The sequence below is a fragment of the Bosea sp. (in: a-proteobacteria) genome, from assembly GCA_023910605.1.
GTDB lineage: Bacteria > Pseudomonadota > Alphaproteobacteria > Rhizobiales > Beijerinckiaceae > Allobosea.
This window is the reverse complement of sequence record JAAVVV010000001.1, coordinates 3,611,624-3,666,429: the sequence shown is the minus strand read 5'-3', so window position 1 is coordinate 3,666,429 and position 54,806 is coordinate 3,611,624. Positions and strand designations below refer to the sequence as shown.

At 66.7% G+C, this 54,806-nt stretch carries 59 protein-coding genes and 1 pseudogene (2 of these 60 running past the window's edge); 32 read left to right on the top strand and 28 right to left on the bottom strand.

Going from position 1 to position 54,806, the window contains the following annotated elements; all coding sequences use genetic code 11:
* From HEQ16_17705 to HEQ16_17665, 9 genes are all read right to left on the bottom strand, one after another.
* Positions 1-350, bottom strand: the 5' portion of a protein-coding gene (locus tag HEQ16_17705) for a SoxY-related AACIE arm protein (protein MCO4055845.1). It extends 103 nt beyond the left edge of the window; 350 of the gene's 453 nt are visible here — the first part of the coding sequence; it begins with the start codon at positions 348-350; the stop codon falls past the left edge of the window.
* Between the two features lie 2 nt (positions 351-352).
* Positions 353-772 (bottom strand): sulfur oxidation c-type cytochrome SoxX, encoded by a 420-nt coding sequence (gene soxX, locus HEQ16_17700; GenBank protein ID MCO4055844.1) that lies wholly within the window; start codon positions 770-772, stop codon positions 353-355.
* Between the two features lie 4 nt (positions 773-776).
* Entirely contained in the window at positions 777-2,039 is a 1,263-nt protein-coding gene (locus HEQ16_17695; GenBank protein ID MCO4055843.1) for an FAD-dependent oxidoreductase, read from the bottom strand.
* Entirely contained in the window at positions 2,039-2,296 is a 258-nt protein-coding gene (locus HEQ16_17690; protein MCO4055842.1) for a cytochrome C, read from the bottom strand. The genes HEQ16_17695 and HEQ16_17690 overlap by 1 nt, the downstream gene beginning before the upstream one ends.
* Before the next feature lie 35 nt (positions 2,297-2,331).
* Positions 2,332-4,524 carry a xanthine dehydrogenase family protein molybdopterin-binding subunit gene (locus HEQ16_17685; GenBank protein MCO4055841.1) on the bottom strand — a complete coding sequence of 731 codons (2,193 nt, stop codon included), beginning with the start codon at positions 4,522-4,524 and terminating at the stop codon, positions 2,332-2,334.
* A gap of 5 nt (positions 4,525-4,529) precedes the next feature.
* On the bottom strand, positions 4,530-5,030 hold the full coding sequence (locus HEQ16_17680; protein ID MCO4055840.1) for a (2Fe-2S)-binding protein: 501 nt from the start codon (positions 5,028-5,030) through the stop codon (positions 4,530-4,532).
* Positions 5,031-5,161: 131 nt separating this feature from the next.
* Positions 5,162-5,791: an urease accessory protein UreG gene (ureG, locus tag HEQ16_17675; protein MCO4055839.1), complete on the bottom strand. Its 630-nt coding sequence runs from the start codon at positions 5,789-5,791 to the stop codon at positions 5,162-5,164.
* Positions 5,788-6,492, bottom strand: a complete 705-nt coding sequence (locus HEQ16_17670) for an urease accessory protein UreF (GenBank protein ID MCO4055838.1) — start codon at positions 6,490-6,492, stop codon at positions 5,788-5,790. Before HEQ16_17670 ends, ureG begins: the two co-directional genes overlap by 4 nt.
* A gap of 18 nt (positions 6,493-6,510) precedes the next feature.
* Positions 6,511-7,368, bottom strand: a complete 858-nt coding sequence (locus HEQ16_17665) for an urease accessory protein UreE (GenBank protein MCO4055837.1) — start codon at positions 7,366-7,368, stop codon at positions 6,511-6,513.
* A 250-nt stretch (positions 7,369-7,618) separates the two neighbouring features.
* Here HEQ16_17665 and ispG point away from each other — a divergent pair, with 250 nt between their 5' ends.
* The 3 genes from ispG (at position 7,619) to HEQ16_17650 (ending at position 11,580) form a co-directional block, all read left to right on the top strand.
* Positions 7,619-8,923 carry a flavodoxin-dependent (E)-4-hydroxy-3-methylbut-2-enyl-diphosphate synthase gene (gene ispG, locus HEQ16_17660; GenBank protein ID MCO4055836.1) on the top strand — a complete coding sequence of 435 codons (1,305 nt, stop codon included), beginning with the start codon at positions 7,619-7,621 and terminating at the stop codon, positions 8,921-8,923.
* A 99-nt stretch (positions 8,924-9,022) separates the two neighbouring features.
* Positions 9,023-11,059 carry a potassium transporter Kup gene (locus HEQ16_17655; GenBank protein MCO4055835.1) on the top strand — a complete coding sequence of 679 codons (2,037 nt, stop codon included), beginning with the start codon at positions 9,023-9,025 and terminating at the stop codon, positions 11,057-11,059.
* A gap of 104 nt (positions 11,060-11,163) precedes the next feature.
* A complete protein-coding gene (locus HEQ16_17650) occupies positions 11,164-11,580 on the top strand; it encodes a helix-turn-helix transcriptional regulator (GenBank protein MCO4055834.1) in 417 nt (138 codons plus the stop codon).
* 54 nt (positions 11,581-11,634) lie between these two features.
* Here HEQ16_17650 and HEQ16_17645 read toward each other — a convergent pair whose 3' ends face one another.
* Positions 11,635-12,360 (bottom strand): beta-ketoacyl-ACP reductase, encoded by a 726-nt coding sequence (locus HEQ16_17645; GenBank protein ID MCO4055833.1) that lies wholly within the window; start codon positions 12,358-12,360, stop codon positions 11,635-11,637.
* 108 nt (positions 12,361-12,468) lie between these two features.
* A complete protein-coding gene (locus HEQ16_17640; GenBank protein MCO4055832.1) occupies positions 12,469-13,647 on the bottom strand; it encodes an acetyl-CoA C-acetyltransferase in 1,179 nt (392 codons plus the stop codon).
* A 267-nt stretch (positions 13,648-13,914) separates the two neighbouring features.
* On the opposite strand from HEQ16_17640, the gene phaR reads away from it, so the two are divergent.
* Complete coding sequence (gene phaR, locus HEQ16_17635) at positions 13,915-14,523, top strand: polyhydroxyalkanoate synthesis repressor PhaR (GenBank protein ID MCO4055831.1); 609 nt, start codon at positions 13,915-13,917, stop codon at positions 14,521-14,523.
* Between the two features lie 9 nt (positions 14,524-14,532).
* Here the strand turns inward: phaR and HEQ16_17630 are convergent, their stop codons facing one another.
* Positions 14,533-16,209 carry a bifunctional diguanylate cyclase/phosphodiesterase gene (locus HEQ16_17630; GenBank protein ID MCO4055830.1) on the bottom strand — a complete coding sequence of 559 codons (1,677 nt, stop codon included), beginning with the start codon at positions 16,207-16,209 and terminating at the stop codon, positions 14,533-14,535.
* A 168-nt stretch (positions 16,210-16,377) separates the two neighbouring features.
* Here HEQ16_17630 and HEQ16_17625 point away from each other — a divergent pair, with 168 nt between their 5' ends.
* Complete coding sequence (locus HEQ16_17625) at positions 16,378-16,677, top strand: hypothetical protein (protein MCO4055829.1); 300 nt, start codon at positions 16,378-16,380, stop codon at positions 16,675-16,677.
* Between the two features lie 148 nt (positions 16,678-16,825).
* Here the strand turns inward: HEQ16_17625 and HEQ16_17620 are convergent, their stop codons facing one another.
* Positions 16,826-17,005, bottom strand: a complete 180-nt coding sequence (locus tag HEQ16_17620; protein ID MCO4055828.1) for a 50S ribosomal protein L32 — start codon at positions 17,003-17,005, stop codon at positions 16,826-16,828.
* Between the two features lie 144 nt (positions 17,006-17,149).
* Positions 17,150-17,941: a monofunctional biosynthetic peptidoglycan transglycosylase gene (gene mtgA / locus HEQ16_17615; GenBank protein MCO4055827.1), complete on the bottom strand. Its 792-nt coding sequence runs from the start codon at positions 17,939-17,941 to the stop codon at positions 17,150-17,152.
* Positions 17,942-18,040: 99 nt separating this feature from the next.
* Between mtgA and HEQ16_17610 the strand changes: the two genes are divergently transcribed.
* The gene (locus tag HEQ16_17610; GenBank protein MCO4055826.1) at positions 18,041-18,991 is read left to right on the top strand and encodes a polyprenyl synthetase family protein; all 951 of its coding nucleotides are present in this window, start codon (positions 18,041-18,043) and stop codon (positions 18,989-18,991) included.
* A gap of 5 nt (positions 18,992-18,996) precedes the next feature.
* Here the strand turns inward: HEQ16_17610 and HEQ16_17605 are convergent, their stop codons facing one another.
* The 12 genes and pseudogenes from HEQ16_17605 to HEQ16_17550 form a co-directional block, all read right to left on the bottom strand.
* On the bottom strand, positions 18,997-19,665 hold the full coding sequence (locus HEQ16_17605; GenBank protein MCO4055825.1) for a methyltransferase: 669 nt from the start codon (positions 19,663-19,665) through the stop codon (positions 18,997-18,999).
* Positions 19,662-20,798, bottom strand: a complete 1,137-nt coding sequence (locus HEQ16_17600; protein ID MCO4055824.1) for a glycosyltransferase family 4 protein — start codon at positions 20,796-20,798, stop codon at positions 19,662-19,664. Before HEQ16_17600 ends, HEQ16_17605 begins: the two co-directional genes overlap by 4 nt.
* A 599-nt stretch (positions 20,799-21,397) precedes the next feature.
* The gene (locus tag HEQ16_17595) at positions 21,398-22,453 is read right to left on the bottom strand and encodes an AI-2E family transporter (protein ID MCO4055823.1); all 1,056 of its coding nucleotides are present in this window, start codon (positions 22,451-22,453) and stop codon (positions 21,398-21,400) included.
* A gap of 4 nt (positions 22,454-22,457) precedes the next feature.
* Positions 22,458-22,733 (bottom strand): annotated as a pseudogene (locus tag HEQ16_17590) (amino acid permease).
* 22 nt (positions 22,734-22,755) lie between these two features.
* Positions 22,756-24,009 carry an alpha/beta hydrolase gene (locus HEQ16_17585; protein MCO4055822.1) on the bottom strand — a complete coding sequence of 418 codons (1,254 nt, stop codon included), beginning with the start codon at positions 24,007-24,009 and terminating at the stop codon, positions 22,756-22,758.
* 16 nt (positions 24,010-24,025) lie between these two features.
* Complete coding sequence (locus HEQ16_17580; protein MCO4055821.1) at positions 24,026-25,873, bottom strand: alpha/beta fold hydrolase; 1,848 nt, start codon at positions 25,871-25,873, stop codon at positions 24,026-24,028.
* Positions 25,874-25,915: 42 nt separating this feature from the next.
* Positions 25,916-27,208 carry an MgtC/SapB family protein gene (locus HEQ16_17575; GenBank protein ID MCO4055820.1) on the bottom strand — a complete coding sequence of 431 codons (1,293 nt, stop codon included), beginning with the start codon at positions 27,206-27,208 and terminating at the stop codon, positions 25,916-25,918.
* Positions 27,195-27,626, bottom strand: coding sequence for a hypothetical protein (locus tag HEQ16_17570; GenBank protein MCO4055819.1), 432 nt, complete (start codon positions 27,624-27,626; stop codon positions 27,195-27,197). The genes HEQ16_17575 and HEQ16_17570 overlap by 14 nt, the downstream gene beginning before the upstream one ends.
* A gap of 16 nt (positions 27,627-27,642) precedes the next feature.
* Positions 27,643-28,050, bottom strand: coding sequence for a host attachment protein (locus HEQ16_17565; protein ID MCO4055818.1), 408 nt, complete (start codon positions 28,048-28,050; stop codon positions 27,643-27,645).
* 88 nt (positions 28,051-28,138) lie between these two features.
* Entirely contained in the window at positions 28,139-28,351 is a 213-nt protein-coding gene (locus HEQ16_17560) for a hypothetical protein (protein MCO4055817.1), read from the bottom strand.
* Between the two features lie 52 nt (positions 28,352-28,403).
* Positions 28,404-29,270: a universal stress protein gene (locus HEQ16_17555; GenBank protein MCO4055816.1), complete on the bottom strand. Its 867-nt coding sequence runs from the start codon at positions 29,268-29,270 to the stop codon at positions 28,404-28,406.
* Positions 29,271-29,290: 20 nt separating this feature from the next.
* Entirely contained in the window at positions 29,291-29,677 is a 387-nt protein-coding gene (locus HEQ16_17550) for a hypothetical protein (GenBank protein MCO4055815.1), read from the bottom strand.
* A 146-nt stretch (positions 29,678-29,823) separates the two neighbouring features.
* Between HEQ16_17550 and HEQ16_17545 the strand changes: the two genes are divergently transcribed.
* Positions 29,824-30,216 (top strand): cytochrome c, encoded by a 393-nt coding sequence (locus tag HEQ16_17545; GenBank protein ID MCO4055814.1) that lies wholly within the window; start codon positions 29,824-29,826, stop codon positions 30,214-30,216.
* A 20-nt stretch (positions 30,217-30,236) separates the two neighbouring features.
* Positions 30,237-31,199, top strand: coding sequence for a metallophosphoesterase (locus HEQ16_17540; protein MCO4055813.1), 963 nt, complete (start codon positions 30,237-30,239; stop codon positions 31,197-31,199).
* Between the two features lie 4 nt (positions 31,200-31,203).
* Here HEQ16_17540 and HEQ16_17535 read toward each other — a convergent pair whose 3' ends face one another.
* The gene (locus tag HEQ16_17535; GenBank protein MCO4055812.1) at positions 31,204-31,692 is read right to left on the bottom strand and encodes a CDP-archaeol synthase; all 489 of its coding nucleotides are present in this window, start codon (positions 31,690-31,692) and stop codon (positions 31,204-31,206) included.
* Between the two features lie 3 nt (positions 31,693-31,695).
* Complete coding sequence (locus tag HEQ16_17530) at positions 31,696-32,190, bottom strand: DUF992 domain-containing protein (GenBank protein ID MCO4055811.1); 495 nt, start codon at positions 32,188-32,190, stop codon at positions 31,696-31,698.
* A 209-nt stretch (positions 32,191-32,399) separates the two neighbouring features.
* Between HEQ16_17530 and HEQ16_17525 the strand changes: the two genes are divergently transcribed.
* The 24 genes from HEQ16_17525 to HEQ16_17410 all read left to right on the top strand — a co-directional run.
* Positions 32,400-32,879 (top strand): Hsp20/alpha crystallin family protein, encoded by a 480-nt coding sequence (locus HEQ16_17525; protein MCO4055810.1) that lies wholly within the window; start codon positions 32,400-32,402, stop codon positions 32,877-32,879.
* A 62-nt stretch (positions 32,880-32,941) separates the two neighbouring features.
* Entirely contained in the window at positions 32,942-33,592 is a 651-nt protein-coding gene (locus tag HEQ16_17520) for a BON domain-containing protein (protein ID MCO4055809.1), read from the top strand.
* 238 nt (positions 33,593-33,830) lie between these two features.
* Complete coding sequence (locus HEQ16_17515) at positions 33,831-35,534, top strand: class I SAM-dependent DNA methyltransferase (protein ID MCO4055808.1); 1,704 nt, start codon at positions 33,831-33,833, stop codon at positions 35,532-35,534.
* Between the two features lie 12 nt (positions 35,535-35,546).
* Positions 35,547-36,371 (top strand): IS5 family transposase, encoded by an 825-nt coding sequence (locus HEQ16_17510; protein MCO4055807.1) that lies wholly within the window; start codon positions 35,547-35,549, stop codon positions 36,369-36,371.
* A 50-nt stretch (positions 36,372-36,421) separates the two neighbouring features.
* Complete coding sequence (locus HEQ16_17505) at positions 36,422-37,588, top strand: class I SAM-dependent DNA methyltransferase (protein ID MCO4055806.1); 1,167 nt, start codon at positions 36,422-36,424, stop codon at positions 37,586-37,588.
* A 593-nt stretch (positions 37,589-38,181) separates the two neighbouring features.
* The gene (gene rplU, locus HEQ16_17500; protein MCO4055805.1) at positions 38,182-38,844 is read left to right on the top strand and encodes a 50S ribosomal protein L21; all 663 of its coding nucleotides are present in this window, start codon (positions 38,182-38,184) and stop codon (positions 38,842-38,844) included.
* 52 nt (positions 38,845-38,896) lie between these two features.
* A complete protein-coding gene (gene rpmA, locus HEQ16_17495; protein MCO4055804.1) occupies positions 38,897-39,163 on the top strand; it encodes a 50S ribosomal protein L27 in 267 nt (88 codons plus the stop codon).
* Between the two features lie 160 nt (positions 39,164-39,323).
* Positions 39,324-40,112, top strand: a complete 789-nt coding sequence (locus HEQ16_17490; GenBank protein MCO4055803.1) for a GNAT family N-acetyltransferase — start codon at positions 39,324-39,326, stop codon at positions 40,110-40,112.
* Between the two features lie 194 nt (positions 40,113-40,306).
* Positions 40,307-40,834 (top strand): DUF3833 domain-containing protein, encoded by a 528-nt coding sequence (locus HEQ16_17485; GenBank protein ID MCO4055802.1) that lies wholly within the window; start codon positions 40,307-40,309, stop codon positions 40,832-40,834.
* 51 nt (positions 40,835-40,885) lie between these two features.
* A complete protein-coding gene (locus HEQ16_17480; GenBank protein MCO4055801.1) occupies positions 40,886-41,917 on the top strand; it encodes a DUF1624 domain-containing protein in 1,032 nt (343 codons plus the stop codon).
* Between the two features lie 88 nt (positions 41,918-42,005).
* Positions 42,006-43,049, top strand: a complete 1,044-nt coding sequence (gene obgE / locus HEQ16_17475; protein MCO4055800.1) for a GTPase ObgE — start codon at positions 42,006-42,008, stop codon at positions 43,047-43,049.
* Positions 43,050-43,133: 84 nt separating this feature from the next.
* Positions 43,134-44,273, top strand: a complete 1,140-nt coding sequence (locus HEQ16_17470; protein ID MCO4055799.1) for a glutamate 5-kinase — start codon at positions 43,134-43,136, stop codon at positions 44,271-44,273.
* An 87-nt stretch (positions 44,274-44,360) separates the two neighbouring features.
* A complete protein-coding gene (locus HEQ16_17465; GenBank protein MCO4055798.1) occupies positions 44,361-45,602 on the top strand; it encodes a glutamate-5-semialdehyde dehydrogenase in 1,242 nt (413 codons plus the stop codon).
* A gap of 8 nt (positions 45,603-45,610) precedes the next feature.
* Entirely contained in the window at positions 45,611-46,267 is a 657-nt protein-coding gene (locus HEQ16_17460) for a nicotinate-nucleotide adenylyltransferase (protein MCO4055797.1), read from the top strand.
* A gap of 72 nt (positions 46,268-46,339) precedes the next feature.
* Entirely contained in the window at positions 46,340-46,861 is a 522-nt protein-coding gene (gene rsfS, locus HEQ16_17455) for a ribosome silencing factor (protein MCO4055796.1), read from the top strand.
* 15 nt (positions 46,862-46,876) lie between these two features.
* A complete protein-coding gene (gene rlmH, locus HEQ16_17450) occupies positions 46,877-47,356 on the top strand; it encodes a 23S rRNA (pseudouridine(1915)-N(3))-methyltransferase RlmH (GenBank protein ID MCO4055795.1) in 480 nt (159 codons plus the stop codon).
* Complete coding sequence (locus HEQ16_17445; protein MCO4055794.1) at positions 47,356-48,753, top strand: peptidoglycan DD-metalloendopeptidase family protein; 1,398 nt, start codon at positions 47,356-47,358, stop codon at positions 48,751-48,753. Before rlmH ends, HEQ16_17445 begins: the two co-directional genes overlap by 1 nt.
* A gap of 2 nt (positions 48,754-48,755) precedes the next feature.
* A complete protein-coding gene (locus tag HEQ16_17440; GenBank protein MCO4055793.1) occupies positions 48,756-50,102 on the top strand; it encodes a S41 family peptidase in 1,347 nt (448 codons plus the stop codon).
* 176 nt (positions 50,103-50,278) lie between these two features.
* Positions 50,279-51,511 (top strand): divergent polysaccharide deacetylase family protein, encoded by a 1,233-nt coding sequence (locus HEQ16_17435; GenBank protein ID MCO4055792.1) that lies wholly within the window; start codon positions 50,279-50,281, stop codon positions 51,509-51,511.
* Complete coding sequence (locus HEQ16_17430) at positions 51,508-52,023, top strand: RNA pyrophosphohydrolase (protein ID MCO4055791.1); 516 nt, start codon at positions 51,508-51,510, stop codon at positions 52,021-52,023. Before HEQ16_17435 ends, HEQ16_17430 begins: the two co-directional genes overlap by 4 nt.
* A 24-nt stretch (positions 52,024-52,047) precedes the next feature.
* On the top strand, positions 52,048-52,419 hold the full coding sequence (gene hisE / locus HEQ16_17425) for a phosphoribosyl-ATP diphosphatase (protein MCO4055790.1): 372 nt from the start codon (positions 52,048-52,050) through the stop codon (positions 52,417-52,419).
* A 204-nt stretch (positions 52,420-52,623) separates the two neighbouring features.
* Positions 52,624-53,283 (top strand): TetR/AcrR family transcriptional regulator, encoded by a 660-nt coding sequence (locus HEQ16_17420; GenBank protein ID MCO4055789.1) that lies wholly within the window; start codon positions 52,624-52,626, stop codon positions 53,281-53,283.
* Positions 53,284-53,296: 13 nt separating this feature from the next.
* Positions 53,297-54,544 carry an efflux RND transporter periplasmic adaptor subunit gene (locus tag HEQ16_17415; GenBank protein ID MCO4055788.1) on the top strand — a complete coding sequence of 416 codons (1,248 nt, stop codon included), beginning with the start codon at positions 53,297-53,299 and terminating at the stop codon, positions 54,542-54,544.
* A gap of 10 nt (positions 54,545-54,554) precedes the next feature.
* On the top strand, positions 54,555-54,806 hold the start of the coding sequence (locus HEQ16_17410) for an efflux RND transporter permease subunit (protein ID MCO4055787.1). Its footprint extends 2,928 nt past the window's final position; 252 of the gene's 3,180 nt are visible here — the first part of the coding sequence; it begins with the start codon at positions 54,555-54,557; the stop codon falls past the right edge of the window.

The following is a 54,806-nucleotide window of genomic DNA, read 5'->3' as shown; positions in this document are numbered from 1 at the left end:
CCGAGCCGGATGCGGGTCGATATCCTGGCCCGACCGGCACGAGGGCCGAGCTCGAACGTCGCGACATTGGGCTGCGGGTTGCGCTCGTTGAAGACAGCGATCCGCTTCACGTGATCACCCTCGGTCATGGGGCTGTCGATCTCGATCGTCAGCGGCACGGCGTTGCCATTTTCGACCAGGGCCGGGACGGTGAGCGCGACGCGGCCAGGCCGCACCGGCGCGCCTCTCGCAAATGCCTCCATCGCGCTCGCCATCGAGGCGGGCGTCGCCGCCGCCGGCCCGACGGCGACCGCCGCCAGGGCGCAGAGCAGGATATCACGGCGGCTCGCCAGGATACTGGTTTCAGCCATGGTCAAGGCTCCCGCAAAGTCGACAGGAAGGCAACAATGTCTTCGATGTCCTGCGCATGAAGCAACGGAACGTCCGGTCCCGCAGCGCGGACAAGACCTTCGGCGCTGAAATAGGGCGGCATGATGGTGTCGGGGTTGACGACGCGGCTGTCGATCATGCGTTGCCGGAGTTCATCCGGACGCAGTCTGGAGCCGACGCCGGCCAGGCTCGGCGCGATGGTGCCTTGAAAGAGCATCTCGGGGAAGTCGCCCGAATGACACAGCAGGCACATGCCCCTTTGCCGATTGACGACGATGGCGCGGCCACGGGCCGGATCCGCTGCCGAGGCCGTCAAGGGCTGATCCGGCGCGATGGCGGACGCCACCGCGGCAGGCGCGGTCAACAGACCGGCAAGCGCCAGCGCGCCGCATGCCGCGGCCATCAGGCTAACCGAAAACATCGGCGGTGATCCTGCGGAACCAACCCTCGGCATAGGCGGCTTCCGCCCGCCTCGCATTCCGCCCGGCGTCGGCTGCGCTGGCGCCGCCCGCGCCGGCGATGTCTGCGAAGAGTCCGTTGGCTGCTGGCCGGTAGACCCCGGCGACCGATATGCCGTAATCGGGCGCGACGAGGCTGTAACAAGTGTTGATGAGGCGCGGCTCGGGCGGCGCAACGCCGGCTGCCAGCGCCGCAATCGCCTCCGCAGCTGCCAGCGCCTCGCCATGGGCGGCGAAGGCGGATTTCGGGATCGCGCCCATGATCGCGGCGTCGCCGACGACATGGATTCCCGGACGCAGGCGTGACTCGAACGTCATGGGATCGATGGGGCACCAGCCCGAGCGATCCGCCACGCCTGCCGCAACGGCGATGGGGGCCGCTCGCTGGGGCGGGATCACGTTGACGACGTCGCCTCGGTGGCGACCGAACTCGGTCACCAGACTCATGGCGCCAACATCGACCTCGGTCACCTTGCCGCCTCCCGATAGCGGCACCCATTCGATCAGGCCCGGGTAGAGTTCGGCCCAGGCTGCCTGGAACAGCGATCTCTTGGAGAATGCGTCCTTGGCGTCGAGCAGGATGAGCTTGGCGCGCGGATTATGGCGCTCCAGGAAATGCGCGATCAGGCTTGCCCGCTCGTAGGGCCCCGGGGGGCAGCGATAGGGATTGGCGGGGATCGCCATCAGCACCGTGCCGCCCTCCTTCATCGCCGCGAGCTGGCGCGCGAGAAGCGCCGTCTGGGGGCCGGCCTTCCAGGCATGCGGCATCGTTTCCTCGGCGCCGGCAGCATAACCCGGCAGGGCGCCATCGACCCTCGCCTCGATGCCCGGCGCCAGAACCAAACGGTCATAGGAGAGCGCATCGCCCGTCTCGAGCCGAATCTGGCGCTCCTCGGCGTCGATAGCGGAAGCCGCGGCCGTCACGAGGCGGATGCCAGCCTTCCTCAACCCCTCATAGCCGAAGGTCTGCGCGCTCATGCTCCGCAAGCCGCCGATCACCGCATTGGACAAGGGACATGCGACGTAGGCGGCGGAAGGCTCGACCAGGGTTACATCGAAACCCCTGGCGGCGAGCGCGCGCGCCGCCGCGCCGCCGGCGAAGCCGCCGCCGACCACGGCTATCGCTGGCCGACGAGCCTGACTAATGGCCGGCGATGCCATCGCCGCGGCGAGCGCACCGCTGACCGCGGCGCGTCTGGTCATGCCTTGCATCATCGGTTCGCCAGCCAGCGCGCGATGGCGTCGAGTTCGTCGTCGCTGAAGCCGCGGGCGATGCGGCCCATCAACGTGGCGGGCCGGTCGCCTGTCTTGAAGCCGCGCATCGCGGATGCGATCTGCTCGGCGCTCTGTCCGGCAAGCGAAGGCATCGCGCTGTCGCCGCCAACTCCGTGGCACCCTGAACAAGCGATGGCGCCCGCCGGCGGCGCAGCGGGCGCGGCCCACGCCGGCTGAAGGAACGCCGCCGCCATGAGGGCAGCGCAGAAAACACCCTGCGCCGACCTGATCATGCCCGCCTGAGATCCGTCTTGACGAGCGGGAACTCGCGGACGCGCTTGCCGGTCGCAGCGAAGATGGCGTTCATCACCGCGGGCGCGGCGACGAAGATCGTCGGCTCGCCGACGCCACCCCAGAAATCGCCCGAAGGCATCAGGATGCTCTCGACCTTCGGCATGTCGGCCATCCGCAGGATCGGATAGGTGTCGAAGTTGAGTTGCTCGACACGGCCGTCCTTGACCGTGATTTCGCTGAACAGGATCGCCGAAAGCCCATACGCGAACGAGCCTTCGATCTGCGCCTCCACCTGCTGCGGGTTGACCACATGGCCGGAATTCGTGGCGGCCACAATCCGGAGGATCTTCAATTCCCCGGACGGCGAGACGGAAACCTCGGCGCAGGCCGCGACATAGGACCCGTAGCCCATGTGCTGGCAGATGCCACGGAACACTCCCGGCGCCGTCGGCGTCCCCCAGCCCGCCTTCTCGGCGACTGCGTTCAGCACGGCGAGATGCTTGGGATGGTTCGCCATCAGCCTGCGGCGGAAGGCAAGGGGGTCCTGGCCCGCAGCATGGGCGAGTTCGTCGATGAAGCACTCGGTGTAGATGGCGTTCTGGTTGTTGTTGACGCCGCGCCAGAAGCCCGCAGGCACGCCGGGATTGCGCATGGCGTGGTCGATCAGGAGGTTCGGCACCGTATAGCCGAACTGACCCTCCGCGCCGGCAGGATTGAGCCCCTGGAACACGATCGGATCGCGCCCATTCTGGAGAGCGTTGGGATTGACGGTGGCCAGGATGGACTGGCCGGAGATGCGCATGCGCAGGGCCACAAGATTGCCGTCAGCGTCCAGTCCGCCCGTCAGCCTGGCCATTGTCACAGGATGATACCAGCCATGGGCCATGTCCTCCTCGCGCGACCAGATCAGCTTGACCGGGATTCCGGGCAACTGCTTTGCAATCTGCACGGCCTGGCGGACGAAGTCGTGGCTGGTCGCACGTCGGCCGAAGCCGCCGCCGAGATGCTGGCGGTAGACCTCGCATTGTCCAATCGGCAGGCCGGATGCCGAGACAGCCGTGGCCAACGCGGATTCACCGTTCTGCGTCGATGTCCAGACCTCGCAGCGCGAGGGCGTCCAGAGTGCCGTCGCATTCATCGGCTCCATCGTCGCATGGTGCTGATGCGGCACCTGATACGTGGCCTCGATGACGCGGGCGGCGCCGGCAAGGCCGGCCTTCACGTCGCCGCGCTCGTTGCCGACAAAGGCCTCGCTGGCCTCGAGCCCCTCGCGAAGGGTCGCAAGGACGGCGGGCGTGTTCATCCCGGCGTTGGCCCCTTCGTTCCAGGCGACGGGAAGAGCTTCCAGCGCCTTCCTGGCGCGCCACCACGTATCCGCCACGACGGCGACCGCGTCGTCCCCGACCTGGAGAACGGCCTTGACGCCGGCCATCCCCTTCACCTTGTCGGCATCGAAGCTCGCGACCTTGCCGCCGAAAACGGGGCAGGCCTTGATGGCTGCGTTCAGCATGCCGGGCTGCCTGAGGTCGATCGAGTAGAGCTGTTTGCCGTTGATCTTGTCAGGCGTGTCGAGGCGCTTCAGCGACTTGCCGGCGATGGTCCAGTCCTTCGGATCGCGGAGCGCGATTTCGGTTGGCGCCTGCAGCTTCGAAGCCGCATCCGCCACCTTGCCATAGGTCGTCGATCGGCCCGATGCGGCATGCGTGACGACGCCCTTCTCGGCCCGGCAATCCGCAGCGGGAACGCCCCATTGATCAGCCGCAGCCTGCACCAGCATCATCCGCGCGGCTGCGCCGCCCTTGCGGACGTAATCCTGGGATTGGCGGATGCCCTGGCTGCCGGCGGTCTGGAAGTTGCCCCAGACGCGGTTGCGCGCGACGTTCTGGCCAGGTGTCGGATATTCCCACGTGACCTTGGACCAGTCCGCGTTGAGTTCTTCGGCGACGAGTTGGCAAAGGCCGGTGAGCGTTCCCTGTCCCATCTCGACGCGGGCGATGCGTACGACGATTGTGTCGTCGGGGCGGATCAGCACCCATGCGTTGATCTCCGGGGTCGCAGCCTGCGCGGCCGCTTCGCCGAGTGGCAAGGCCATGCCTATGGACAATCCGCCAGCGGCGGCGGCGACGAGGAAGCCCCGACGGGACAGCTGGAAATCGGTGATCGAAGAAGATGGGTGCGGCTGCGTCATGACGATCACCCTGCGCTCAATTCGGAGGCGCGCTTCACCGCAGCGCGGATGCGGTTATAGGTGCCGCAACGGCAGATGTTGGTCATCGCTTCGTCGATCTGCGCGTCGGTCGGCCTGGGGAATTCCTTCAGCAGGGCGACGGCCGCCAGGATCTGTCCGCTCTGGCAATAGCCGCATTGCGGCACATCGAGTTCTGCCCAGGCGCGTTGCACTGCGTGCGACGAATCCGCCGAGAGACCCTCGATGGTGACGATCTTCTGTTCGGGTTTGAAATCCGACACGGGGAAGGCGCAAGATCTGGTGGGCACGCCGTCGACATGGACCGTGCAGGCCCCGCAAGCGGCCACGCCGCAGCCATATTTGGTGCCCGTGAGGCCGATCTGCTCGCGGATGGCCCAGAGAAGGGGAGTATCCGGTTCCGCATCTATCTCCCGGATCGCGCCATTGACGTTAAGACGAACCATGAATTCCTCCGCGTATGCCGCCGCTTTCGGCTTGCGACGCATGATAGAGCTTTGTCGGGCGCTGACAATCATCGACCTCGGAGGGCCATCTACGATGCCGAACCGAAGCTTCGGGTTTTCAGCCGGCGCGCTCACCAGGGCAGGATTGCTGAGCGCAGAACGATGATCGACCGTCAGCACCCCTTGCGCCTGAGCCCGCCGGCCTCTTCGATGAAGGCGCGGATCTCGGCGAGGCCCTGGCCGGTCTTCATGTTGGTGAAGACGTAAGGGCGCTTGCCGCGCATCAGTCCGGCGTCGCGGTCCATCACCGAGAGATCGGCGCCGACATGGGGCGCCAGATCGATCTTGTTGATCGCGAGCAGGTCGGAGCGTGTGATGCCGGGGCCGCCCTTGCGTGGAATCTTTTCGCCAGCCGCGACATCGATCACGTAGATGCACAGATCGGCCAGCTCCGGCGAGAAGGTGGCGGCGAGGTTGTCACCGCCCGATTCGATCAGGATGAGGTCGAGCGCGGGAAAGCGCCGCCGCATCTCGGCCACGGCCGCAAGGTTGATGGAGCAATCCTCGCGGATGGCTGTGTGCGGGCAGCCGCCGGTTTCGACGCCCATGATGCGCTCCACGGGCAGGGCTCCGGCCACGGCGAGAAGCCGGGCGTCCTCCTTGGTGTAGATGTCATTGGTGATGGCGCACAACTCGTACGCGTCGCGCATCGCCTTGCACAGCATCTCCATGAGGGCCGTCTTGCCGGAGCCGACCGGGCCGCCGATGCCGACCCGAAGCGGGCCGTTAGGGGAAGCATTCATGAACGGAACAGCCTCGAATACTGGGTTTCGTGCCGCAATGAGGCGACATCCGAGCGGAACGCGCAAGCGCCGAGATCATCCAGCCCCGAATGCCGCGCTGCCCTGGCCAGGGCCGCCACGGCCGGCATGAGCGCGGCCAGCACCTTCTGGCCATCAGTCTGCCCCAGGATGCCGAGGCGCACCGCCGCCGAAACCAGATTGGCCACAAATCCGAGCCCGAAGGCCGGAAGCAGTTCCTCGAGCGGCACGCGATGGCCCGCGCCGGCGACCGCCACCGCCACGGGATAGGGCACGTCCTCGTCCCATGAGGCGGCAAAGGCGTCGAAGGCGGCGCAGTCATGGGCCGCGCGGCTGGCGAGGATGAAGGCGTTGCCTTGCGTGACAGTCTCCATGCGCCGCTCGGACGAACTCGCCATGGCGAGGGCAAGCTCGGCGACCGAGGCAAGCGCCGCCCAGTCATCCTCCATGCCAGCCCGCCAGGAGGCGGCCAGCAGGATGGAATCCTGACGACCGGCGCCATGCTCGACCAGATCGGTCAGCCAGGCGCGAAGGCCGTCGGCATCGACGATCTGCCCGGCTTCCTGAGCCCATTCGAGGCCATGCGAATAGGCGAAGGCGCCGACCGGATAGGAGGGTGAAAACCAGGCCAGCAGGCGCAGTTGATGCTCGCTCACGCCGCTGGCCGCGATGCCGGCCTCCATGGGACGGTCTGGCGGGCCTCAGTGGTCATGCCTGGCCCGTGCCGCATGCCCGTGAGCATGGTCGTGATGGTGGGCGTGATCGTCGCCGTGAGCGGCACGGTGATGGTCATGGTCATGATCGTGGCCATGGGCGTGAGCATGATCGTGGCTGCCGGCGCCACGGGGCGTGGCGACATCGAGCACGTCGTGGGAATGCTCGTGATGATGGTGGTCATGACCACAGCCGCAATCGGGGCCGTGCGCATGCGCCGCATGTTCATGGGCCTCGTGTTCATGGGCCGCGTGTTGATGGGCCGCGTGTTCATGCGCCTCGTGTTCATGCGCCGCGTGTTCATGGGCCGCGTGTTGATGGGCCGCATGCTGATGGGCCGCATGGTCATGGCCATGATGGTCATGGCCATGTGCGTGTTCCGCGTGATCGTGCCCCGCGTGGTCGTGCCCGGCATGGTCATAGGCGCCGCGCTCGGGCTTGAAGGGACGCATCACCTTTGCGATCGAGCAGCCCTGGCCGCGGATCATCTCGGCCAGAACGTGGTCATGTTCGATGTAGAGCGCGTCAGCGGTGATCTCGGCCGGCGTATGTCGGTTGCCGATATGCCAGGCCAACCTCATCAGCCGCAGAGGGTTCTCGGCGCGCACCTCAAGCAGTTCCTGCTCCGCTGCGCTGACCGCGATCAACCGGCCATCCTCGAGCTTCAGGCCATCGCCCTCGCCGAGAACGCCGGCCTTGTCGAGATCGAGCAGCACGTCGAGGCCGCCGACGGTGCGCAGCATTGCGCGGCGGCGCTGGCGGCCCTCATGGTCAAGGACCACGGTGTCGGCAATCTTGTCGGCCCTGACGGCCGGCTTGCGGATGACGGAAGTGGCGCGGAGCATGGCGTGGTCCTTTGTTCCTGTTGCGTGAACATGTAACAAGTCGCGGGCCGAGTGCAACGGCGCGCGCCCTGGCGTGTTGGTGACGCTCAGCTGCCGGCGCAGGGGGAGATGGCGGCATCCGGCCCTCTCCCGGCTTGACGCCAGCAGCGGTCTGGGCAAGTTCTCTATGGGCAAGGTCTTTCTGGGCGAGGCCTTTGCCGTGTCAGGGACACGGGCGCGTGCTTCCCAAGCTCGAAGAGTGAACCATCCGATGAACGACCTTTCCGGCGAACTGGCCCTGGCTGCAGCCGTGGCTGCAGCGGGTCCCCGTGCGCGCCACAGGAGCGTGCCGGTCGACATAGGCGGTGTGACGGTGGGCGGCGGCGCGCCGATCGTCGTGCAGTCCATGACCAACACCGACACGGCCGACATATCCGCCACGGTCGCGCAGGTGGCGGCGCTGGCGCGGGCCGGCTCGGAACTGGTGCGGATCACCGTTGATCGCGAGGAGGCGGCTGCGGCCGTGCCCCATGTGCGCGACCGGCTGGCGCGCATGGGCGTCAATGTGCCGCTGGTCGGCGACTTCCATTACATCGGGCACAAGCTGCTCGCCGACCATCCGGCCTGCGCCGAGGCGCTCGCCAAGTATCGCATCAACCCGGGCAATGTCGGTTTCAAGGACAAGAAGGACCGTCAGTTCTCGCAGATCGTCGAAATGGCGATCCGCCACGGCAAGGCTGTCCGCATCGGCGCGAACTGGGGTTCGCTCGACCAGGAGCTGCTGACGCATCTGATGGACATCAACGCGGGTTCCGAGCGCCCGCTCGAGGCGCGGGCCGTCACGCGCGAGGCCATGGTGCAGTCGGCGCTGCTGTCTGCGGCGCGGGCCGAGGAGATCGGCCTGCCGCGCAACCGCATCGTGCTCTCGGCCAAGGTGTCGGGCGTGCAGGACCTGATCTCGGTCTATCGCGAGTTGGCCCGCCGCTCGGATTACGCCATCCACCTTGGCCTCACCGAGGCAGGCATGGGCTCCAAGGGCATCGTCGCCTCCTCTGCCGCGCTCGGCGTGCTGCTGCAGGACGGCATCGGCGACACAATCCGCTTTTCGCTCACGCCGGAGCCGGGCGGCGACCGCTCACTTGAGGTCAAGGCAGCGCAGGAGCTGCTCCAGACCATGGGCTTCCGCGCTTTCGTGCCGCTGGTGGCGGCCTGCCCCGGCTGCGGGCGCACCACATCCACCGTCTTCCAGGAGCTGGCGCGCGACATCCAGAACTGGATCCATGCGTCCATGCCGGAGTGGAAGTCGCGCTATCCAGGCGTGGAGTCGCTCAATGTCGCGGTGATGGGCTGCATCGTCAACGGCCCGGGCGAGTCCAAGCATGCGGACATCGGCATCTCGCTCCCCGGTACGGGAGAGGCGCCGACAGCGCCCGTGTTCGTCGACGGACGGAAGACGACGACCTTGCGCGGCCCCACCATCGCCGCCGAGTTCAAGACGATGGTGGAAGCCTATATCGAGACCCGCTATGGGATCGGGGCTGCGGGCCGCGCCGCGGATCGCTTCGAGATGAGCTGATGGGCGCATGTCCCCCGCTTCGGCCGCATTTGAATGGTTGGCGGGATGTGCTAGAGCCGGCATCCTTTTGTTGCAGTGCCGCATGCGCGGAGATGTCTGATGGCTTCCGACAAGACGTCCCCCTCCAAGGACGAAAAGCGCTTCGGACTTGGCGATCCCCCGCCTGACGATCCCCCGCCTGGCCAGGCGGCGGGAGCATCGGCGGGAGCATCGGCTGGTCATGCAGGTGGGCATCACACAGCCGGTTATGGCGCGCTGGTCGTCGGAGCGCTGGGGGTCGTCTATGGCGACATCGGCACCAGCCCGCTCTACGCTCTGCGCGAGACGATCAATGCGGCGATGACGGGAGCGATCGGCAGCCATGGCGGGCACGGCACTGCTGTCGTGCAGCAGGTTCCGCGCGACATCGTCATCGGCGTGCTATCGCTCATCCTGTGGTCGCTCGTCCTTGTCGTCTCGATCAAGTACGTTCTCATCCTGCTGCGCGCCAACAACAACGGCGAAGGCGGCACGCTGACGCTGGTCGCGCTGGCGCAGCGGGCGGTCGGCAAGGCAAAGGGCACAGGCTGGGTCCTTGGCCTTGGAATGCTCGGCGCCGCGCTGTTCTATGGCGACGCGGTGATCACGCCGGCGATCTCGGTGCTGTCCGCGGTCGAGGGACTCAAGCTCGTCACCCCGGCTTTCGAGCCCTATGTCGTGTATATCGCCTCGGCCATCCTGATCGGGCTCTTTGCCATGCAGAGCGGAGGCACCGAGCGGGTCGCGAAATGGTTCGGCCCGATCATGGGGATCTGGTTCCTCACGCTCGCGGGCCTTGGAATCTATCATATCCAGGATGATTTCGGCGTCTTCGCCTCGATCAACCCGCTTTATGGCGTGATGTTCTTCGTCAACCATCCCGGCGTGTCGCTCGTGGTGCTGGGGACAGTTTGCCTCGCGGTGACCGGAGCCGAGGCGCTTTATGCCGACATGGGCCATTTCGGGCGTGGCCCTATCCAGAGCGCCTGGTTCTTCATGGTGTTTCCGGCGTTGTGGCTCAATTACCTGGGGCAGGGCGCGCTGATCCTGCATGATCCGTCCACGATCGATAACCCGTTCTACAAGCTGGCGCCTGATTTCCTCATCCTGCCGCTGGTGATCCTCGCCACCATCGCCACCATCGTCGCCAGTCAGGCGGTCATCACCGGCGCGTTCTCGCTGACGCGGCAGGCGATCCAGCTCGGCATCCTGCCGCGCATGGAGGTTCGTCACACGTCCGAGCATACTCACGGGCAAATCTACATGCCGCGCGTCAACTGGATCCTGCTCGTGGTCGTGCTGGCTTTGGTCTGGTCATTCCGATCCTCATCAGGGCTTGCCAACGCCTATGGCATCTCGGTGTTCGGCGCGATGATGGTCGACGCCCTCCTCGCCTTCATCGTGATCTGGAAGGGCTGGCGCTGGAGCCTCGCCACCACATGCGTCGTGATCCTGCCTTTCCTTGCCATAGACGTCGCCTTCTTCACCGCCAACATGCTCAAGCTTTTCCATGGCGGTTTCGTGCCGGTGATGCTGGCTGCGGGGCTGGTCATGCTGATGGCGACCTGGGTTCGGGGCTCCGGCATCCTGTTCGAGAAGACGCGCAAGGCCGACGTGCCGCTGGCCGAACTGCTCAACATGCTGTTGAAAAGCCCGCCGCACAAGGTCAAGGGCACCGCGCTTTTCCTCACGGGCGATCCGGTGGTGGCGCCGGCGGCGCTGCTGCACAACCTCAAGCACAACAAGGTGCTGCACGAGAAGAACGCCATCGTCACGGTGCGCTCGCTCGACGTGCCGCGCATCGACGAGGAGGAACGCGTCAGGATCGAGCCGATCTCCGACGGGTTCTGGCGCATGGAGATGCGTTACGGCTACATGGAGAGCCCCAACATTCCCAAGGGCCTCGCCATCCTCCGCAAGCAGGGCTTCAAGTTCGACATCATGTCGACCTCGTTCTTCCTGTCGCGCCGCTCGCTGCGGGCCTCGGCCAGTTCAGGCATGCCGATGTGGCAGGACCGGCTGTTCATCTCCATGGCGCGCAGCGCCACCGATGCGACCAGCTATTTCCAGATCCCGACGGGGCGCGTGGTCGAGGTCGGCACGCAGGTCACGGTGTGATCCGGTCCCGCGTGCAAACGGACTTCAGCCCGAGCGCCAACCTGCCGGTCAGGCCTCGTTAACCATGACTGCCTAGGCTCCTTCCGATTCGCGGGAGCCTGGTCATGAGGACGAAACAGCCGGTTGACGTGTTTGTCGGCTCGCGCATGCGCATGCGACGCCTGCTCAACGGGCTGACGCAGAAGGAGCTGGCCGAGAAGATCGGCACCTCCTTCCAGCAGTTGCAGAAATACGAGAAGGGCATGAGCCGCATCGGGCCGGCCCGCCTGCAGCTCGTGGCGCAGGCGCTGGAGGTGCCGATCTCCTTCTTCTTCGAAGGTTCGGATGACGCGACCCAGGCCGATGCCGAAGGCGAGGCGCCGGCTGCCGCCTTCGTGCACAGGATGGTGGCCATGTCGGATGGCCAGCAGCTGGCCCGCGCCTTCATCTCGATCGGCGACAGCAAGGTCAGGCGGCAGATCACCGACCTCGTCGAGTCGATGGCGCAGCTTCACCGCGCCGCGAGGGCGGCCGAGGCCTGACATCGGCGCGTCCGCCGGCGCAAGGCCGGCGCGGCGCGGGGGGCAGAGCCTGCCTCAGGCCATGTATTGCCCGCCATTGGCGCTCAGCGTCGAGCCGGTGATGAAGCCGGCTTCGTCGGAGGCCAGGAAGACCACAGCCCGCGCGATCTCCTCCGGCTCGCCCAGTCGGCCCACCGGGATAAGGGGCAGGATCGACTTCTCGATCACGGCCGGGTCGATGGCGCGCACCATCTCGGTGGCGATGTAGCCCGGGCAGATCGTGTTGACGGTGATGCCGGCGCGCGCGCCTTCCTGGGCGAGCGCCTTGGCGAAGCCGATGTCGCCCGCCTTGGCGGCCGAGTAGTTCACCTGGCCCATCTGCCCCTTCTGCCCGTTGATCGAGGAAATGCAGATCACGCGGCCGAACTTGCGCGCGCGCATGCCTTCCCAGACCGGGCGGGTCATGTTGAAGAGCGAGTTGAGGTTGGTGTTGATGACCGCATACCACTGCTCCCTGGTCATCTTGTGGAACATGCCGTCCCTGGTGATGCCGGCATTGTTGACCAGCACCTCGACGGGGCCAAGATCGGCCTCGACCCTGGCGATGCCGGCGGTGCAGGCATCGAAATCCGACACATCCCACTTGTAGGTCGGGATGCCTGTCTCCTGGGTGAATGCTGCGGCGGCCTCGTCATTGCCGGCATAGGTGGCGGCGACCCTGTAGCCGGCGGCCTGAAGCGCCTTTGAAATAGCGGCGCCGATTCCGCGGCTGCCGCCCGTGACCAATGCAACCCGTCCCATGATGTATCCTTCCCTCAGTCAGTCTTGTCTTTGATGTGGAGCTTGTGGCGGGAGGCGAGACCGCCGAGCGGTCCCGCCGGAGCATGTCGGGGAGCCATCGAGGCTGGCTCAGCGCTCCAGGCACATGGCGACGCCCATACCGCCGCCGATGCACAGGGTGGCGAGGCCCTTCTTGGCGTCGCGCCGGCCCATTTCATGGAGCAGCGTGACCAGAACGCGGGCGCCCGAGGCGCCGATGGGGTGGCCGATGGCGATGGCGCCGCCATTGACGTTCACCTTGTCGGTGTCCCAGCCCATGTCCTTGTTCACGGCGATGGCCTGCGCGGCGAAGGCCTCGTTGGCTTCGATCAGGTCGAGGTCGGAGGTCTTCCAGCCGGCCTTCTCCAATGCCTTGCGCGAAGCCGGGATCGGGCCCGTGCCCATGATGGCGGGATCGACGCCAGCCGTGGCCCAGGAGACGATGCGGGCGAGCGGAGTGAGGCCGCGGCGCGCGGCCTCGGCCGCCGTCATCAGCACCACCGCGCCGCCGCCATCATTGATGCCGGAGGCGTTGGCGGCCGTGACCGAGCCATCCTTGGAGAAGGCCGGCTTGAGCTTGCCCAGGCCGTCCAGCGTGGTGCCGTGCTTGGGATACTCGTCCGTGTCCACCACGATGTCGCCCTTCCGGGTCGAGATGGTGAAGGGCACGATCTCGTCCTTGAAGCGGCCGGCCTTCTGCGCGGCCTCGGCCTTGTTCTGCGATGCGACCGCGAAGGCGTCCTGCTCGTCGCGGGTGATCTGCCACTTGTTGGCGACGTTCTCGGCGGTGTTGCCCATGTGGTAGCCGTGGAAGGCGTCGAGCAGGCCATCCTTGAGCATGGTGTCGAGCATCTTCATGTCGCCCATCCTGGTGCCCGCGCGCAGATGCGCGACGTGTGGGGCCAGCGACATGGACTCCTGCCCGCCGGCCACAATGACGGAGGCGTCGCCATTGGCGATCTGCTGCATCCCCAGCGCCACCGCGCGCAGGCCCGAGCCGCACAGCTGGTTGATGCCCCAGGCCGAAGCCTCCTGCGGCACGCCCGCCGCCATGGCCGCCTGACGCGCAGGGTTCTGCCCCTGTCCGGCCGTCAGGATCTGGCCCATGATGACCTCGTTCACGTCCGCAGCGTCGACGCCGGCCCGCGCCAGCGCGGCCTTGATGGCGGCTGCGCCAAGCTCGTGGGCGGGGGTGCCCGCAAACGCGCCGTTGAAGGCGCCGACCGCCGTGCGCGCCGCGCCGACGATCACGATGTCCTGTGATGCCATGAGAGGAGTTCCTTCCCGTGCTGTCCGTTTCGCCCGAATTGGCGCGTTCACCTGCTCTTGTCGAAGCCGCAACGGCCTGCGTCAAGCACCCAGATCAATTCAATGCAGCCGCTTTCCAGGCTTTGTTTCGCAACAAATGTGGCGATGCCGGCTGCGGGAGGCCTTGCCCGGCCACATTCGCCCCTTGCGGGCAGTGCACAACCGGTTATCGTGGTGCATCATTTTTGATCGTCAATCCCGTGCGCAGTGAGCGCGGCAAGGAATGTTATGGCAGTTGAGAAAGAGCCGACCGTCATCAAGAAATACGCCAACCGGCGACTCTATCACACTGGAACCAGCTCTTATGTGACGCTCGAGGATCTGGCGCGGCTGGTCCGCAATGGCGAGGAGTTCCTCGTCTATGATGCGAAAAGCGGCGAGGACATCACCCGCTCGGTGCTGGCGCAGATCATCTTCGAGGAGGAGAGCAAGACCGGGCAGAACCTCCTGCCCATCGCGTTCCTGCGCCAGCTCATCCGCTTTTATGGCGACAGCCTGCAGGTGCTGGTGCCGCGCTATCTTGAGATGTCGATCGACAGCCTGACGCGCGAGCAGCACACCTATCGCGACCACCTCACCAACGCCTTCGGCGCCAATCCGTTCGGGACCAAGGCGATGGAGGCGATGGAGGCGCAGACCCGCGCCAACATGAAGATCTTCGGCGACGCCATGCGCATGTTCGCGCCGTTCGCCGGCAAGGCTGCCGCTGAAGCCGGCGCGCAGGCTTCGGACAAGCCCGCAGGAGGGAAGACGGCTGCGGAGGGCGAACTCGAGACGCTTCGCCAGGAAATGGCGGCGATGCGCGACAAGCTGGACAAGCTCTCCGGCGCCTCCTGAGCGCGCCCGTCAGGCCGCGCGCGTCGCGGCGCCCGGCGGGGCATGGTCATCCCACAGCTCGGCGGCGCCGGTGAGGTGGCCCTGGAGATAGGTCACGCCCCACTCAGCCAGCATGCGCGCGGCGGGTTCGTTGTCGACCCATTCCGCCACCGTTTCCACCCCGAGATGCTGGGCGAGATCGAGCAAGGTCCGCACGAAGAAGCGATCATCGGTGGAGCGCGACAGGTTCTGCGTGAAGGCGCCGTCGAGCTTGAGGATGTCGATCGGAAAATCGCGCAGATGGCGCAAGGAAGTGTGGCCTGCGCCGAAATCGTCGATGGCGATGCGGCAGCCGAAATCCTTGATGATGCCGAGGATGCGCCGGCTCTCCTCGGCGTGGGAGATGGTGGCGGTCTCGGTGACCTCGATGACGAGGCGCTCGCTGAGGCCGGCATGGGTCCGCATCAGCATGCGGAAGGCGTCAAGCCACACCGGGTCGGTCAGCGAGATCGGGGACACGTTGATGGACAGGACGGCCTCGGCATCGCGCGCCAGCCCGCTGACGGCGATTTCCAGCACGCGGTGGTCGAACAGGCGCACAAGGCCGCGCCGCTCCAGCATGGGCAGCAGGTCGCCCGGCGCGAAATAGGCGCCGTCGCGACGCTCTATCCTCACCAGACCCTCATGCAGGGCCAGCGAACGGTCCGTGGCGCGTACGATCGGCTGGCGGGCCAGCTTGATCCGGCGCTCGTTCAGCGCGACGAGCGCCTCGTGGTCGAGGGCGCCGGTGCCGGCGCCAGTGCGGGCCGGTTCGGCGCTGCGCGCGATCACAATGGATTCGAGTGGGCCGCGCCGCACTTCCATGAGCGCGGCTTCGGCGGCGGTCAGCAGCGCGCCGCTATGGCGCGTGATATCGGGCGCGACCGCAGCGCCGATGCGTATGCGTATCAGTGCGATGCCGCGGCTGGTCTCGATGGCAAACTTGGAGACCGCCCGGATGAAGCGCTTGGCGGCCGTCTCGATCTGGCCTGTGGGGCAGCCCGTGAGAGTGATGGCGAAGCGGTTCGATGAATAGCGCATGAGCCGGTCGCGGGCGCGCATCACCGAGCGGAGCCGCTCCTGCACGGCGATCAGGATCTCGTCCGTCGCCTCGTGGCCGAAATCATCATTGATGCGCGTGAGGTCGTCGATGGCCGCAACCAGCACCACCACCGAGCGGTTGGCCGGCATCTGGTCGGCCATGAGCTCCTCCAGGCGCTGCACAAGGGCGGCGCGATCGCAGATGGTGAAGCTCTGGTTGACGAGGTCGGTGTCGGTGACGGGCCGTTCCAGGCGCAGCACGCCGCGTGCGCGCACGGGGCCGCCGTCAATGCCTGCGAACCAGCGCCCGGTGTCTTCGGCCCACATCTTGCGGTCGCCCAGGAGGATGACGAAGCGCGTGCGGTAGGGCACGCCATCGCCAAGGTCGGTGCCCGGGGCGTCCATGATGGCGTCATAGCGGCTGCGGCCGGCGCCGGGCTCCACCAGCCGCGCGAAGCCGATTCCCTTCGATAGCGCATCCATGTTGGCGGCGCCCATGATGTCGGGCGCATTGGGGCCCCATCGCAGGTCATCCGTGTCCATGTCCCAGGTGTAGACGACTTCGCCGATCGAGCTGAGCACATCCCTCGGATCGACCGGCTCGTTGAGGCGTGCATCGGTCGGCATTGCGGAACTCCTCGCCAGATTCGGCGCTTCAAGAATGTCCGGCTGCTTCCTGCGCCGGCGCGAAAAGACTTTCCCGATCATGCTGCGGGCCACTTAAATTGGCGTTAAGGATGGAACGACGTTTGCGAGTATGGCGAAATGATGAGGGCGAGGCGGAAGGAATGCGCCATGACGGAACAGGCTGATGCCAGAGTGGGGCAAGGTCCGGCGAGGCAGAGGCTCTTGCCGGTCATCGTGGTCCCCAACACGCCCGAAGCGGACGCGGCCGTGTCGCCGCCGGGCCCCGCTGCGGGCTACAAGGCCGCGGATGCCAGGTTCGTGGCGCAGTTGCTGGCCTGCCGGGCCGGAGCGCCGGCCTATCGCCGGCACAGGCGCGCGGAGCCGACGCAGGCGGCAGGACTCTACAGGGCGGCCAGCGCCAGCGGCGCGGCGCCCGTTCTCGCGCCGAGGACTGTGCGGTCTGCCTGAGCCGCCGCGCTGCTGCGTCCAGCGAGGCGATTGCCGGCAGAAGGGCTAGCGTTATGGCGCAAACGAGAAAACCGGCCCAGAGGCCGGTTCCTGCATCCCGGACATCATCCGAAAGCGATCGCGTGCGGGCGCGGCAGCGCGCTGCCGCTCAGGCCTTGGGCTTCAGGATCTGGCGGCCGCGATACATGCCGGTCTTCAGATCGACATGGTGCGGACGGCGCAGTTCGCCCGAATCCTTGTCCTCGACATAGGTGGGCTGCTTGAGGGCATCAGCCGAACGGCGCATGCCGCGACGCGACGGCGACGTTTTCTTCTTGGGAACGGCCATGAGGAAACTCCGGGGATCGCCAACCCGGCAGGTCCGCGCAGGACCCACGCCCGTCGGCGGGTTGTTCAACAGAACGCGGCACATACACGCTTGGCACAAGGATGGCTAGAGCTTTTCCGGCCGGCCGGGAATTTGGCTGGCCGGTCATGGGCCTGATGCCCGGAGCGCGCATTGCGCGCGTTCGCCCAGCGCCGCGATCCGGCTGTGGATGCGCAGGCCATTGGTGCGCGCCCGCGGCGAGGCGAGCGCCGGATTGCGCAGGCGCGGATTGGGCAGCGCGGCCGCCAGCGCCGCCGCCTCCCGGCGCGTCAGGGCCGCGGCCGGCTTGCCGAAATAGCGCCTCGACGCCGCCTCGACGCCGAAGAGCCCTTCGCCGAACTCCGCGACGTTGAGATAGACCTCCATCATGCGGTGCTTGGACCAGGCGAGGTCAGCGGCGAGCGCGAGCGGCAGTTCAAGGCCTTTGCGCACATAGGAGCGGCCATGCCACAGATACACGTTCTTGACGGTCTGCATCGAGATGGTCGAGCCGCCGCGCGTGGGGCCGTCCTCATCATTGAGGACCTCCCGCAGGGCGCCCCAGTCGATGCCGCTATGGCTGCAGAAGTTCTGGTCCTCCGCTGCAATGACCGCGCGGACGAGTTCAGGCGAGATCCGATCGAGCGGGACCCATATGCGCGTCACGCTCTCGCCGGTCGCGAAGCGCCAGAGCATGAGGGTGGAGGGCACCGGCAGAAGCGCGCCGGCCGCAAGCGCCAGCGCCAGGAGCGCGAGCCCGCCGGCCGTGATGCGCGCCAGCAGGCCAAGCGCCCGCTTGCGCCGCCGCGGGGATGCCTCGCCGGGTCTGGTCGCCGCAGTCAGGGCCGTCGCCCCTGCAAACGTCCACGGGTTCTTGCCATTGCATCCCCCACCGTACTTTTCCGCCGTCCCGACCAAGGCTAAGACAGCTCATTGCGGCAAGCATGTCACGGCCTCGTGGCCGGGACCAAGCGCCTTGCCGTTCCTGCCCTTTCAACGCCGAAAAGTGATGCGACCATGACCTCAGCTTCCGATCGGCCGCACGAAGCGTTCGAGGGCCGCCTGCGCGAGGTCGCCGCCATCGCCGAGGCGGCGCTGGCGGCCCGGCTTGACGACCGCCAGCGCGACCACGAGATCGCGCGGCCCGCGCGGCTGATGGCGGCCATGCGGCACGGCGCGCTGGGCGGCGGCAAGCGGCTAAGGCCGTTCCTCGTGGTGGAGACGGCGCGGCTGTTCGGCCTCGACATCGCGGCCGCCATGCCGGCAGCCACAGCCATCGAACTGATCCACTGCTATTCGCTGGTGCATGACGATCTGCCGGCCATGGATGATGACGACCTCAGGCGCGGGCAGCCGACCGTGCACAAGGCCTTCGATGAGGCGACCGCGATCCTCGCCGGGGATGGGCTGCTCACACTGGCCTTCGAGGTCCTCGCCGAGCCGCAGTCCGCGCCCGATCCAGTCCTGCGGGCCGAGCTTGTCCTCGCGCTGGCGCGGGCGTCAGGTCTGGCGGGCATGGTGGGCGGGCAGATGTTAGATCTGGAGGCGGAGGGGCGCTACGCCGCCACGCCGCCCGAGGGCAAGCCCTGGCCCGGCGATGTGCGCCGCATACAGGCCATGAAGACCGGCGCGCTGCTCGCAGCGGCGGTCGAGATGGGCGCCATCCTCGGCCGCGCCTCGCTGGCGCAGCGCATGGCGCTGGCCGCCTACGGGCAGGCGCTGGGCGCAGCGTTCCAGGTGGCCGATGACGTGCTGGATGTCGAATCGAGCGCCGAGGCCCTCGGCAAGGCCACCGCCAAGGATGCGGAGGCGAACAAGGCGACCCTGGTGGCCGCGCTCGGGCTGGAGGCCGCGCGGCAGGAGCGCGACCGGCTCGCGGCCGACGCCGCCAGCGCGCTTGGGCGCTTTGGTCCCGAGGCCGACATGCTGCGGGCTGCGGCCCGTTTCGCCGCCGCTCGGACGGTCTGAGCGGCTCAGCCTTCGAGACGCCAGACGCTGCTCTTCTTGATCTCGGCATCCTCAAGCTCGCGGGTGACCGGCACCTCATAGGTGGCGATCAGGGTCAGCCGCTCCCTTGGCAGATAGCTCCGCCCCGGATCGCCGATCAGGACCCGCGCGCCGCGCCGCGCGAGGCTGGCCAGCCAGTCGGCGACACGCCCTGCCAGATCGCGCTCATAGCAGATGTCCCCTGCCAGAACCGTGTCCCAGCCGGCGTCGCGGCCGATCTGGTTCTCCGGCAAGGGGCTGATGGCGACGCCGTTGAGGGCGGCGTTGATCTGCATCGCGGCGATGGCGTAAGCGTCGATGTCCGCGGCCTCGACGGCCAGGGCGCCCGCCCGCGCCGCCGCGATGGCGACGAGGCCCGAGCCGGAGGCGAAGTCGAGCACGGCCTTGCCGGCGACCGCCCCGGGATTGTCGAGCACCCAGCGGGCGAGGGCCTGACCACCAGCCCAGGCGAAGGCCCAGAAGGGCGGCGGCAGGCCGATCGCGCCCAGCTCTTCTTCGGTCCTGCGCCACAGCTCGGTCGCCTCGTCCGCAAGATGCAGGCGCAACTCGGGCGCATGAGGCACGATGAGCGGCCTCGTATTGGCGAGGATGAAGGCGCGCCGGGCCGCCGGGTCATGGCCTGGAGGCTGGATCATGGAGCAGGCCCGCCGGTGAGCATGGCGCGCCAGAGCTTCTTGTGCCCGTTCATCACATCGCGTTCGGTGTAGCCGCCGAGAACGCGCTCGCGCGCGGCCCGCCCCATGCGCTCGACCAGGCTCGGGGCGCGGGCGAGTTCGACCATGGCGGCGGCGAGGGCGCTGGCATCGTTGACGGGCGTGACGCGACCATCGATGCCGTCGCGGATGAAGGAGCCGCAGCCTCCGACATCGCTGGTGAGAACGGGCCTCCCGCCGGAAGCGGCCTCGGTCATGAGGCCGGGCAGGCCGTCGCCCCCGCGCGAGGGCAGCACCAGGGCGTGATGCTGTCGCCAGATCTGGGCCGGGTCGGCGGGCGGGGCGAACCAGCCCACGCCCGGCTGCCGGCTCCAGGCCTGCAGCGTCGCGGCCGGCACGGTGCGCCGTCCCGGCGGCAGAGCCGCGCCGATCAGGGAAAGCGTCACCTCGGCGCCAGCGGCGCGGGCGCGTCTGATGGCCTCGACAGCGATTTCTGGGCCGTTCACCCAGAGCAGGGGCGAGGCGAAGGCGAGCTTCAGCGGCGGCGACCACGGCATCGGCTCGGGGCTGTGGATCAGCGGATCGACCCCCGCGCCGAGGATGATGCTCACGGCTGCCCCGTTGCTGCCCGGAGCCAGTAGCGCCGCGTCATCGGGATTGTCGAAGACCAGCCGGGTTCCGGGCCGGTCCAGCATCGCCGATCTGAACAGCCGCGCCGCCAGCCGCATTCCGTCACCGAACGCATTGGCCTGCGCCGCCAGCAAGCCCAGCCCGTTGAAGGCGCAGACTAGCCGCTCATGGCCGGCAAGCCGCGCGGCGAGCGCGCCCGCCAGCAAGGTTCCGATGCCCTGGACCTGCACGATCACGGGCTTGTGCGCCTGGATGACGCCCTTCAGTTCCTGCGCCGCGCGCGCGAGCGCACGCGGCGAGCGCCGACCCGGCTCGCAGGTGAGCGGGATGCAACGCGCGCCTGCCTCCTGGATGGCCGTGCGGCCCGCGCCTGGGGGCGCCGCCACCATAGGCGTCAGCTCCGCTTCGTGCGCCGCCCGAAGCAAAGGCCTGTGGCGGTGCGCGAAGATCCGGTCGTCCGGGATGATGAACAGGATGCTTGCCACGATGCGCCCGTCTCTTCCTCGCGCCCGATTCGGGCCAGCCTTGTTCGTGCCAGCCTTGCGATGCGCCAAGCGGGATGACCCGGCAAGGCCCATCACGCGGACCATTCGATCCGGCGTCGTCGATCCGTCATGGCAGGTCCGCCTTCCCGGCATCCTGAAGGGAAGGATCCAAGCCTTCCATCTATCTCCGACAGGGGGCGAAGACATCGCGGAAGCATCTGCCATCAAGCGAGGATGGCGAGCACAGAAGCCCGGATCACCCTACTGAGAAACGCTGAAGCGTTCCGCGGCATTCCGCGATGACATGCGGGGCGGAATGTGGGGCGCTACGAAACGCATCGATATTACAAGATATGAAACAATGATCTGCATGACCTGATGGCGGAGGATGGGAAACCGGATGTGATGGTTCTTCTCCGGTTGCCGCGCATCCTGTCGACGTATTGCGAATTTCTAGACCGTGGCGGCGGGAACGCGGCACAGGCCGGACCTTCACTTGCCCCCTGGCAACAACCCAAAATGAGAAAACCCAGCTTTGGCAAGAGTATGGCCCGGCTCCTTTCTCCCTCAATCTCCATTCTTGCAAAGTTGCCCAATTCTCAGTCAGGAGTTTGGCCTGCTGCCTCGCGGCGCCTCCAGAACTCCACCGCCAGCATCGTCATCGTCGCAGCCAGGGGACCGAGTATGAAGCCCGGCGCTCCAAACAGCAAAAGGCCGCCGATGATCGAAATGAATGCTGGAATTGTGTGCAGGCGCAGACGATTGCCAACGAACATCGGCCGCAGAATGTTGTCGATTCCGCCAACCACTATCCCGCCCCACGCTGCAAGAACAAGCGCTCGCACCCAACTTCCATCCAGAATGAGCAGGAACGATGCAGGTATCCAGACGATGAAGGCCCCAAGGACCGGCACGATCGACAGGAGGCCCATCACCAGCCCCCATAGCAGGGGCGTGGGAAGGCCGAGCGCCCAAAACATGAGGCCCCCCAACGTGCCCTGAACTGCGGCGACGGCAAGGGTTCCGTAAACTGTCGCGTGCACGGTTTCGGTCACCCGCCGCAGCAGTTGTTCAGATTCAGGTTTCGTCAGCGGGAGCCATGCCATGATGATGGTCCTGGCAGCCAGCCTGTCGCGCAGGCAGTAGAACAGCAGGTAAAAGGTGATGAACATCTCAACCGCTTGCAGCAACGACCCTTTCACGAAAATCGCTCCGAGGTTGCTGAGCCAGGTCGCAATGGCAGACATCATCGACGGCAAATCGAACTGCCGGTCGATCCATCTCCCAAAGGGTGCAAGAGCTGGATGGCTATCGAGGAGGGCCTGAAGCTCGCCGCTCTTGACCCGCGCCTGAAGCGACTGGATGCCGAAAGTCGCTTCCGTGATGAGGCGTTCGACTACGAAAGCCGCAGGGACAACCACGATGACGATCACAATGGTGGTCGAGAGCAAGGCCGCGATGTTGGGCTGCTTGACGATGTTTTCAACCCTTTCGTGAAGAGGCGCGAAGATGATCGCTAGCGTCAACGCCCAAGTGATTGCGCCCAGGAACGGCCAGGCGATGACAATGCAGAGCAGGATGCCGGCAACGCTTGCGACTGCCAGCGCCAAGCGTCCGAAACGGCGGCTTTTGGGTGACCGGGTCTCTGGTTTCATCTGGTCACCGAACCACCAGATCCAGAAAAAGCAACCCGATTCTGGAGACGAGGCCTGCAACGGGCACCCAACCCGGACACGCGAAGACATGCGCGGGCGGAGTCATTTCAGGGAACTTGATGCGGATCAGGGTCATGTTGATGGTCGCAAAAGCCACCAGGGTGAAACGGGCAGTCAGGTCGGCCGATCCAGCCAGCGGGACCGCAAGCGCCAGGATTGCCGCAACGCCGATGGCGGCGGCCAACAGTGGCGTACCGGTTCTGGCGTTCAGGTGCGTCAGGATCTGGGTGCCCATCGTCAGATTATCTGGGACATTTCAGGCCGTCTTCGAAGAGAGGCTCCTGTTCATCAGGATTAGAGTTCAAGCGGCTTGCAACTGATGCTGCAAGCGTCTGTACTTGATCGTTTCGCGCTTGATGCGCTGGCGCCCGGCCGGGCTTCGCGCAGGCCCTGGCCCCCTTCGTTCGCCGGGCAGGAGAAGCGTCGCCGAGAGTCGCTCCAGCCACGAAAGCTGCGATCCATGCCCATTCACGGCGGACCGTCATCCTCCCCATGAACAGGCTCAGATGCGAGCCATCGACGATCCGAGCCGTGGTCTTCCCTCGCAAGGTCTGCCTGTCCGCAAGCGCGAGCAGCTGGGCCGGCGGCACGATCGTGTCGCCGCGCGCGGCCAGCAGGTGGACAGGGCAAGCGATGTCGCCAAGACCAACCGTGCGGCCGAGCGCAGGATAGGCGCCGGCCGCCAGCAGGTTGTGGCGGAAGATTCGCTCGGATGTCTCGATGTAGAATGCGCCGGGCAAGTCGACGATGTCGTCGTTCCAGCGCAGGAAGCGCACTGCCAGTGCCGGTGAGGCCGTTCGCAGCTGCAGCGTCCGCGCGATCTCCTGCGGATCCGGTTCCGGAGTCGGCCAGGTGGACTGCGTCACCTGTCCAGGCATCACGCCATCACCAAGCGCGATCATCTCCCGGATCGCGTCCGGGGACGTGCCGCGCACCAGGTCACGTACGACGCTGGGAGCGGCGTCGACATCGAGCGGCGCGCCTGCGAGGGCAAGGCGCGATACCTTCGCCGGGAACCGGGCGGCGTAGACGGCCGCCAGCCAGCCGCCGTGGCAAAGCCCCGCGATAGCCGCAGGCGATCCGATCTCGTCGACGGCGACGTTCAGATCGGCAAGGCATGCGTCGATTCCGATATGGCCTTGCTCCGGCCCTGCTGAGCGCCACTCCGTCACCAGCACCCGGCCGACGCCACCTGCCAGCAGCGCCTCGACCACGCTGTGACCATGCGCGAAATCGGCCGTGGTGGCCCCATGCAGGGCATAGGGAGCAACCACGATCGCCGGCGGCCCTGATGCTGCTGCCGTGAACATACGAAGCCGCATGGTCGGCAATTCGAGGATAACTTCGTTCGGGCTGGCCCAGTCCCGGCGCCGGTCCGGCGCGCGTGCCTTGCCGATCTCGCCAGCGCTGATCACGCGCTCGACAAAGTCGAGCGCGCCGCGGCCAGCGGCGATCGAGTTGGCCCACAGGCCAAGCCAGGGCGAAAGTGGGCTCATGACGCCTCCCGCGCGATCACCCCTTCACGTAATCTCCCGGCGCATCGGCAAGCGCCGGATAGCCCTTGACCGGCGCGCCCAATCCGGAAGGTGAGCGCATCTCACCGGAAGACCGGGCTTTCAACCAATCGAACCACCTGACCCACCAGCTGCCCTCAGTCGGCTGCCGGGCGACAAACCAGGCTTCGGGATCGACATGTCTGCCCTGGGCCAGCTTCGCCGCGATGCGATAGTGGCGGCCTGTCGTCCCGGGCGGTGACACCACGCCCTGATTGTGGCCGCCATTGGTGAGCGCGAAGGTGACATCGGTCTCCAGCGAGAGGTGGATCTTGTAGACCGCGCGCCATGGAGCGATGTGGTCCCACTCCGTGCCCAGCACGAAGACGGGCGTCTCGATGTCCTGCAGGGCTACCGGCTTGCCGGCCACGTCGAAACGTCCCTCGACGAGATCGTTGTCCAGGTAGAGCGAGCGCAGATACTCCGCATGCATGCGCGCTGGCATGCGGGTGGTGTCCTGCGACCATGCGGCCACGTCCACCAGCCGGAGGCGCTCGCCCATCATGTATTCCCGGACCATGCGCGACCAGATCAGGTCGTTGGCGCGCAGCATGTTGAAGCTGCCCACCATACGCGGCCCTTCGAGATAGCCGCGCTCGCCCATCAGGTCCTCCAGGAGCGCAAGCTGGCTGTCGTTGATGAACAGCTTGAGCTCGCCCGCGTCATGGAAGTCCGTCAGCGCGGCGAGAAGCGTCAGGCTCTTCAGCCGCGCGTCCCCGTCACGCGCCAGCGCCGCCGCCGTGATGGCGAGCAGCGTCCCGCCGAGGCAGTAGCCGACGGCGTGGACGCGCTCGGCGCCGGTGATCGCCCGCGCCGCCTCGATGGCGGCCAGCGCGCCTTCAGTTCTGTAGTCGTCGAAGCTGATGTCACGGTCTGCCTCGGTCGGGTTCTTCCACGACACCATGAAGACGGTGAAGCCCTGATCGACCAGATGCCTCACCAGCGAGTTCTGAGGCCTCAGATCGAGGATGTAGTATTTCATGATCCAGGCAGGCACGATCACGATCGGTTCGGCATGCACCGTCTCCGTCGTCGGTGCGTACTGGATGATCTCGGCGAGCCGCGTGCGGGCGACGACCTTGCCGGGCGTGATCGCCACCGTTTGGCCAACCACGAACTCGTCGGCGCTGGCCGGCCGCGCCTTGCCGCTCAGCATGTCGAGATCCTCCAGCCAATGCCGGAATCCCTCGCGCAAGGATCGGCCCTTCGTGCTCAGCGCCCGCAGGAGCGCCTCGGGGTTTGTGACGAAGGCGTTCGATGGCGACGCCAGATCAAGGATCTGGCAACCGATGAAGTTGACCAGCGCCTGCGACTCCGGCCGTGCGCCGTGTACGTCGCGGCATGCCTCGTCCCACCACTGCTCGACGGCCAGATGCGTCTTGGCGAATTGGCGATAGGGCCACAACATCCAGGCGTCGTCCGCGAAGCGGCGATCGCCTTCGGGGGATGCTACGCAAGGCGGCGTCGGATTGCGGCTGGGCCACGTCTCGCTCCACAGACGCAGCGTCTCCTCGCCGGCATGCCTCGCCAGTTCGAGCTGCCGACCAGGCGAGATAGCCAGATGAGACGCCCAGTCGGCCCAGGCAAGCGCCAGCGGGAAGGGCGAAAGCCCGCCGTACAGCTGCGCGACCAGAGCATGCATTTTGTGGTCGAGCACGCTTTCGGAAGCCTGCGGCGGGTTCGCTGCCGCCTTAGCGAGAGGCGCCGCATGATCCTGCGCCGGTCTCAGCGGGACGGCCTTGCGCCGTGTCTTGGCGGGCGTGGACATGGGCCGGCTCCGGTTTGGCGCACTGTCGCGGTTCGGCATAGAGAGACACTGAGGTGCGTCAGTCTTTTCCCGCCCGCTGACTCAGCCGCGCAGCGCAAGACCCGTCAGGGCATGGAAGACCAGAAGTCCGACGCCGACCGCCGCAAGACCGGCCACGGCATAGGCGCGTCCGAAGACGGCTCCCCCCAAACCGCGCGCATAGGCGCACTTCGCCGCGATGTCGGCGCAGATCGCGAGCAGGACAGCAGTGGCCGCAACGTCCCGCGACAGCCCGGTCCCGGCGATCCGGCTCAGCGACAGAACCACCGCGTCGGCATCGGCCAGACCACCCAGTGCGGCAAGCGGAACGACGCCTCCGGAGCCGAGGTGCGCTTGCCCCGCTTGGACCAGAAAGGATGCCAGCGCGATCAGCACGGTCAGCCGGAGGACGACCCGCAGGTCGAACGGATTGGCCAGCCCGCCGGCGATAGCCTTCTCCGGCATCGCCTTGCGGGTCGTAGCCAGGGCGAAGGCGCCGAAGCAAAGAGCCGCCGCCGCGAGCGGGAAGCCCAGCACCGCGATCAGGTCCGGCCTCAGCAACACCGCCAGCGTGCCGATGCGCAGGATGGAGGTGGCGCTCGCGGCCATAGCGCCGGCTGCGAGCGAACGCGGATCGGCTTCGAGCGCAGCGGCGCGCCGCGCCGAGGAGACCGTCACAGCGGTCGACGAGGCAAGGCCGCCGAGAGCGCCGCCAAGCAGCAATCCCCGCTGCGGGCCGACCAGCTTCACCGCAACATAGGCGCCGAAACTGATCGTCGCCATCAGGATGGCGAGCGTCCAAACCTCCGCGAGATCGACCCCGCCGAAAGGTCCGACCGGCGTCCTCGGCACCAGCGGCAGGACGACGAAGGACATCATCAGGATGATGACTGCCGACCTGAGCTCCATCCAGCTGATTCGCCGGAGCGCGCCGTGCAGAACCTCACGCGAGGCCAGCAGCGCGGTGGTCACGACCGCCGCGGCGGCAGCGACCGTCCTGTCACCCATTGTGGCATAGGCCCCGAGCGCGAACACGACCAGGGCAGCCACAACGGTCGTGACGCTTGTCGTCTCATCCTCGATGGCTTCGCGAAGCTTGAAGATGATGAGCGCTGAGGCGAAGCCGAGATAGATGAAGCCGATCAGCAGCGCGCCTGGAAGCCCGCCGCCAAATGGCGAGGTCAGCGCCATGAGGCCGGCGATCCCGCCGAGCAGGCCGGTCAGCCCGAAGGTGCGCAGTCCGGCTGTCCGGGAGCCGGGCTGCGCCTCGCGCTCACGCCAGTGCCGTTCGACCCCGACCAGCAAACCGATCGCGAGGCTCAGGCCCAGCCGGAGGAGCGTTTCATGGAGATCCATGACCAGCCGCCGCGCCTGGCGCTGCTGTCGCCGCCACTTCCCGGTCTTGAACCAGATCGCTGCAAAACCGCGCGACGGCTGCCCAGCCGGTCTGACGTTCAAGGCGGGCCACATGGGCTTCGAGGTCCGCCCGATCGCGCCCGGCGGCTGAGAGCGAGACCGACAGGATCAAGGCCTGCAGCCTATCGAGCTCCCCGGCACGACGCTTCGCGAAATCGACGGCCTCGCTCTGGCGGGAGCCGGCATGAAGCGAGGCAGCGACCAAAACGCGATCGGCGTCGGCGAGGGACGGGCCTTCGGCGACGCCGGGGCGTCCGGTTGTCACCTGATGGCCGCCCGCCAGCAGACGTTCACGCATGAAGGCAGTGACCTTCTCCGTCTGTCCTTCGCTCGTCGGGTAAGCGATCAGAATGCTCATCTCGGGGCCAAATGCCTCATTCTGCCGCGAGTGCGCGCTCGATGTCCGCGAGCGGATGCTTCGTGAAGTCCTTGGCCAACTCTGTTTCGATGCGTTCCGCGTGGCGGGCGAGAGCGCCGCGCAGCGTCGCCAGGGCCACGGGCGGCGCGACGACGACGGCCTTGGCGTCAGGCTCCTCGTCCAGAAGCCGTGCGAACTGGGTTGCGGCATCGCGCAGGAAGGTCACCTCGGCCAGCGCATGGAGGTCCGTCAGGTCGGCGGCGATGCGACGCATGGCGTCCTTCCGGAAACGTCCCGGGCGATCGGTGGCCTGCTCCCGCGTCGCGGGGTTGTCCGGCGCTGTAAGGGTCGCATGCACGTCCAGCCTCGGCGCCAGCGCGGTGCCGATGTTGCGCGCAATGAGCGCCTTGCGGCCGTCGGCCACGAGCACCCAGGCCTTGTGAGATGTCCATCTGCTGTCGCCCTTCGTCATGTCCATCATCGCCTCTGCGTCGCCGATCTGGTTTCTGATGCTATTGGGCCGTCACCTCGACGCCCCTGCGGGCTGTGGCCGCCACGGCGTCGGCCGCTTCCGAGGATGACGCCAGGGCCGTCGGGCAGTGGAGCGCAAGAATGGCGTAGCAGCCGGGTTCCGAGAGCAGGGCCGGCATGGCGTCGCCGTAGCGCTCGGGCGGCGCAACCCCGATGATGTCCACGGGACTGGCGCTCGACCAGGTTGCTGGCAACGCCTTGTCAAGCGCTTCAACGGTCTGAGACGAAAGCCCGGCAAGACGGCCTTCAGTGCGACATGAGCACTGGTACGGTCATCTTGCCGAGCATGTCGCGCGTCACGCCGCCGAACAGCCACTCGCCCGTCCAGCTGCGGCTGTAGCCGCCCATGACGACCATGTCCGCACCGATGAACCGGGCCTCGTCGAGCAGGACCTTGTAGACCAGCTCGCCATTCGTCGGGACATGGCGCACATCGACCTTGACGTCATGGCGGGCAAGGTGCCGAGCGATGTCATCCCCGGGGTTCGACTCGCGCCGCGCCCAGTCGTCCGCGACGATCGCGACCCTCACCTGCGTTGCGCTTTTCAGCAACGGCATGGCGTCGTTCACGGCCCGCGCCGCCTCACGCGACGCGGTCCACGCAACCATCACGGTCTTCGGCGCGCCTCGGCCTGCATAACCGTAGGGCACGAGGATCGCCGGGCGCCCCGAGTGATACAATGCTCCTTCGAAAGCCTTGACGGGCTGTTCGCCGTCATTGCCCCCTGGCCAGCCGATGACGACGGCGTCGGCGTAGAGCGTCTGCTCGGCCAGCGCGCGCCCTTCTTCGCCCGGCGTGATGTTCGTCCGCCGCAAATCGGCGCGAGAGCCCTTGCCAAACAGCTTCTCGCGCAGCCGCGCCTCGTTCTTCCCGGCGTTCAGCTCCGCTTCCCGTTGCGCGATGAGCCAGGCCTCCGCGCCGAATTCGGACGCGGTGTAGCTCGGCATCATGCCATACATCAGGGCGGCGACATTGCCCTCTGGCGCCAGCGCGTCGGCGTAGGCGAGCGCGTTGGCAGACGCCGCGCTGTCATCGAGGTAGACAAGGATATCCTCGAAAACAGGGGATGCGGGAGCGGCGATCGGAGCAGTTCTGGATCGTGCCGTCGACATGGCAATGCCTCCGCACGCGCTCAGGACATCCGGGCCGATGACGAAGCCGGCCCCGCGCCGCCGGCCCCGCGGGTCATGGTTTCGATGCTCTTGCGAGCGAAGTCACCCAGCTCCTGGACCTCTTCGGCCATTTCGCGGCTCATCGTCTCGATGAAGTGGCGCTGCGCGTCGGCCAGGTTGCCGCCATTCGCGAGCTGGCCGAAGCCGCTGAGCATTGCCGCTTGCGCCTTCATGCGGCGGTTCATGAAGTTCAGGCTCTCGCTGATCGTCTCGATGTTGGCCTGCATCAGGCGCTGCGGGCCGCTCATCAAGGCCGCTAGTCCCTGCTGCATGGCGTCAGCCGCCTTCTTGACGCCCGCGTCTGCTCCGCGAGCCTGTTCGGCCTTCTGCTGCGTTCCGTTGGTCATCCTGCTCTCCTGAGGCTGGTTGCATCCCCGAGCCGACCGCACCTTTCCAGCATCGCCATCGAATACTCTGACGCAGATCAGGGACCATGCGCATGACATTCCGCAGCTTGGCCCGACGGTTTCATGAGGCGAGCGGAGCACCCGGGATGAAAGCTTGGCTGATCGTTCTTGCGGCCGGAGCGCTTGGCTTGGGTGGAGCGTTGGCGATGCCTGCCGATGCGCAGAATCCGAACAATCGCGAGAGCGTGCGGATCGGGCGCGAGGTGGCGCGGCAGCATTGCGCACGGTGCCACGCGATCGGGCGGACGGGCTTGAGCCCTAACCCGCAGGCGCCGCGCTTTCCGCTGATCGCGGAACGCTATCCGGGCAACAGCCCCGCGCCCGACCTGATCGACGGCGTGGTCGTCCGTCACCCTGGCATGCCGGAATTCAGGCTCGACGAGGACGCGACCGACGGGCTGGTGGCCTACATCCGGCGCATCTCCCGACAGTGGCGGCCAGAGCCGCCGCGCCGCAGAACCGCTCCTGCCTCTGCCTGACCAGAGGCCTGCGAAACACCATGAACGCGCCTGACGAGCACAGCGAAGACGCGCAGGCCTTGGGGCTTCTCGAGCGGCGCCTCGGCCGCCTTCACGCCCGGCAGCGCCTCGGCATCGAGGCCGAGCATGAGGCCCAGGTGTTCGGACAAGGCTTGACCTGGTTCCACCTGGAGAACGTGCGCTTCGCGCCGGCCCTCATCGAGACCGCGCTCTGGCTGTCAGGTCTGCGCGGCCGCGGCCGTCGCAACGCCGGACATGTCCGCCTGATGGAGAACGCGCTGCGTCTGCCGCAACGCCATGCAGGGCTCTCGGGCTTCCGCATCCTGCATGTCAGCGACCCCCACGCCGACATGAGTGAAGCGGCGGTCGCCGCCGCCGTTGGGCTGACAGCCGGTTTGGACTACCAGCTATGCGTGCTCACCGGCGATTTCCGTTGCAAGACCCACGGCCCCATCGACGCCTCGATGGCGTCGATGGAGCGGCTGGTGGGAGTGCTGCGTCGTCCGGTGCTGGCTGTGCTGGGGAACCATGACAGCGTCCGGATGGTTCCGAGGCTGGAGGCCATGGGCGTCCGCGTGCTGATGAACGAGGCGTTCGCAGTGGAGCAGGGCGACGCAAGGCTGCATGTCGCCGGAGTCGATGACGCGCACTTCTACCGCGCTGACAACATCGAGAAGGCGGCTGCGGACATCCCCAGTGACGCTTTCTCGATCCTGCTCTCGCATACGCCGGAAATCTACCGGCAAGCCGCCCACGCGGAATTTGACGTGATGCTGTCCGGCCATACGCATGGCGGCCAGATCTGCCTGCCAGGCGGTTTCCCGATCACGCTGGGGGCCAGACTTCCTCGACGCTACGGGGCGGGCGCATGGCGGCATGGCTCCATGCAGGGCTATACGTCCCGCGGTCTCGGAAGCTCGGTAGTCGCGGCCCGGTTCAATTGTCCGCCGGAGGTGACCTTGCATCGCCTCATCGCTGAATAAGGCTTCAGTAGGGACGATCGCGGATCCCAAGCCTGAACAACAGGCGCGACACGACCAGTTCACCCACAAGAAAACACCCGACGACGGCAATGATATCCCCCCAGGACAGCCCAAGGCGCTCGGCGAGAACGAGGCAGGGCAACAGCGTCTCCGGAATCTGGTCGAGGCCGAACGCCATGCTGCTGGGAGCGAGCCCCATGCGTCGCTTGATGAAGCTCGCCGCCAGGTCTCCCGCCATGGCGGCTGCAGCCAGCAGGAGGCCATCGATGAACATCAGCTCGACGACAGGCGCGCAGGCGGCGGTTGCAAGAAGCGAGGCAGCCAGCCCACGAACCGTCTTCGAACGCCCGAGGACGGGATGCCCGTCGCGGCAGACGACGCCTGCATCGATGGGATGGGCCCAGCGGGCCGCGAGCAGCTTGGCGGCCAGAACCGGCGCTCCATTCGCCACAGTCAGGAGAAGCAGAATCCTGGCGATCAGGTCCGCTTCCATGGGTCAGTCCGCGCGAACGCCCTGCCGCCGCCGAACCCGCTCAAGCGTCAGCTCCGCCACGCCCACCGCGATGTTGAGGCCAAGCTGGGCCTGCACCGAGACAGGCTGCAAGGCGATGCTGTTGGCTGATCCGCCAAGGAGGACGTTGGCCCCGACGCCAAGGCCGGCGGTCACTTCGGCGGATGTTCCGGCATAGCGGCCTGCAAGCGCGCCGCGCCGGACCTGCGACGGAGCGAGCACGCCCCAGACCATCACGCCCCGGCTGGTCGCGCCGATATCGAGGCCGGCATGCCGGATAATGCCGCGATAGCGCTCCGGATGTCCGCGCAAGCGCTCGAACACGCAGCTCAGGCTTCGCGTCGATCCGATGATCTGCCCGATCCCGGCCGACACGTCGCAGCGCAGCAAGCCGGCCTGCACCCGGGTGGGCTGCTGAGCATTGGCGTGAGCGGTGGGCAATGCTGTGGCGCACAAGGCAATCGCCATCGCGCCGATCATCCGGCCTGTCATGCTGGTCTCCTTCTTCAGACTCGCGCACCCCGCATGACGAGGCAAAATTTCACAAAATCCGGGTCAGACGTTGAGCGGGATCAGTTTTTCGGCCCGGCGCTCCAATAGCCTTCCAATGGCCGGACCGGTGCAGAGAAAGCTCACATGCTTTCCCCGGCTGGCCGCACGCAGTCACGACAAACGAAGGAGCTGTCACGATGAACAAGCGTTCGCTGCTTTCCGGCCTCTGGCCGCATTGCAATGGGTCGTCCGATCCTTTCATGGCGCTCAGGCAGGAGGTCGATCGGGCCTTCGAGAGCTTTGGCCGTTCGCTCCCCTCACTCACCTGGCCGCAGGACACGGCTTCGCCAAGGATCAACGTCACCCAGAAGGACAAGATGTTCGAGGTGACCGCCGAACTGCCCGGCGTCGACATCAAGGACGTGGAGCTGCTCGTCGACGGCGACATGCTGACGATCCGCGGCGAGAAACGGCAGGAGAAGGAGGAGAACTCGGCGGAGCGCTACGTCTACGAATGCAGCTACGGCGCCTTCTCACGAACCATCCCGATGCCCTTCGAGGCTGACTCCAAGGGCGTCTCAGCCGCGTTCAGGAATGGCGTGCTGACAGTTTCAATTCCATTTCCGGCCGACGCGCAGCCCAAGGCCAAGCGGGTCGAGATCAAGGCAGCCGCCTGAGGTGGCGAACCGCGTCGCCGGCTTCGGCCATGGCCACATTCCATCGACAACAGGAGGAAGACATGAACGACCGCAACCTTCATCAGGCGGTTCTCGACGAACTGGAATGGGATCCGCGCTTCAACGCGGCGCATATCGGCGTCTCCGTGGAGAACGGCGTCGTCACGCTGACCGGCCATGTCGGCAGCTATGCCGAGAAGGTCGCGGCCGAGAACGCCGCCAAGCGTGTCGCCGGCGTGCGCGGCGTCGCCCAGGAGCTCGAGGTCCGCTACGCGAGCGACAAGAAGACGGCCGACGACCAGATTGCCCGGCGGGCGCTGGACATCCTCGCCTGGAACACCACGATCCCGCAGGACAATATCCAGGTCACCGTGCAGAATGGCTGGGTGACGCTCGCGGGCCACGTGAACTGGGGCTACCAGCGGCTCGAAGCCGAGAACGCCGTGCGCAAGCTTTCCGGCGTGACCGGAATTTCGAACACGATCAAGGTGGCGCAAGCGGTCAGCGCGCCGGACGTGAAGGACCGGATCGAGAAGGCCCTCAGGCGTAACGCCGAGACCGAAGCGAACGCTATCCGCGTGTCGGTCAGCGGCGGGAAGGTGACGCTCGAGGGCAAGGTGAAGGCCTGGTACGAGCGTGATCTGGCCGAGCGGACCGCCTGGTCGGCTCCTGGCGTGACGACTGTCGAGGACCGGCTCTCGGTTGGTCCGTGACGACCCGCAAGACAGTGCGCGCGCGGTGCGCGGCTCTGTTCCGGCCGGAAGGCGCCAATCCGATGGGTTGGCGCCTTCTCCGTCACGTAGACGACGCTCGCGAAGGCCTGGTGGTCCACGAACTGCCTGCGGGCATCGCCAACCGCTTGCGCTATGCTGGACGAACCAGCCATGGCCGCATAACTTGACACAATCGGCCTCCGGCAAACCGGGGGTAGTTCAGGTTCGAAAAAACTACATGACGCCAGACCAGTTCGTTGAAAAGTGGCGTGCATCGACGCTGAAAGAGCGTTCAGCTTCGCAATCGCACTTCAATGACCTGTGCAAACTGCTTGGGGTGGATAACCCGACCGACGCCGACCCCAAGGGCGAACGCTACTGCTTCGAGCGTGGCGCATCCAAGACCGCAGGGGGCGAAGGTTGGGCAGACGTATGGATGCGCAACCACTTTGGCTGGGAATACAAGGGCAAACGCAAAGACCTGACCGCAGCCTATGCCCAGCTGCAACAATATGCCGTCGCCCTCGAAAATCCGCCCCTTTTGGTCGTCTCCGACATGGAGCGGATTGTCATTCACACCAACTGGACGAACACCGTTTCAGAGGTTCACAGCATCACGCTGGATGACCTGAGAGACGCCAATAAGCGCGACCTGTTGCGTTCGGTGTTCACCGACCCTGAGCGCCTGAAGCCAAAGAAAACCATCGACGCCCTCACCCGCGACGTGGCCGACACCTTCGCGGGCTTGGCCATCAGCTTGCGCGAGGCAGGCAACGACCCGCAGGCCGTGGCGCACTTCGTCAACAGGCTGGTGTTCTGCATGTTCGCCGAGGACATCAATCTTCTGCCGCGTCGCCTGTTCTCGCAGATTCTCGACAAGGCGAGGCTGAAGCCTGCCATGGCGACGGCCATGCTCAGTCAGCTTTTCGAGGCCATGCGCGCGGGCGGGCTGTTTGGCGTGGATGAAATCGAATGGTTCAACGGCGGCCTGTTCGACGACGCAACCGCCCTGCCCCTGACTGTCACCGACATCAAGACTATAGCCAGAGCCTCGGAAATGGATTGGTCAGACATTGACCCGTCGATTTTCGGCACCCTGTTCGAGCGCGGGCTTGACCCTGCCAAGCGCAGCCAGCTGGGAGCGCACTACACCGACCCCGAAAAAATCATGATGATTGTGCGGCCCGTCATCATCGAGCCGCTTTGGCGCGAATGGGAAGGGGTTAAGGCTCAGATAGAGAAGCCCAAAACGCCTGAGAAAAAGAAGCGCGCCCTTTTGGGAGGCTTTCTGGAGCGGCTTCGGGGATTCAGGGTGCTTGACCCTGCCTGCGGCTCGGGAAACTTCCTCTATCTCGCCTTGCTGGCCTTGAAGGACATCGAGCACCGCGTGAACCTTGAGGCCGAGGCCATGGGCCTTGGCCGTCAGTTCCCGACCGTCGGCCCAGAGGTGGTGCAGGGCATCGAGCTGAATCCCTACGCGGCCGAGCTGGCGCGCGTGACCATCTGGATTGGGGAAATCCAGTGGATGCGCAAGAACGGCTTCGACATCAGCAAGAAGCCCATTCTCAAGCCGCTCAAGAATATTGAGAATCGGGATGCGCTTTTGAATTCAGACGGCAGTCGAACAGTGTGGCCCGAGGTCGACGTCGTTATAGGAAACCCACCTTTTCTTGGGCAAAAATTCCACCGCAAGGGGCGGCCTGCAAATAAACGCAGCGCGGCGCTTGAGGGCCTCGGAGATGACTATGTCAATAAGCTTTACGCCACCTATAGAGACGCTGTTCCAGCATCTGCTGATTTAGTAAGCTACTGGTTTGCTCAGGTTCACAATAGATTTAATGCAGGACGACTTAAAGGATTTGGCCTGATTGCTACAAAATCTATCGGTAAGAGACTGTTTGGAAAGTCGGCGATTGGTGTTTCGGTGGGCTGGCGAATGTGATTCACATTACGGATGTGGACACATGAGAACCGGGGCCGGATGGCCAAGATCGCCAAGAAGACGAAGCGCTATCCCTGCGACCTGACGGACGAGGAGTGGGCCCGGATCGCGCCCTTGATGCCCAAACCCGGACGGACGGGACGGCCTCGGGAGACGGACTTCCGCGAGGTGATCAACGCCGTGCGCTATCTGGTGCGCTCGGGCTGCGGCTGGCGGATGCTGCCTCATCATTTCGGCCATTGGCGAACGGTTTACGGCTGGTTCCGCGAACTGGCGCGGCGCTTCCTGTTCCAGACCATCCACGATGTCGAGCTGATGCTCGACCGGGAGCGGGTTGGTCGCGAGGCAAGCCCCACGGCGGCGGTGATCGACAGCCAGTCGGTCAAGGCTCCGCAAGCCAAAACAAGGGGTTACGACGCCAACAAGAAGATACGCGGCCGCAAGCGACATATCGCGGTCGATACCGACGGACGGCTCTTGATGGTCAATCTGACGACCGCCGACATCTCCGACAGCGCCGGTGCGCAAGCCATCCTCGATGCCATCCGCAAGCGCTGGCCCTGGGTGAAGCATCTCTTCGCCGACGCCGCCTACGACCGCCTGACCTTGATGGACAAGGCCGCCTATCTCAACTTCGTCATCGAGATCATCCGGCGCTCCGAGCAGCAGAAGGGCTTCCATGTTCTGCCCCGGCGCTGGGTCGTCGAGCGGACCTTCGGATGGATGATGCGCTGGCGCCGCCTCGTCCGCGACTATGAAAAACGCATCGACGTCTCAACCGCCATGATCCACGTCGCCATGGGCGGCCTTCTTATCCGAAGAAACGCTCATCCCTGACTTTCCAAACGGACTCTAAGGGTTCAAGTAATAAGCCCCTAAATAATCTTTTGAACAACACTGATATTTCTCTATTTAATGTTTGGCAGAATGAACCTTGGGTAATTAATGGAGCCGAAGTTCGTGTAGCAGTCATATGCGGGCATACAAATCCAACTGATTATCATATTAACGGCAAACTTTGTGCCAAATTGAATAACGATTTAACTAGTGGTATTGATGTAAGCTTAGCAAATTCAATAATGAACAACAAAAAAATTGCATTTCAAGGTGTAAAATTAAATGGCCCTTTTGTTATTGATGGAAAATTTGCTCGCACTTTAATGCTAAAGCCGACTAATCCGAATGGCTGCCGAAATACAGATGTAATAAAGCGGTTTGTTGGAAATGACGATGTCACTATGCGTGATAGTGATGATTGGGTTATTGATTTTCCCGAAACCATATCTGGTGAAGATGCAGCCTTGTATGAAGGGCCGTTCCAGTGGGTGCATGATAATGTTTTGAAATCCAGAGAAGGGTTAAGCACTGGAGAGGCAACTGAATCGGCAAGGCTTAATAGATATTGGGTTATGCAAAGACCGCGCCCGCGACTTCGGGCGACTGCTTCTGCGTTCTTAAAGGTTATTGCGGTTCCAGAGACAAGTGAACATCTAATTTTCCGCTACCTACCTAGTGGGTGCGTATTCAGTGGGAGTTTATTTGTAATTTGTCGCGATGATGATGCAATATTTGGTATTTTAAGCTCGCGGTTCCACCGCATTTGGGCTCGCGCTCAAGGCAATAAAATGGGCGTAGGGAATCAAGGAAGATACAATGCCACAAGAACATTTGAGACCTTTCCTTTTCCAAAGGGGATAGAGCCGAACCTAGACCCAAAGAAATACAAAAACCCGCATGCAGGGAAAATTGCCGAGGCGGCGAAGCGCTTGAACGAGCTGCGTGAAAACTGGCTGAACCCTCCCGACCTCATCAAGCGCGTGCCTGAGGTGGTTGCTGGCTATCCCGACCGTATCGAGCCAGCGGGAGTCGCGGCCCGCGCCGAGCTGAAAAACCGAACCCTGACCAATCTTTACAACGCCCGCCCCGCTTGGTTGGCGAACGCTCACGCCGAGCTGGATGCCGCCGTTGCCGCCGCCTATGGCTGGACGGCTGATATTTCCGATGATGAGGCTTTGAAGGCGCTCTTGGCGCTTAACATTGCGCGCGCAAGCTAGAAGGTATCCACACGCTGAGGGCCGCCTTGCGGGAAGGCCTTTTGGCGCTCAGCTTTTCACGCTCGTTTGACCGGCAACGGGTGTCGGCAGCGGTGCTGGAGAGTTTTCTATGGACGATGGGACCTATGCCCGCCGCCGCCGTTGGAGCGCTGAGGAGAAGCGCACGGTCGTGAGCGAGGCTTTTTCGAGTGGGAACGTGGTTGCGACGTATCCATGCGGCGTGGGCCGCAGCCATTGCTGTTCAGGCGGCCTGACGGCTTTGCGCGGTATGCGGTTGCCCGTTCCAGGGCAGCAGCTCGGGCAGCCTGTTCTGCGGGATGGCGGCGATACACGCGAGGACGTCGGGTGACAAGCGCTTTTCGCCGCGCCGCAACGGGCCCATACAGGGCCGAGGCCGGCGATTCCCGGCCTGCGCGGCTTGACGGGGGCGGAGGCGTCACGTATCGAGGCGGCGTTCTGGCGTGGGCAGGCTTGCCCGCGCCTTGACCATTTATGGGTGTGCATGAGGCCCCCATGAACCCCATAGGCTGCCAAGAAGTCCATCCAGGCCCGCAAACGTTGGCCAGAGATGCGGCATCGAACAGGAGAAAGACATGTTCGCAGTCATCAAGACCGGCGGGAAGCAGTATCGCGTCGCCGCCGACGACCAGATCACCATCGAGAAGCTCGTCGGCTCCGCCGGGGAGACCGTCGCATTCGAACACGTGCTGATGCTCGTCGATGGCGAGACCACGACCGTGGGCGCTCCTTTCGTGGCCGGCGCCTCCGTCGCCGCCGAGATCGTCGGGCAGGGCCGCGGAGACAAGGTCATCTCGTTCAAGAAGCGCCGCCGCCAGAACTCGAAGCGCAAGCGGGGCCACCGTCAGGATCTGACGATCGTGCGCATCACCGACATCCTCACCGGGGGCGCCAAGGTGAACGTCACCGCCAAGGCTCCGCTGGCCGCCTCCGTCGCCGCCGCCTCGATCGCCGCCGCGCCGAAGGATGTCGCCGGCGCGATGGACACGTCGAATCTCTCGCTGATCGCCGGCATCGGGCCGACCATCGAGAAGAAGTTGCGCGCCGCTGGCATCACCAGCTGGAACACTATCGCCGGCTGGAGCGTTGAGGATGTCGCGAGGTGGGACGCCGAGCTCGCGCTTCGCGGTCGTGCCACCCGCGAGGAGTGGGTTGAGCAGGCCAACGAGCTGCTGGCCGGCAAGGCGCCGCGCGCCAAGGCGGATCAGGCCGAGCTGAAGTCAGGCAAGGATCTCTGAGCGCGGGCCGCGCTCGAGATTCCAACACATCGCAGATTCGAGGAGTTAGACCATGGCACACAAGAAAGCAGGCGGCTCATCCCGCAACGGCCGCGATTCCGCGGGCCGTCGTCTTGGCGTCAAGAAGTTCGGCGATCAGTCTGTGATCGCGGGCAACATCATCGTGCGCCAGCGCGGCACCAAGGTGCGTCCGGGTGCGAATGTCGGGATGGGCGTCGACCATACGCTGTTCGCGCTGGTTGATGGCCGCGTGAAATTCGGCACCAAGCTTGGCCGCTCCTTCGTAGCGGTCGTTCCGGCCCAAGAGGCCGCGGAATAAGGCGGAAAAGGGAAGCCAACTTTCCTGATCCGCCGGTCTCATCGACCCGGTCGGATCAGGCGAGCAGGCGGCCAAGCCCTCATCAGATCAAGCCAGCAGGGACGATGGGATCACCCCCATCGTCCCTGTTTGCGTCTTGATACCCGATCTGGAGGCACTGATGAGCACCGAAACGACACAGGCGCACGGCCCTGCGAGCGCGCCGCGACCGCCGCTCTTTCCCGATCTCACGCGCGATGACGTGTTCCGTCTGGAGACACGCCGGCTGTGGCTGAGATGGCCGCGCCATGGCGACATCGCCGCGCTGAGGGCCTTCGCAGGGCTTCGCGAGGTGGCGGAGATGACCGGCTCATGGCCCCATCCCCTGCCGGAAGGCGAGGCTGAACGGCGCATTTTCGCGGCGCGGAAGGCCAACGCCACTGGCGTCAGCCTGTTCCTCGCCCTGACGCCGCGCAGCAAGCCCAACCTGCAGGTCGGCTGGGTCTGCGTCACGGCCACGCCCAACCCGGATGAGGCGGAACTGGGCTACATGCTGCATCCACACCATAGCGGGCAGGGCCTTATGGCGGAGGCGGTGCAGGCGGTGCTGGACACCGTTTTCAGCTACACGGCGGTCGAGCGCGTCACGGCCTGGAGCCGCGTCGTCAATCCGGCTTCGCGTCGTGTGCTGGAAAAATGCGGATTCCGCCACATCGGCACGGCGCTGAGCGACCTGCCGGCGCGGGGCGGAATGCATTCATGCGACGAGTTCATGCTCGATTCCGGCGCCTGGGCGGCGCTGGTGAACTGGCCCCGCCAGGCGCGCGCGGCGCAGGCCGATGGGCTGGGGCACGGCGCAGTGGTCGTGGCCGCCGCCAGGCTGAGCGCCGAGACCCGCCTCAGGGACGAGGCGGCCGGCGGGCTCAGCGCGCCGCTCGCCCTGCATGATGGCGGGGCGCACGCGCGCTGAGGGAAAGGGCTTGCGGCGGGTGGGCGAACTCTGCTTGCGGCGGGTGGGCAAACTCTGCTTGCGGCGCATGGGCGAACTCTGCTTGCGGCGCATGGCCATGCATCCGCTGCGCGGATGGCAACGTATGAATAATCATGAACCCGGATGACATGCCTCTTTCACGCCGCCGCCTCCTTCATCGCACAGGGGCGGTCATGACCGCGCTGGCCGCCACGGCAGCGTTCCCGAACCTCGCGCAAGCGGTGCAGGGCCTCGTTCTGCATGTCTGGTTCCGGGGCCGCACCCATGCCGTGGGCCGGTTCCGCAACAACCTGACGGGCGAGGAGCGCAAACTGGCTGTCGATCTGGTAGGCCGCTGGGATGGTCGGCGTCTCGCCCTGTTCGAGGACTTCTTCTACGCCGATGGCGAGCGCGACCAGAAGACCTGGTTCTTCGAAAGGACCGGGCCCGGGCGCTACATTGGCACGCGCGAGGATGTCATCGCCCCCGCCGATGTCACGACGCCGCAGCCCGACACGGTCCGCTTCGCCTACACGGCGGACCTCAAGTTGCCGTCCGGCACGCGGCGTCTGAGCTTCGACGACACGCTCACGCTGCGGCCTGACGGGACGGTGTTCAACCGCGCGACGGTGGCGTGGGGCTTTCTGCCTGTCGGCGATGTGGAGCTGGTGTTCCGCAAAGGCCCGCTTCCCGCCGCGCTCCGGCGCAGCGGCGGCGCCTGAGCCGCGCCAGCCGCCTTCCGAAAGCCGTGAAGCCACGGCTATCATGCGCCCATGAGCTTGTCGTCCGCCCCTGACGCGCCGATCAGCGCCGGCACGACGCGGATCGCGGTGGTCGATCTGGCGCGCGGGGCGGCGCTCGTGGCGATGGCGGTGTTCCACCTGGCCTGGGACCTGTTCTGGCTGCGCTTCATCACCACGGATGTGGCCTTGCATCCGGGATGGCGGGCCTTCAGCCATTCGATCGCCGCGAGCTTCCTGTTCCTGGCGGGGATCAGTCTCGGGCTCGCCCATGCAGATGGACCGCGCTGGCGGCCTTTCTGGCGTCGCCTCGGCATCGTCGCGGGCGCGGCGCTCGGGGTCAGCATCGTCACGCGCATCGCCATGCCCGATGCCTGGGTCGCGTTCGGCATCCTGCACTGCATCGCGGCGGCATCGCTGATGGGCGCGGCGCTGGTGCGGCTGCCGTGGCGGGCGGTGCTGGCGGCTGCGGCCATCGTGGCCGCCGTGGCGCCTGTGCTGGACCTGCCGGCGCTGGCCTTCGTGCAGGGCCGTGTCGAGGCGTCGGCGCTGTTCCCGCTCTGGCAGCATCTGGGGCTGGCGCGCGTGCCGCCGCTGGCGGTGGACTTCGTGCCGATCTTCTTCTGGTCTGCCTATCTGCTTGTGGGATTGGCGGCAGGGCTCGGGCTCGCCCGCGGGCCGGGAGCGGCACGGCTTGCGGCGCTGGCGCCGCCGCCGCTGGCCGCGCCGCTGATGTGGGCCGGCCGGCGCAGCCTGGCGATTTATCTCATCCACCAGCCGGTGTTCATCGCGCTCCTGATGGGCCTCGCCTGGGTTGCGCCGGGTCTGACCGTGCGAACTGATCGCCCGGCCGAGGCGCGCTTCGAGCAGGAATGCGTGTCCGAATGCAGCCTGTCGCGGGATCGGCGCGCCTGCCTTGCCGCCTGCGCCTGCGTGGTCACAGCGTTGAGGCGCGAGCCCTTCAGGCTGCGCCAGGCGACCGGGCTCGAGCCGGCGGATGAGCGCATGGATGAGGCGATCGAACGCGCCGCAGCGCTGTGCTTCCGGCCGCCATCCGCGCCCTGACAGCGCCTTGAGCTGCCGCCAGGATGCGGCGCGCGATTGACGCGGGGGCGCAATCGGACCAAACGAGGCCGATGATGGGTGACCAGCGATGAAATTTCTCGACCAGGCGAAAGTCTACATCAAGGCCGGCGATGGCGGGGCGGGGTGCATCTCGTTCCGGCGCGAGAAGTTCATCGAGTTCGGCGGCCCCGATGGCGGCGATGGCGGGCGCGGCGGCGACGTCTGGGCCGAGTGCGTTGACGGGCTGAACACGCTGATCGATTTTCGCTATGCGCAGCATTTCAAGGCCAAGGTCGGCGGGCACGGCATGGGCGCGCTCCGCGCCGGCGGCAAGGGCGCCGACGTGGTGCTCAAGGTGCCGCCCGGCACCCAGGTCTTCGAGGATGATGGCGAAACCCTGATCGTCGACATCACCGAGCCGGGCCAGCGCGTGCTGCTCGCCAAGGGCGGCAATGGCGGCTTCGGCAATGCCTACTTCAAGACATCGAGCAACCAGTCGCCGCGCCGGGCCAATCCCGGCCTGCCCGGCGAGGAGGCCACCATCATCCTCAGGCTGAAGCTGATCGCGGATGCGGGGCTGGTCGGCCTGCCGAACGCCGGCAAGTCCACCTTCCTCGCCACCGTGACGGCCGCGCGGCCGAAGGTCGCGGACTATCCGTTCACCACGCTGCACCCGGGGCTCGGCGTCGGGCAGGTGGACGGACGCGAGTTCGTGCTGGCAGACATACCGGGGCTGATCGAGGGCGCGCATGAAGGCACGGGCCTTGGCGACCGCTTCCTCGGCCATATCGAGCGCTGCCGCGTGCTGCTGCACCTCGTCGACGGCACGAGCGAACATGCCGGCAAGGCATACAAGATCGTGCGGCGCGAACTGGAGGCCTATGGCGGCGAGTTGACCGACAAGCCGGAGATCGTGGCGCTTTCCAAGGTGGATTCGCTCGATCCCGACACGCTGAAGCAGCAACTCGCGCGGCTCAGGCGCGCTGCGGGGCGCGCCCCGCTGGCGCTGTCATCCGCCTCGGGCCAAGGCGTGCCCGAAGCGCTGCGCGCCTTGCGCGGGATCATCGACGAGGCCCGGGCCGACGAGGCGCGGCTGAACGCGCCTGCCGTCGATGCCGGCTGGCGACCGTGACGCAGTGATCGACACGCCCTCGCGCAAGCCGCCGCTTGCGGTGAGGGGCCGCCATCCTGCATGTTCCGCCTCATCAGAACCGCCATGTCCCAGCCTGCTTTCTCCGCTCCCAAATTGTCCCAGTTCCGGCGGGTCGTCATCAAGGTCGGCTCGGCGCTGCTGGTCGACCGCGCGCGGGGGCGCGCCCGCCACGGCTGGCTGGCCGCGCTGGCCGAGGACATCGCCGAATTGCACGCGCGCGGCGCTGACGTGCAGGTCGTGTCCTCCGGCGCCATCGCGCTGGGGCGCACGGTGCTCGGCCTGCCCGCTGGCGCGCTGAAGCTGGAAGAGAGCCAGGCGGCGGCGGCCGTGGGGCAGATCGCGCTGGCGCGCATCTGGGCCGAGGCGCTGGGCCATCACGGCATCACGGCAGGGCAGATCCTGGTCACGCTGGCAGACACCGAGGAGCGCCAGCGCTATCTCAACGCGCGCGCCACCATCGGCCGGCTGCTCGAAATGCGCGCCGTGCCTGTCATCAACGAGAACGACACGGTCGCCACCTCCGAGATCCGCTATGGCGACAATGACCGGCTTGCGGCGCGGGTGGCCACCATGACCGGGGCAGACCTGCTCGTGCTCTTCTCGGACATTGACGGGCTCTACACCGCGCCGCCGGCTCGCGATCCCGAGGCCCGCCACATCCCCATCGTGCCGCGCATCACCGCCGACATCGAGGCGATGGCGGGGGGCGCTGCGTCGGAGCTGAGCCGCGGAGGCATGACCACCAAGATCGAGGCCGGCAAGATCGCCGTCTCGGGCGGAACGCACATGATGATCGCCGACGGGCGCCCGAAGAACCCGCTCGCCGCGGTGGCGAACGGGGCGCGCTGCACCTGGTTCCTCTCGGCGTCGACCCCCGCGACGGCGCGCAAGACCTGGATCGGCGGCACGCTGGAGCCCAGGGGCGTGCTGCATGTCGATGCCGGCGCGGCACGGGCTCTGGCTGGGGGGGCGAGCCTGCTGCCCGTGGGCGTGACGCGCGTCGAGGGCGAGTTCCAGCGCGGCGACGCGGTGGTGATCCGCGATCAGGCGGGCACCGAGCTGGGGCGCGGCCTCGTCGCCTACGACACAGCCGATGCGCGCCGCGTGCTCGGCAAGCCGTCACGGGAGATCGAGGCCGTGCTGGGCCACCCCGGCCAGGCCGAGATGGTGCACCGTGACGACATGGCCCTCGTGATCGGCTAGACTGATGCAAACGGAAGCCCTGCCATGAACCGCATCGCACCCCTGACGGCCGCCGCTGCGGCCCCGGCCCCGGATCTCGACGCGCTGATGTTCGAGATGGGCGCCCGCGCCCGCGCCGCGCAGCGCGCCCTGATGCTGGCCCCGGCCGCCCGGCGCGGCGAGGCCCTGGCGGCGGCGGCCGAGGCGATCCGCGCCCGTTCCGGAGCGATCCTGGCCGCCAATGCAGAAGATCTCGCCGAGGCGCGCGCCAGGGGCCAGAGCGCTGCCTTCGTGGACAGGCTGCTGCTCGACGGCACGCGCGTGGCGCAGATCGCGCAGGCGGTGGCGGACATCGCCGCGCTGCCGGACCCCGTGGGCAAGGTCCTTGCCCGCTTCGATCGACCCAACGGGCTCGTGATCGAGCGGGTGGCGACGCCGCTCGGCGTGATCGCCGTGATCTTCGAAAGCCGCCCCAATGTGACGGCGGATGCCGGCGCCCTGTGCATCAGGAGCGGCAATGCGGCCATCCTCCGGGCGGGTTCGGAAAGCCTGCGCACGGCCAGCGTGCTGGCCGAGGCGATGCGCGCCGGACTGGTGAAGGCGGGCCTGCCCGCCGACGCCATCCAGCTCGTGCCCGTCCGGGACCGCGATGCGGTTGGCGCGATTCTCGGCGGTCTTGGCGGACATGTCGATGTGGTGGTGCCGCGCGGCGGCCGCAGCCTGGTCGAGCGCGTGCAGCAGGATGCGCGCGTGCCTGTCTTCGCGCATCTGGACGGCAACTGTCATGTCTATGTCCACTCCGCCGCCGATCTCGTGATGGCGCGCACCATCGTGCTGAACGCGAAGCTGAGGCGAACCGGCGTCTGCGGCTCGGCCGAGACGCTGCTGGTGGACCGGGCCGTGGCCGGCACCCATCTGGCGCCCCTTGTGGGCGCGCTGCTCGATGCGGGCTGCGCCGTCAGGGGCGACGAGGCCACGCAGCAGGCCGATCCCAGGGTCGAGGCGGCCAGCGAGGCCGATTGGGCGACCGAGTATCTCGACGCGATCATCGCAGTGAAGCTGGTGGACGGACTCGATGCGGCCATCGCGCATGTGGAGCGCTACGGCTCGCACCACACCGACGCGATCGTGACGGCGGACGATGCCGCGGCAGGGCGCTTCCTGGCCGAGGTCGATTCCGCGATCGTCCTGCACAACGCCTCGACGCAGTTCGCCGATGGCGGGGAGTTCGGCTTCGGCGCCGAGATCGGAATCGCCACTGGCCGGATGCATGCGCGCGGGCCGGTGGGCGTCGAGCAGCTCTGCTCGTTCAAGTATCGCGTGCTCGGGTCGGGCCAGATCAGGCCTTGAGGCGCGATATGGACTTGCCTGCGCTACCCGACGGGGCGCGACGCTTCCTCGCCCATGCGCCGGGGCTGAAGGTCGGGCTGCTCGGCGGCTCCTTCAATCCTGCCCATGAGGGGCATGTCCTTGCCAGCCTCACCGCGCTGCGCAGGCTCGGGCTGGATCAGGTCTGGTGGCTGGTGACGCCCGGCAATCCGCTCAAGGACAACCGGGCGCTGCCCTCGCTGGATGCCCGAATCGTCGCGGCGCAGCGCATCGCGCGGCATCCGCGCATCAAGGTCACCGGCATCGAGGCGCGGCTGGGCACGCGCTTCACCGCCTCGACCTTGCGGGCGCTTCTCGCGCGGCACGCGGGGGCCCGCTTCGTCTGGATCATGGGCTCGGACAACCTCGCCCAGTTCCATCGCTGGCGGAACTGGCGCTCCATCGCCCGGATGCTGCCGATCGCGGTGATCGACCGGCCCGGCGCCACTCACCGCGCCATCCGCTCGGTGGCAGGGACGGCGCTCGCGCCATGGCGCCTGCATGAAAGCGACGGGCTGTTGCTGGCCATGGAACGCGCCCCGGCCTGGCTCTTCGTGCATGGACGTCGCTCGGCGGCGTCATCCACGGCGCTGCGCCGCGAAATCGCGGCCAAATCGGCATCAGGGCCGGTCGCCAGCGTTGAATGAAGGGCGACGAATGCCTATGGTATGGGTCAGGCCGCCCACCTCCGTTGAGGCCGCCAGCACGAGGACATCACGCTGAACACTCCATCCGCGACTGAACCGGCCAAGAAACCGCGGCGCAAGAGCGCCACTCCCGGCCCCGTAGAGCTAGCGGCGGCCACCAAGGGCGGAGCCAAGACCAAGCGCGCTGCCAGGCCAGCCGCCGGCGCCGCAGCGGAGAATGCCGAACCCGCGCCGCCGCCAGCCGCCCCGCCCGAATCCGACACGCTCAAGCTCGCCACCCATGCGCTGGCCGAGATGAAGGCGGAGGAGACGATCGTGATCGACCTGCAGGGCAAGACCTCGATCGCGGATCATATGATCATCGCCTCGGGCCGCTCCAACCGCCACGTCGGGTCCATCGCCGACGAGGTGGTGAAGGCGCTGAAGGAGGCCGGCCAACCTGCGCCGCGCGTCGAGGGCGTGCCCCATTGCGATTGGGTGCTGGTGGATTGCGGCGACGTGATCGTGCATGTCTTCCGGCCAGAAGTCAGGGCCTTCTACAATCTCGAAAAGATGTGGGGCGTGGACAGGCCGACCGAATTCGCCGCAGGCTGAGCTGCGGCGGACCGCATGCGCCTGTCCGTGCTTTCCATCGGCCGCCTGAAGGACGGCCCCGAGCGGGCCTTGTGCGAACGATATGCCGGCCGAATCCAGGATTATGGCCGCGGCCTCGGCTTCAGCGGCCCGGACATCATCGAACTGCCGGAAAGCCGGGCGCGCCGGCCCGATGAGCGCAAGCTCGATGAGGGCTCCGCGCTGCGGGGCCGTCTCGGCGCGGGGCTTGCCGTCATCCTCGATGAGCGTGGCGCGGCGATAGGCAGCGCCGATTTCGCCGCGCGTCTGGCGCGCGAGCGCGACCGGGGTGCCGGCGGCGTCTCCTTCCTCATCGGCGGCGCGGACGGGCTCGATCCCGCGCTGCGGCTGGAGGCGGGCCTTGCCCTCTCCTTCGGCGCGATGACCCTGCCGCACCAGCTCGTGCGCGTCCTTGTGCTCGAACAGCTCTACAGGGCGCTGACGATCCTGGGCGGTCACCCCTATCATCGAGCGTGATGCGTCATCTGATTCGCCAGCCCACCCGCAGTCGCCGCCTTGGCGTGATGCTGGCGCTCGGCCTGAGCCAGGGCCTCGCGCCCTTCGTATCGCCGCCTGCCGCCGCGCAGGTATCCGGACAAGGGCTCCCGCAACTGTCCGAACAGGCGGAAACGCTGCTGCGGGAGGCGGAGATCAAGCGCGCGCAACGGGCCGAGCGCGATGCCGAGCTCAAGGCGGTGGAGGAGCGGCTCGCCGCCAATGCCGAGGCGAAGGCGCGGCTGGACGCGGAAATCCGGGAGATCAGGGCCGATCGCGGGCGGCTCGCCGCCGCGCTGATCGAGGCGACGCGGCGCTCGCAGGCGACCGAAGCGCGCATCGCCGCCATCGAGCAGCGGCTGGAGGTGATGGCATCAAGCGAGCAGGGGATACGCCGCTCGCTGGCCAGCCGCCGCGGCCTCATCGGCGATGTGCTGGCCGCCTTGCAGCGCATGGGCCGGCGTCCGCTGCCGGCCGTCCTGGTGCGGCCCGAGGATGTGCTCGACGCGGTGCGCGCCTCAATCCTGATGGGCGCCGTCATTCCCGAGTTGCGCGGCGAGGTCGAGACGCTGGCCGTGGATCTCGCCGAACTCGTGCGCCTGCGCGCCCAGGGCGTGGTGGAGCGCGGCAAGGTCGCGCTTGAGTTCGACGAGCTGGCCAGCGAGCGGGCCCGGATCGCGGCGCTGGTCGAGGCGCGGCGCACACGCGAGGCGGACGCATCGGGCGAGGCAGCCGGCATCCAGCAGCGCGGTGTCGAGATCGGACGCGAGGCCTCCTCCTTGCGCGAGCTGATCGACCGGCTGGAAGGCGAGATCAGCACAGCCGGACGGCTGGCCGAGGATGCGCGCCGCAGGGCCGAGGCGCAGACCCGGCAGGTGCGCGAACGGATGGCCCAGCTCGCCTTTCGCGACCCCTCACGGCTGATCCCGCAGGCCGCCTTCCAGGACCTCAGGGGCCTCCTGCCCCGGCCCGTGGCAGGATCACAATTACGTGGGTTCTCCGACGGGCCGCAGCCGGGCTCGGCTATGCGCGGGGAGAGCTGGCAGGCGCGCCCGGGCGCGATCGTGTCCGCTCCGGCGGATGGATGGGTGGCGTTTTCGGGGCCGTTCCTCACTTTTGGCAATATGGTGATCCTCCAGATGGGCGGGGGTTATCACATCCTGCTGGCCGGCCTGCGCAGGACGGATGTGGCGCGCGGCCAGTTCGTGCTCGCGGGCGAGCCGGTGGGCGTGCTGGGCGAGGGACCCGAAGGCACCGCGACCGTATTAGGGGATGGCAATGGCCAGCCAATTCTCTATGTTGAGTTTCACAAGGACGGTCGCTCGATCGATCCTGGGCCATGGTGGGCGACAACGCAGGTCGACAGGGTTCGCGGATGATGATGCGCAAGATTACATTGCTGGTGGCAGGAGCGGTCGCGGGCGCCGGGGTGACGGCGGTGGCGCTGCGCACCGACCTCATGAGCGCGACCAGCGCGGTTGCGGCCAATGCCGAGACTTACCGCAGCCTGAACCTGTTCGGGGACATCTTCGAGAAGATCCGCACCGACTATGTGGAGAAGCCCGATGAGCGCAAGCTGATCGAGGCTGCCATCAACGGCATGCTGACCTCTCTGGATCCGCATTCGGGCTATCTCGACCCCAAGAGCTTCCGCGACATGGACATCGACATGCGCGGCCGCTTCGGCGGCCTTGGCATCGAGGTCACCATGGAGGAGGGCGTGCTCAAGGTCGTGACCCCGATCGACGACACGCCAGCCTTCCGCGCCGGCATCATGACCAATGACCTGATTCGCGAGATCGACGGCGACGCCGTGCAGGGACTGACCCTGACGCAGGCCGTCGAGAAGATGCGCGGTCCGGTCAATTCGAACGTCAAGCTCCGGATCGAGCGGCCGGGCCGCAAGGAGTTGCTCGAATTCACGCTGACGCGCTCCGACATCGTGGTTCCGGCGGTGCGGGCGCGCATGGAAGGCGATGATGTGGGCTATATCCGCATATCCACCTTCTCCGAGCAGACCTTCGACGGTCTACGCCGCGGCATCGAGAAGGCCATCGCCGATGCGCCCGGCGACAAGCTCAAGGGCTTCATCATCGACCTGCGCAACAATCGCGGCGGCCGTCTCGATCAGGCGATCCTGGTGTCCGATGCGTTCCTCGATCGCGGCGAGATCGTGTCGACGCGCGGCCGAAACACCGACGAGACCCAGCGCTTCAGCGCCAAGGCCGGCGATCTGACGCGCGGCAAGCCGGTCGTTGTCCTGATCAATGGCGGCTCGGCTTCTGCTGCGGAAATCGTCGCCGGCGCGATCCAGGATCACAAGCGCGGGCAGATCATGGGCACGCGCTCCTTCGGCAAGGGCTCGGTTCAGACCATCATCCCCATGGGCGCGAACGGGGCGCTGCGGCTGACCACGGCGCGCTACTACACGCCGTCGGGCAAATCGATCCAGGCCAAAGGCATCGATCCGGATCTGGTGATCCTGCAGGACATCCCCGATGAGCTGAAGGGCAAGGATGAAACCAAGGGCGAGGCCGGGCTCAAGGGCCACCTCTCAGGCGGGGCCAAGCCCGATGAGGAGAAGTCCGGCTCTTCGTCCTACATCCCGACCGACAAGACCAAGGACAACCAGCTGAGCGCGGCGCTTGACCTGCTGCGCGGCGTCAAGCGCGACGCGGCCAGCCAGGCGCCCACCGCTCCGACCGCGCCTGCCACACGGCAGAACTGAGCTTTTTTCCTTTCCCGACAGCAGCGGCCCGGCGGCTTCACCGCCGGGCCTTTCGCATTCATGCGTCGCAAACCATGCATCGGCGACGCTCTCGACGCCGGCATGACAAAGCATCACAGTGCTGCCACACAGAGGTCTCTGATTCGCGCCATTCGCTGGCGCTTTGGGGCTAAGCTTTGGTTGATCTGCCCTCATCCGATCTGCAGAAGCCACTGGGCGCGCCGCGCCCGGCCAAGCGCGCGCGCCGCTTTCCGCGCTGGCTCGGCTATGCTCTGGGCGGCTCTCCATTCGCCGTGCTGGCTGCGGCCGGCGTTTATGTAGGGCTGTCGAGCCATCCCGATGGCGGGCGGCCTGTGGCCGTCTCTCCCATCACCGCTCCTGCCACGCAGCGCGCGCCGGGCGCGACGTCCTTCGGCGTCTCGGCCGGCGATGCAGCCGAGCCTGCGCCAGAGGAGCGCGCCCAGTCCACGGCCAGCGAGATGGAGAAGGAGGCCGGGGTCAAGGTGCTGCGGCCGGGCGGCGCGGATACGCCCAACTCCGTGGTGATCCGGGTGCCGGATGCCAGCGCGGTGCGCCTTGCGCCAGCGCCCGACCGGCGGCTGAGCGAGCGTACGCGCAACGGCATCCTGCCCCGCGTCGGCGAGGATGGCGCGCGGGCCTGGCAGGTCTATGCGCGCCCGGTGCCGGGCGAGGTGCCGACCCAGCCGCGCATCGCCATAATTCTGGGCGGGCTGGGCATCAGCGCCTCCTCGACCGCGGACGCGATCGCACGCCTGCCTGGCGAGATCAGCCTTGCCTTCGCCCCCTATGGCAGCGAACTCGAAAAGGCGACGACGCGGGCGCGCGCCGACGGGCACGAGATCTTCCTGCAGGTGCCGATGGAGCCGTTCGATTATCCGGACAATGATCCGGGGCCGCACACGCTGCTGACGGGGCCTGCGAGCGGCGAGAATGGCGAGCGCCTGCGCTGGGTGATGAGCCGCTTCAGCGGCTATGTAGGGATCGTCAACTTCATGGGCGGCCGGTTCATGTCGGACGAGGCGGCCCTGTCGCCCGTGCTGCGCGAACTCGCCGAACGCGGCCTGATGGTGATCGATGACGGCTCGTCGGGCCGCAGCGTCATGGCGCCGCTGGCCGGCGGGCTCCGCACCCCCGCCTTCAAGGCCGAACTGGTGCTGGACCTGACCCAGCGCGCGGACGCCATCGACAAGGAGCTGGCCCGGCTCGAGCAGATCGCCCGGCAGAAGGGCTTCGCCATTGCGTCCGCCTCGGCGCTGCCGCTCACCATTGAGCGGCTGGCGCGCTGGAGCCGCACCCTGGAGCAGCGCGGCTTGCGCCTGGTGCCCGTGAGCGCAGCAGTGCAGGGCGGCCCGGCCGCCAAGGCGCAGACCACCGGCTCTTTGCGATGACAGGTGTCGAGGCCGCGCAGGAGGGCTACCGGCCCTGCGTGGGCATCGCGTTGTTCAATCGTGAAGGCAAGGTCTTCATCGGCCAGCGCATCGGCTTTTCGGGCGATGAGGGCTGGCAGATGCCTCAAGGCGGCATAGACGAGGGCGAGGCGCCGCTTGCGGCCGCCCTTCGCGAACTGCGCGAGGAAACCAGTGTGGCCTCGGTGACGTTGCTGGGCGAGGTGGCGGAATGGTTGGCTTACGACCTGCCTGCCGACGCCCTGGGCAGCTCGTGGAACGGGCGCTGGCGGGGCCAGACCCAGAAATGGTTCGCCTTCCGCTTAACGGGAGACGAGGCCGAGATCGACATCGCCAGCCCCGCCGGAGGGCACAAGGCCGAGTTCGGCGCCTGGCGCTGGGCGGAGCTTGCCGAGGTGCCGGCACTGATCGTGCCGTTCAAGCGCGGGGTCTACCAAACTCTCGTTAAACAGTTTGCCGGCTTCAGTAAACGGGCCTATTGTCACGCAACTTAAACATTTGAAGTCGATATTGGACGTATGAGCGATTCGGTCGACAGGCTTTATCAGGCGGTTCTGGCGGCGCGCACGCGCGATCCCGCCTTCTCGCGCACGGCCAAGCTCATCCGCGAAGGCATGCCGAAGATGGCCAAGAAGCTGGCCGAGGAAGCTGTCGAGGTGGGGCTCGATGCCGTGCAGGGCAACCGCGAGGCCGTCATCCTCGAAAGTGCCGATCTGATCTACAACCTGATTGTGGTCCTGGCCGAGGCCGGCATCACGCCCGACGAGGTCTGGCGCGAGATGGACCGCCGCGAGCAGCTTTACGGCATGGCCGAGAAACTGCCGAAATCGGGCGGCGAACCCGGGGGCAATCGCCCCGTGGCATTTCCAAGGCCCATCAAGCTGCGCTGAATCGAGGCGCCGCCTCCGCCCTGTGCCGAGGGCTTGTGAGCATCTGCGCGTCCGCATGTCGCGCCGGCGGTCGTGCCGCATTTGAAAAACCCGCTCGCCATGAACCAGAGCCCGTGATAGGTCATCAATGGGAATGAACGTTCATTCTCATTATGGCACAGCGGGGTTCGGCTCGCCTGCCCCAATGCGGAATCGGAACTCTCCATGAGCCATCATGCCGTCCCGCCGGCGACCGATCATCGCACGCGCATTCTCGACGCCGCGCATCGGTGCTTCGTGCGTTCGGGCTTTCACCGGGCCACGATGCAGGCTGTCGCGGCAGAGGCGGGGATGAGCGCGGGCAACATCTATCGTTATTTCGCGTCCAAAGATGCGATCATCGCGGGGCTTTCGGCGCGTGACAGGGCCGATCTGGCCGCTTCTTTCGCGGGGCTGAACGTGGCGGGCGACCTGATGGGCGCCTTCGTGGCGATCGGCGAGCATCATCTGGTGCGCGAGCCGCGCGAGAAGATGGTGTTCCTGCTTGAACTGTGGGCTGAATCAGCCCGCAACCCTGCCATCGCGGAGATCTGCCAGGATTGCGAAGCCGACATTCGGGGCTGGATCACGGGCTTCCTCACCCGGCTTGTCGAGCGCGGCGAGGCTGTGGCCGACATCGACGTGCCGGCGCTGTCGAGCCTGCTGATGTCGATGGCCGACGGACTTCTCGCCCGTCGTGCCCGCGAGCCGGCTTTCGCCCCCGCGCCGCATGTGCAGCAACTCGCCGACGTGCTGCGCCTCGCCTGCGCTGGGCAGATGCCATCCCTTCTGCAGACGCCGGGCAGTGCTGGCGCCGCCCACGGTCCGGGCGTTCGTCATGATTGAACGGAGTGTTCCCGTGAGCCGCTTTTTGCCGATGTCCCTTGCAACTCTCCCGGCGTTTGGCCGGCGCGCTTTGCGTCGCGGGTTTGTTGTGGCGGCTCTCGCAGGGGTCATTGCATGCCCCGCGCTGGGCCAGCAGGGCGCGCCCGTTCCGGCTGCGCCGCGCCCGCCGAGCATCACCGTGGTGAAGGTCGAGCGCACCGAGGTGGCAGCGACCGTGCTGGTCTCCGGCAACATCGTGGCGCGCGAGGAGGTGCTTGTGCTGCCGCAGGTGGACGGCCTCGCCATTCTCGAGATCCTCGCCGAGGAGGGCGACCAGGTGGAGGCGGGCCAGGTTCTGGCCCGGCTGAACCGCGCCGCGCTTGACGTGGCGCTGGAGCAGAACGCGGCGAACCTTCAGCGCGTCACGGCCACGATCGCGCAGGCACGCGCCCAGATCGTCGAGGCCGAGTCCAACCGGACGCTGGCCAACAACGCCCTTGCCCGCGCGCAGGCCCTGCGCGGCGAAGGCATCACCAGCGCCGACGCCTTCGAGCAGCGGCAGGGCGCGGCGCGCAGCGCCGAAGCGCGGCTCACCGCATCGGTGCAGGCGCTCGCCATCGCGCAGGCCGAGCTGGCTTCGGCGCAGGCGCAGCGCAGCGACATCGGGCTGCGCATCCAGCGCAGCGAGATCAAGGCGCCGCGCGCCGGCGTCATCAGCCGCCGTAACGCCCGCCAGGGCGCGATCGCGGGCATGGGCTCGCCCGAGCCGCTGTTCCGCATCATCGCGGATGGAGCGGTCGAGCTCGAGGCCGAGGTGCCCGAGGCGGACATTCCGCGCCTCACGATCGGCAAGCCCGTACAGGTCACGCGGGCCGGCATGAACCAGCCGATCGCAGGCCAGGTGCGTCTTATCTCGCCGGAGGTGGACCGGCTGACGCGGCTTGGCCGCGTGCGCATCTCGCTGCCCGTGGCGGCGGCAGGCTCCATCGGCGCCTTCGCGCGCGGCCTCATCGAAATCGACCGGCGCGTGGGCCTGACGGTGCCCGTCTCGGCCGTGACCTACCGGCGTGACCTCGCAACCGTGCAGGTGGTGGAGAAGGGCAATGTGGTCCGCAGCCGCATCGTGAGGATCGGGCTCGCCGGCGAGGGCAAGGTCGAGCTGATCGAGGGCGTGCAGGAGGGAGCCACCGTCGTGGCGCGCGCCGGAACCTTCGTCCGCGATGGCGACGTCATCACGCCCGTGCCGGCAGTCGACCGCACCAGCGCCATCACGACCCGTTGAGGAGCGGCTGATGAACATCAACTTCTCCGCGTGGTCGATCCGCAAGCCGGTCCCCTCGATCCTGCTGTTCTTCGTGCTGTGCGTGCTCGGCATCATGAGCTTCGTCAACCTGCCGGTGACGCGCTTCCCCAACATCGACATCCCGCTCGTCTCGGTCACCGTGACGCAGTCCGGCGCGGCGCCCGCCGAGCTCGAAACGCAGATCACCAAGCGCGTCGAGGATGCGGTGGCGAACATCGCCGGCGCCAAGCGCGTGATCTCG

Coding starts and splice junctions, on each gene's coding strand:
- HEQ16_17585 (MCO4055822.1), bottom strand. CDS start 24,009: ATGAGCCCACTTTCGCCCTGGCTTGGCCTGTGGGCCAACTCGATCGCC.
- HEQ16_17460 (MCO4055797.1), top strand. CDS start 45,611: ATGGACTTGCCTGCGCTACCCGACGGGGCGCGACGCTTCCTCGCCCAT.
- HEQ16_17580 (MCO4055821.1), bottom strand. CDS start 25,873: ATGCCGAACCGCGACAGTGCGCCAAACCGGAGCCGGCCCATGTCCACG.
- HEQ16_17605 (MCO4055825.1), bottom strand. CDS start 19,665: ATGATCCAGCCTCCAGGCCATGACCCGGCGGCCCGGCGCGCCTTCATC.
- HEQ16_17445 (MCO4055794.1), top strand. CDS start 47,356: ATGCGTCATCTGATTCGCCAGCCCACCCGCAGTCGCCGCCTTGGCGTG.
- HEQ16_17555 (MCO4055816.1), bottom strand. CDS start 29,270: ATGTCGACGGCACGATCCAGAACTGCTCCGATCGCCGCTCCCGCATCC.
- HEQ16_17665 (MCO4055837.1), bottom strand. CDS start 7,368: ATGCTCCGCGCCACTTCCGTCATCCGCAAGCCGGCCGTCAGGGCCGAC.
- HEQ16_17420 (MCO4055789.1), top strand. CDS start 52,624: ATGAGCCATCATGCCGTCCCGCCGGCGACCGATCATCGCACGCGCATT.
- HEQ16_17520 (MCO4055809.1), top strand. CDS start 32,942: ATGAACGACCGCAACCTTCATCAGGCGGTTCTCGACGAACTGGAATGG.
- HEQ16_17595 (MCO4055823.1), bottom strand. CDS start 22,453: ATGAAACCAGAGACCCGGTCACCCAAAAGCCGCCGTTTCGGACGCTTG.
- HEQ16_17440 (MCO4055793.1), top strand. CDS start 48,756: ATGCGCAAGATTACATTGCTGGTGGCAGGAGCGGTCGCGGGCGCCGGG.
- HEQ16_17620 (MCO4055828.1), bottom strand. CDS start 17,005: ATGGCCGTTCCCAAGAAGAAAACGTCGCCGTCGCGTCGCGGCATGCGC.
- HEQ16_17685 (MCO4055841.1), bottom strand. CDS start 4,524: ATGACGCAGCCGCACCCATCTTCTTCGATCACCGATTTCCAGCTGTCC.
- hisE (MCO4055790.1), top strand. CDS start 52,048: ATGAGCGATTCGGTCGACAGGCTTTATCAGGCGGTTCTGGCGGCGCGC.
- HEQ16_17480 (MCO4055801.1), top strand. CDS start 40,886: ATGAGCTTGTCGTCCGCCCCTGACGCGCCGATCAGCGCCGGCACGACG.
- HEQ16_17670 (MCO4055838.1), bottom strand. CDS start 6,492: ATGGAGGCCGGCATCGCGGCCAGCGGCGTGAGCGAGCATCAACTGCGC.
- HEQ16_17530 (MCO4055811.1), bottom strand. CDS start 32,190: ATGATCGGCGCGATGGCGATTGCCTTGTGCGCCACAGCATTGCCCACC.
- obgE (MCO4055800.1), top strand. CDS start 42,006: ATGAAATTTCTCGACCAGGCGAAAGTCTACATCAAGGCCGGCGATGGC.
- HEQ16_17690 (MCO4055842.1), bottom strand. CDS start 2,296: ATGGCGGCGGCGTTCCTTCAGCCGGCGTGGGCCGCGCCCGCTGCGCCG.
- HEQ16_17470 (MCO4055799.1), top strand. CDS start 43,134: ATGTCCCAGCCTGCTTTCTCCGCTCCCAAATTGTCCCAGTTCCGGCGG.
- ispG (MCO4055836.1), top strand. CDS start 7,619: ATGAACGACCTTTCCGGCGAACTGGCCCTGGCTGCAGCCGTGGCTGCA.
- HEQ16_17655 (MCO4055835.1), top strand. CDS start 9,023: ATGGCTTCCGACAAGACGTCCCCCTCCAAGGACGAAAAGCGCTTCGGA.
- HEQ16_17575 (MCO4055820.1), bottom strand. CDS start 27,208: ATGGATCTCCATGAAACGCTCCTCCGGCTGGGCCTGAGCCTCGCGATC.
- ureG (MCO4055839.1), bottom strand. CDS start 5,791: ATGAATGCTTCCCCTAACGGCCCGCTTCGGGTCGGCATCGGCGGCCCG.
- phaR (MCO4055831.1), top strand. CDS start 13,915: ATGGCAGTTGAGAAAGAGCCGACCGTCATCAAGAAATACGCCAACCGG.
- rplU (MCO4055805.1), top strand. CDS start 38,182: ATGTTCGCAGTCATCAAGACCGGCGGGAAGCAGTATCGCGTCGCCGCC.
- HEQ16_17680 (MCO4055840.1), bottom strand. CDS start 5,030: ATGCGTCGCAAGCCGAAAGCGGCGGCATACGCGGAGGAATTCATGGTT.
- HEQ16_17540 (MCO4055813.1), top strand. CDS start 30,237: ATGAACGCGCCTGACGAGCACAGCGAAGACGCGCAGGCCTTGGGGCTT.
- HEQ16_17465 (MCO4055798.1), top strand. CDS start 44,361: ATGTTCGAGATGGGCGCCCGCGCCCGCGCCGCGCAGCGCGCCCTGATG.
- HEQ16_17640 (MCO4055832.1), bottom strand. CDS start 13,647: ATGGCATCACAGGACATCGTGATCGTCGGCGCGGCGCGCACGGCGGTC.
- HEQ16_17430 (MCO4055791.1), top strand. CDS start 51,508: ATGACAGGTGTCGAGGCCGCGCAGGAGGGCTACCGGCCCTGCGTGGGC.
- HEQ16_17485 (MCO4055802.1), top strand. CDS start 40,307: ATGACCGCGCTGGCCGCCACGGCAGCGTTCCCGAACCTCGCGCAAGCG.
- HEQ16_17490 (MCO4055803.1), top strand. CDS start 39,324: ATGAGCACCGAAACGACACAGGCGCACGGCCCTGCGAGCGCGCCGCGA.
- HEQ16_17630 (MCO4055830.1), bottom strand. CDS start 16,209: ATGCCGACCGATGCACGCCTCAACGAGCCGGTCGATCCGAGGGATGTG.
- HEQ16_17525 (MCO4055810.1), top strand. CDS start 32,400: ATGAACAAGCGTTCGCTGCTTTCCGGCCTCTGGCCGCATTGCAATGGG.
- HEQ16_17510 (MCO4055807.1), top strand. CDS start 35,547: ATGTGGACACATGAGAACCGGGGCCGGATGGCCAAGATCGCCAAGAAG.
- rlmH (MCO4055795.1), top strand. CDS start 46,877: ATGCGCCTGTCCGTGCTTTCCATCGGCCGCCTGAAGGACGGCCCCGAG.
- HEQ16_17570 (MCO4055819.1), bottom strand. CDS start 27,626: ATGAGCATTCTGATCGCTTACCCGACGAGCGAAGGACAGACGGAGAAG.
- rpmA (MCO4055804.1), top strand. CDS start 38,897: ATGGCACACAAGAAAGCAGGCGGCTCATCCCGCAACGGCCGCGATTCC.
- HEQ16_17535 (MCO4055812.1), bottom strand. CDS start 31,692: ATGGAAGCGGACCTGATCGCCAGGATTCTGCTTCTCCTGACTGTGGCG.
- soxX (MCO4055844.1), bottom strand. CDS start 772: ATGGCCGCGGCATGCGGCGCGCTGGCGCTTGCCGGTCTGTTGACCGCG.
- HEQ16_17625 (MCO4055829.1), top strand. CDS start 16,378: ATGACGGAACAGGCTGATGCCAGAGTGGGGCAAGGTCCGGCGAGGCAG.
- HEQ16_17545 (MCO4055814.1), top strand. CDS start 29,824: ATGAAAGCTTGGCTGATCGTTCTTGCGGCCGGAGCGCTTGGCTTGGGT.
- HEQ16_17515 (MCO4055808.1), top strand. CDS start 33,831: ATGACGCCAGACCAGTTCGTTGAAAAGTGGCGTGCATCGACGCTGAAA.
- HEQ16_17645 (MCO4055833.1), bottom strand. CDS start 12,360: ATGGGACGGGTTGCATTGGTCACGGGCGGCAGCCGCGGAATCGGCGCC.
- HEQ16_17650 (MCO4055834.1), top strand. CDS start 11,164: ATGAGGACGAAACAGCCGGTTGACGTGTTTGTCGGCTCGCGCATGCGC.
- HEQ16_17695 (MCO4055843.1), bottom strand. CDS start 2,039: ATGCAAGGCATGACCAGACGCGCCGCGGTCAGCGGTGCGCTCGCCGCG.
- HEQ16_17550 (MCO4055815.1), bottom strand. CDS start 29,677: ATGACCAACGGAACGCAGCAGAAGGCCGAACAGGCTCGCGGAGCAGAC.
- HEQ16_17610 (MCO4055826.1), top strand. CDS start 18,041: ATGACCTCAGCTTCCGATCGGCCGCACGAAGCGTTCGAGGGCCGCCTG.